The 57,671-nt window shown below is 38.1% G+C and carries 42 protein-coding genes (2 of these 42 cut by a window edge); 9 read left to right on the top strand and 33 right to left on the bottom strand.

Going from position 1 to position 57,671, the window contains the following annotated elements; all coding sequences use genetic code 11:
* The 5 genes from JL102_RS19670 to JL102_RS19690 all read right to left on the bottom strand — a co-directional run.
* Positions 1 to 7,402, bottom strand: the 5' portion of a protein-coding gene (locus JL102_RS19670; RefSeq protein WP_202246172.1) for an Ig-like domain-containing protein. It extends 443 nt beyond the left edge of the window; 7,402 of the gene's 7,845 nt are visible here — the first part of the coding sequence; its start codon is at positions 7,400 to 7,402; its stop codon lies off the left edge, out of view.
* Between the two features lie 460 nt (positions 7,403 to 7,862).
* Positions 7,863 to 8,459 (bottom strand): tetratricopeptide repeat protein, encoded by a 597-nt coding sequence (locus JL102_RS19675; protein ID WP_202246173.1) that lies wholly within the window; start codon positions 8,457 to 8,459, stop codon positions 7,863 to 7,865.
* Positions 8,460 to 8,534: 75 nt separating this feature from the next.
* Positions 8,535 to 9,293 (bottom strand): alpha/beta hydrolase, encoded by a 759-nt coding sequence (locus tag JL102_RS19680; protein ID WP_202246174.1) that lies wholly within the window; start codon positions 9,291 to 9,293, stop codon positions 8,535 to 8,537.
* Positions 9,294 to 9,331: 38 nt separating this feature from the next.
* On the bottom strand, positions 9,332 to 10,147 hold the full coding sequence (locus tag JL102_RS19685; RefSeq protein ID WP_202246175.1) for a DUF3108 domain-containing protein: 816 nt from the start codon (positions 10,145 to 10,147) through the stop codon (positions 9,332 to 9,334).
* Between the two features lie 52 nt (positions 10,148 to 10,199).
* Complete coding sequence (locus JL102_RS19690; protein ID WP_202246176.1) at positions 10,200 to 11,012, bottom strand: 2,3,4,5-tetrahydropyridine-2,6-dicarboxylate N-succinyltransferase; 813 nt, start codon at positions 11,010 to 11,012, stop codon at positions 10,200 to 10,202.
* 36 nt (positions 11,013 to 11,048) lie between these two features.
* Between JL102_RS19690 and JL102_RS19695 the strand changes: the two genes are divergently transcribed.
* The 3 genes from JL102_RS19695 (at position 11,049) to JL102_RS19705 (ending at position 15,017) form a co-directional block, all read left to right on the top strand.
* Positions 11,049 to 12,194, top strand: a complete 1,146-nt coding sequence (locus tag JL102_RS19695; protein WP_202246177.1) for a glycosyltransferase — start codon at positions 11,049 to 11,051, stop codon at positions 12,192 to 12,194.
* A 243-nt stretch (positions 12,195 to 12,437) separates the two neighbouring features.
* The gene (locus tag JL102_RS19700; protein WP_202246178.1) at positions 12,438 to 13,103 is read left to right on the top strand and encodes a metal-dependent transcriptional regulator; all 666 of its coding nucleotides are present in this window, start codon (positions 12,438 to 12,440) and stop codon (positions 13,101 to 13,103) included.
* Between the two features lie 3 nt (positions 13,104 to 13,106).
* Positions 13,107 to 15,017 (top strand): Nramp family divalent metal transporter, encoded by a 1,911-nt coding sequence (locus JL102_RS19705; RefSeq protein ID WP_202246179.1) that lies wholly within the window; start codon positions 13,107 to 13,109, stop codon positions 15,015 to 15,017.
* Between the two features lie 56 nt (positions 15,018 to 15,073).
* Here JL102_RS19705 and JL102_RS24045 read toward each other — a convergent pair whose 3' ends face one another.
* On the bottom strand, positions 15,074 to 16,870 hold the full coding sequence (locus tag JL102_RS24045) for an OmpA family protein (protein ID WP_202246180.1): 1,797 nt from the start codon (positions 16,868 to 16,870) through the stop codon (positions 15,074 to 15,076).
* 117 nt (positions 16,871 to 16,987) lie between these two features.
* Positions 16,988 to 17,923, bottom strand: a complete 936-nt coding sequence (locus JL102_RS19715; RefSeq protein WP_202246181.1) for an NADP-dependent oxidoreductase — start codon at positions 17,921 to 17,923, stop codon at positions 16,988 to 16,990.
* 156 nt (positions 17,924 to 18,079) lie between these two features.
* Here JL102_RS19715 and mnmE point away from each other — a divergent pair, with 156 nt between their 5' ends.
* Entirely contained in the window at positions 18,080 to 19,459 is a 1,380-nt protein-coding gene (mnmE, locus tag JL102_RS19720) for a tRNA uridine-5-carboxymethylaminomethyl(34) synthesis GTPase MnmE (protein WP_202246182.1), read from the top strand.
* Positions 19,460 to 19,641: 182 nt separating this feature from the next.
* Here the strand turns inward: mnmE and JL102_RS19725 are convergent, their stop codons facing one another.
* Both JL102_RS19725 and JL102_RS19730 read right to left on the bottom strand, forming a co-directional pair.
* Positions 19,642 to 20,232, bottom strand: a complete 591-nt coding sequence (locus JL102_RS19725; protein ID WP_202246183.1) for a hypothetical protein — start codon at positions 20,230 to 20,232, stop codon at positions 19,642 to 19,644.
* A complete protein-coding gene (locus JL102_RS19730; RefSeq protein ID WP_202246184.1) occupies positions 20,222 to 20,461 on the bottom strand; it encodes a hypothetical protein in 240 nt (79 codons plus the stop codon). Before JL102_RS19730 ends, JL102_RS19725 begins: the two co-directional genes overlap by 11 nt.
* Positions 20,462 to 20,671: 210 nt before the next feature.
* Between JL102_RS19730 and JL102_RS19735 the strand changes: the two genes are divergently transcribed.
* The 4 genes from JL102_RS19735 (at position 20,672) to JL102_RS19750 (ending at position 25,413) form a co-directional block, all read left to right on the top strand.
* On the top strand, positions 20,672 to 21,181 hold the full coding sequence (locus tag JL102_RS19735; protein ID WP_202246185.1) for an IS1096 element passenger TnpR family protein: 510 nt from the start codon (positions 20,672 to 20,674) through the stop codon (positions 21,179 to 21,181).
* A gap of 120 nt (positions 21,182 to 21,301) precedes the next feature.
* The gene (locus JL102_RS19740) at positions 21,302 to 22,366 is read left to right on the top strand and encodes a DKNYY domain-containing protein (protein WP_202246186.1); all 1,065 of its coding nucleotides are present in this window, start codon (positions 21,302 to 21,304) and stop codon (positions 22,364 to 22,366) included.
* Positions 22,367 to 22,450: 84 nt separating this feature from the next.
* On the top strand, positions 22,451 to 24,370 hold the full coding sequence (locus JL102_RS19745) for a hypothetical protein (RefSeq protein ID WP_202246187.1): 1,920 nt from the start codon (positions 22,451 to 22,453) through the stop codon (positions 24,368 to 24,370).
* A gap of 146 nt (positions 24,371 to 24,516) precedes the next feature.
* Complete coding sequence (locus JL102_RS19750) at positions 24,517 to 25,413, top strand: oxidoreductase (RefSeq protein WP_202246188.1); 897 nt, start codon at positions 24,517 to 24,519, stop codon at positions 25,411 to 25,413.
* Positions 25,414 to 25,510: 97 nt separating this feature from the next.
* Here the strand turns inward: JL102_RS19750 and JL102_RS19755 are convergent, their stop codons facing one another.
* The 23 genes from JL102_RS19755 to JL102_RS19865 form a co-directional block, all read right to left on the bottom strand.
* The gene (locus JL102_RS19755; RefSeq protein ID WP_202246189.1) at positions 25,511 to 26,755 is read right to left on the bottom strand and encodes a PQQ-dependent sugar dehydrogenase; all 1,245 of its coding nucleotides are present in this window, start codon (positions 26,753 to 26,755) and stop codon (positions 25,511 to 25,513) included.
* A 380-nt stretch (positions 26,756 to 27,135) separates the two neighbouring features.
* Positions 27,136 to 28,443: a tetratricopeptide repeat protein gene (locus JL102_RS19760; RefSeq protein WP_202246190.1), complete on the bottom strand. Its 1,308-nt coding sequence runs from the start codon at positions 28,441 to 28,443 to the stop codon at positions 27,136 to 27,138.
* 103 nt (positions 28,444 to 28,546) lie between these two features.
* Positions 28,547 to 28,687 carry a hypothetical protein gene (locus JL102_RS19765; RefSeq protein ID WP_202246191.1) on the bottom strand — a complete coding sequence of 47 codons (141 nt, stop codon included), beginning with the start codon at positions 28,685 to 28,687 and terminating at the stop codon, positions 28,547 to 28,549.
* Between the two features lie 573 nt (positions 28,688 to 29,260).
* Entirely contained in the window at positions 29,261 to 30,565 is a 1,305-nt protein-coding gene (locus JL102_RS19770; RefSeq protein WP_202246192.1) for a glycoside hydrolase family 18 protein, read from the bottom strand.
* Positions 30,566 to 30,635: 70 nt separating this feature from the next.
* The gene (locus JL102_RS19775) at positions 30,636 to 32,129 is read right to left on the bottom strand and encodes a SusD/RagB family nutrient-binding outer membrane lipoprotein (protein WP_202246193.1); all 1,494 of its coding nucleotides are present in this window, start codon (positions 32,127 to 32,129) and stop codon (positions 30,636 to 30,638) included.
* Between the two features lie 4 nt (positions 32,130 to 32,133).
* Complete coding sequence (locus JL102_RS19780; protein WP_202246194.1) at positions 32,134 to 35,634, bottom strand: SusC/RagA family TonB-linked outer membrane protein; 3,501 nt, start codon at positions 35,632 to 35,634, stop codon at positions 32,134 to 32,136.
* 691 nt (positions 35,635 to 36,325) lie between these two features.
* The gene (locus tag JL102_RS19785) at positions 36,326 to 37,615 is read right to left on the bottom strand and encodes a glycoside hydrolase family 18 protein (RefSeq protein WP_202246195.1); all 1,290 of its coding nucleotides are present in this window, start codon (positions 37,613 to 37,615) and stop codon (positions 36,326 to 36,328) included.
* Positions 37,616 to 37,663: 48 nt separating this feature from the next.
* The gene (locus tag JL102_RS19790; protein ID WP_202246196.1) at positions 37,664 to 39,160 is read right to left on the bottom strand and encodes a SusD/RagB family nutrient-binding outer membrane lipoprotein; all 1,497 of its coding nucleotides are present in this window, start codon (positions 39,158 to 39,160) and stop codon (positions 37,664 to 37,666) included.
* Between the two features lie 3 nt (positions 39,161 to 39,163).
* Positions 39,164 to 42,622 carry a SusC/RagA family TonB-linked outer membrane protein gene (locus JL102_RS19795; protein WP_202246197.1) on the bottom strand — a complete coding sequence of 1,153 codons (3,459 nt, stop codon included), beginning with the start codon at positions 42,620 to 42,622 and terminating at the stop codon, positions 39,164 to 39,166.
* Between the two features lie 709 nt (positions 42,623 to 43,331).
* Complete coding sequence (locus JL102_RS19800; protein WP_202246198.1) at positions 43,332 to 44,210, bottom strand: hypothetical protein; 879 nt, start codon at positions 44,208 to 44,210, stop codon at positions 43,332 to 43,334.
* A gap of 4 nt (positions 44,211 to 44,214) precedes the next feature.
* Positions 44,215 to 44,787, bottom strand: a complete 573-nt coding sequence (locus JL102_RS19805; RefSeq protein ID WP_202246199.1) for a hypothetical protein — start codon at positions 44,785 to 44,787, stop codon at positions 44,215 to 44,217.
* Positions 44,774 to 45,307: a hypothetical protein gene (locus JL102_RS19810; protein ID WP_202246200.1), complete on the bottom strand. Its 534-nt coding sequence runs from the start codon at positions 45,305 to 45,307 to the stop codon at positions 44,774 to 44,776. The genes JL102_RS19805 and JL102_RS19810 overlap by 14 nt, the downstream gene beginning before the upstream one ends.
* 24 nt (positions 45,308 to 45,331) lie before the next feature.
* On the bottom strand, positions 45,332 to 45,895 hold the full coding sequence (locus JL102_RS19815) for a hypothetical protein (protein WP_202246201.1): 564 nt from the start codon (positions 45,893 to 45,895) through the stop codon (positions 45,332 to 45,334).
* A 47-nt stretch (positions 45,896 to 45,942) separates the two neighbouring features.
* The gene (locus JL102_RS19820) at positions 45,943 to 46,566 is read right to left on the bottom strand and encodes a hypothetical protein (RefSeq protein ID WP_202246202.1); all 624 of its coding nucleotides are present in this window, start codon (positions 46,564 to 46,566) and stop codon (positions 45,943 to 45,945) included.
* Positions 46,567 to 46,599: 33 nt separating this feature from the next.
* Entirely contained in the window at positions 46,600 to 47,109 is a 510-nt protein-coding gene (locus JL102_RS19825) for a hypothetical protein (RefSeq protein WP_202246203.1), read from the bottom strand.
* 51 nt (positions 47,110 to 47,160) lie between these two features.
* Positions 47,161 to 47,457 (bottom strand): hypothetical protein, encoded by a 297-nt coding sequence (locus JL102_RS19830; protein ID WP_202246204.1) that lies wholly within the window; start codon positions 47,455 to 47,457, stop codon positions 47,161 to 47,163.
* Positions 47,458 to 47,519: 62 nt separating this feature from the next.
* Positions 47,520 to 48,353: a DUF4138 domain-containing protein gene (locus tag JL102_RS19835; protein WP_202246205.1), complete on the bottom strand. Its 834-nt coding sequence runs from the start codon at positions 48,351 to 48,353 to the stop codon at positions 47,520 to 47,522.
* Positions 48,354 to 48,355: 2 nt separating this feature from the next.
* Positions 48,356 to 50,704: a TraG family conjugative transposon ATPase gene (locus JL102_RS19840; RefSeq protein WP_202246206.1), complete on the bottom strand. Its 2,349-nt coding sequence runs from the start codon at positions 50,702 to 50,704 to the stop codon at positions 48,356 to 48,358.
* Positions 50,694 to 51,701 (bottom strand): conjugative transposon protein TraM, encoded by a 1,008-nt coding sequence (traM, locus tag JL102_RS19845; protein WP_202246207.1) that lies wholly within the window; start codon positions 51,699 to 51,701, stop codon positions 50,694 to 50,696. The genes JL102_RS19840 and traM overlap by 11 nt, the downstream gene beginning before the upstream one ends.
* A gap of 613 nt (positions 51,702 to 52,314) precedes the next feature.
* The gene (locus JL102_RS19850) at positions 52,315 to 52,809 is read right to left on the bottom strand and encodes a M23 family metallopeptidase (protein ID WP_202246208.1); all 495 of its coding nucleotides are present in this window, start codon (positions 52,807 to 52,809) and stop codon (positions 52,315 to 52,317) included.
* 141 nt (positions 52,810 to 52,950) lie between these two features.
* The gene (locus tag JL102_RS19855; protein WP_202246209.1) at positions 52,951 to 54,957 is read right to left on the bottom strand and encodes a TraM recognition domain-containing protein; all 2,007 of its coding nucleotides are present in this window, start codon (positions 54,955 to 54,957) and stop codon (positions 52,951 to 52,953) included.
* A 718-nt stretch (positions 54,958 to 55,675) separates the two neighbouring features.
* On the bottom strand, positions 55,676 to 56,200 hold the full coding sequence (locus JL102_RS19860; protein ID WP_202246210.1) for a hypothetical protein: 525 nt from the start codon (positions 56,198 to 56,200) through the stop codon (positions 55,676 to 55,678).
* 443 nt (positions 56,201 to 56,643) lie between these two features.
* Complete coding sequence (locus JL102_RS19865; RefSeq protein WP_202246211.1) at positions 56,644 to 56,898, bottom strand: hypothetical protein; 255 nt, start codon at positions 56,896 to 56,898, stop codon at positions 56,644 to 56,646.
* A gap of 4 nt (positions 56,899 to 56,902) precedes the next feature.
* On the opposite strand from JL102_RS19865, the gene JL102_RS19870 reads away from it, so the two are divergent.
* Positions 56,903 to 57,082 (top strand): hypothetical protein, encoded by a 180-nt coding sequence (locus JL102_RS19870; protein ID WP_202246212.1) that lies wholly within the window; start codon positions 56,903 to 56,905, stop codon positions 57,080 to 57,082.
* Positions 57,083 to 57,422: 340 nt separating this feature from the next.
* Here the strand turns inward: JL102_RS19870 and JL102_RS19875 are convergent, their stop codons facing one another.
* Positions 57,423 to 57,671: the 3' portion of a leucine-rich repeat domain-containing protein gene (locus JL102_RS19875; protein WP_202246213.1), read on the bottom strand. It continues 2,484 nt past the right edge of the window; only the last 249 of its 2,733 coding nucleotides appear in the window; the start codon falls outside the window, past its right edge; it ends in the stop codon at positions 57,423 to 57,425.

The raw sequence follows: 57,671 nt of genomic DNA on the forward strand, positions 1-57,671 counted from the left end.
ATAGTGCATTATAAGAAAGTACATCCCCATCCGGGTCTTCAAACATTTCAGAAAGATTGAACACTACAGATTCCAGATCTGCTGTGAAATCCTGATTTTCAGTTTGTTTAACTACCACTGGGCTGGCATTTGCTTTTCTTACTCTCACTTCAAATGAAGTACCTACCATATCACCATCTTCGTCAGAAGCTATAATACTTACATAGGTCTTTCCTTGTTTTAGCGGAGTAATGAATAAAAGTTTACCTTCTATATCTACATCTACAACGGCATCGTTAATAGCCGTAACTGTGTAAGTAAGAGGTTCCATATCAGGGTCAGTAATATAAGCTGAAAGATCAATTATATCTGTTCCTCCACCCATATTGTATTTCTGAATAGGAATTTGCCCCACTATCATAGGAGGTCTGTTCACATCTATTACTTCTACTACAAAAGAAACTGTAGTGGTTTCCAGTGAATTATCAATGGCAGCTACCGTAAAGGTATAATATCCACTTTGCTCAAAATCAGGCTTAAATTTCAGCACAGCAGAGTCTGCAGATGCCTTAAAAGTAACATTAGGGTACATCTCTTCAAGAGTGTATACTAATATTTCTCCATCATAATCTTCAGCCTTAAACGTAATAGATATTTCCTTTGACTCATATACTGAAACAGTATCTGTAGGATATTCTACAAACTCAGGCACCTGATTAACATGCACTTGTACCGGAATTTGCACCAAAGGATTAAAAGGATCATTGCTGGCTATTGTGATACTAGCAGAGTGATCACCTGGGCCTGCATCAGCAGCACTTACAGTCACTTCTATTTGCTCTTCTTCTGCAGGAGCTACTTCACCTGCTTCAGGATCTAGAGTTAACCAAGGAGAAACTGACTCTAAAGCTCTCACTTTAAAGGCCACCCCTGGAATATCAACTTCAGCAGGTGTGAAACTGACTCCTCCGTTGTTGCTATACATAAACAAGCCTTCTACTCCCGAAATATTACTATTAATACCTTGAGAATAGATGATGCTTACAGGATAATGGAATACTACCCAGAATACTTCTCCTTCATCAAATGATTGAGGTGAATTTAAAGATATCAACTCAAATTGACCATCAGTAGTACCTGTTGGTATCTCTTGTGAAGTTACAAGCTCTCCAAGAACAGGATTGTCTCCACCAGCATATACTTCCATTACCACAGGATCTGTACTACCTTCTGTTCTGAAGAAGTTTCTCACATGAGTAAGAGTAAATCCAGAAGCAGGAGCTTCAAACTTAGTAGCTGATGAAAATGGTAATGTTTCATCTGGTATACCCACATAATCCTCAGCTGTCAAGTTTGGATCATAAGCTATAGAATCAGTGAACTCAATTCCTTCATCATCCATTCTCGCTGCAGATATTACCGGCTTAGCATGAGCAAGACCAATAGGCGCATCAGATGCAGTGATATGAGCATACTTTGGCACTTTGGCAAAGCTAGAAGCATTGGCTCCCAGGCTGTATTGCACCGTAGCATCGTAAGTAAGTAAGCTACCACCGTTATTGGCTACTGTAATATAATCAGATACCACTTCATCACTTTTTAACTCAATATAAAGAGAGTCTCCAGGTATGGTAGCAGTAAATACTGGAGGGGCCACTCCCTCTCCTAATAAGGTTACAGCATATGTGCTGTCAGATTTACTATCACTGTAAAATATAAGACTTGCACTATACTCCATTAACGACTCTGGCATAAAGGTCACACTAAGCGTTAGCTCATCATCAGGATCCAATGTAAATGGAGCCTCACCTTCCACCACAAAGCCTGATCCATCAACAAATAATGAATCTACTGTAAGCACCTTAGAACCAGGGTTAGAAAGCGTTACTTCCATTGTTTTGCTGAATACAGAATCTTCGTGAACATACACTTCTCCGAAATCTAATGTATCAGGAAGAGCCACTAAATCAGGCATTCCACTTACTGTAAGCGTCACTGGTATAGATACTTCTGGCGTTTCAGGATCATTACTACTAATGATTACATCATCTTCATAAACACCATCATTAAGATCAGAAGCATCCAAAGTAACTGCTACAGTTACCATTTCACCAGGAGCCACTTTACCCATTACTGGCGGCTCAAATAATACCACAAGCTCATCTTCCAAGTATGCTGTATTGAAAGCTACCTGAGCACCATCAGTACCTGTAGCGTTTTCAATACCTATAGTAGATTGATTAAGGAAGCTAGCTGTTTCTACATCAGCATATTGCAGCTTAATATTGCCGTTTTTATAAATGATCATCTGGAAAGTAACGGTACCTTCTGAAGATGAACCATAACGAGCCACATCTGTAAACTGCACAATCAACATATCGTCAGAAGATTCATAAACAACCGTTCCTGATATAGCTCCAGGCTCAAGGTCATCCCACAAACCTGCAATAATATTATTTATACTATTGGCTGTAGGTATCTGAGAATTAGATGCGGTACCACCACTAATTTCTGAAAAGCTTAATAGTCCATTGGCCGATACCCATACTGAATCATAGGTATTTCCATAGAAATTAAAGTCAAATCCTATTGGCACTTGAACATCTCCATCTGCAAATATTCCTGAAAGCACATCATCAGTAATATCTACTCCCGAATCTTCAATATCATGCCAGTCATAACTCGGGCCTGATCCATTTTTATTATCCGCCCAAGTATAACCAAAGCTATTATCAGATCCAGCTCCACTTCTTACGGGGTGTCCTGTACGTGTATCTTCATCTTCTTTGGAAAGGTAAATATTTCCAAAATCGATGATAGGAGCATTAGAAGCTTGCTGTACTACCTCAGCTTTAAACCAGTAAGTACCAGCTAGTGAATAGATTAACTCATAGCCACCTGTATTTTCTATGGTTATGGTATCATAGGCCATTTCTCCTGCTTCTACAGAAGCAAATATTGAATCTGGCGACACTACTATTGCTGGCGGAGTAACTCCTACACCCGACAATGACACTGTTAACATCTCGTTACCGTCAGAATCGTCACTATTGATAACTACCTCATCAGTGAATAAACCTTCCGACTCAGGCGAAAATATCACAGGGACGTTAATGCCACTTCCTGGCTCAATTGATACAGGGCCATCAAACTCTACCTCAAAGGCTGAGCTACTGTTAGTCATACTGGATACTTCCAATGCTTTAGAGCCCTCATTGATCACAGAGATAGTGGCCTGCTGCGAGGCATCAATAAACAATGTGTCAAATTCTATGGATTCTGGCTCTACATGTATTAAAGGATAACCTATTGCAGTAAGCTCAAAAGGCACTTCCACCACAGGGTTGAAAGGATCATTACTTGCAATTAATAAATTACTGGTATACTCTCCATCATAAAGACCAGTGGCATTTAACGTCACCTCTACACTTACAGAAGAATTAACTGGCACTACACCTATTAAAGGATCAGCATCAGTAATAAACTCGGGTTGAGGAGGCATAATAGATACTGCAAGACTATCTTTCACGAAAGCGTTATTAAACACAACCTGCAAACCATCAGTAGCATCGGCATTTTCAATTCCTACGGTAGCACTTTGATTATCATTTAGAGTGCTCATACTGCTATAGAAGAAATTGATACTTCCGTTGCTGTATAATACCACCTGAAATGTAGCTGTACCAGAAGAAGCATAGTTCCCTACTTCCTGATATTGAACAATTAGTCTACCCGATTTCACTTGATAGTAAATATTTCCTCTTTCAGATGAAGGGCGCAAGTCATCCCAGAAAGGAGCAATGAAATCATTAGGATCATCCTCTGAAGGAATTTGATCATTGGTATAATCAGTTCCATCAGTACCAAAAGTAAGATAACCGTTAGAGCTTATTATAACCCTATTCTTCTCCTCACCGTAAAACTCAAAGGTAAATGGCAACTCTATTTCGGTTGATCCATCATCACTTCCTTCAATGATTTCGGTACCAGTAGAAGATATATCATCCCATGTATATAAAGGACCTCCTTCTTCATCGCTATCTATCCATCGGTAACCAAAGTCAAGATCTTCTCCTGCTCCTAATAACACCGGATGACCTCTTCTAGAATCTACTTCATCTTTACTAGAAAGCTCTATGGTTTCTATTTTTGAAGTATTGTTTTTCTCTATACTAGTATCTGACAATAATCTTTCTACTGCTAATTCAGGAAAAGAGAAAGTAAGTGGATAGTTACCATAGTTAATAATTTCAATAGTCTTAGTAGTACTATCCCCAACATCAAGTGTGGCTGAAATTACCTCTTCAGGAGTAACTCCTATTACTGGAGGTGATGTTCCCACCCCTACCAATGGTATCTCTAAAGAACCTTCCGAAGGATCATTACTAGTAATATTTAATGTACCATTAATATTGCCGGCGTAAGAAGGACTGAATGACACAATTAATGCTGCCTCCTCTCCAGGAGCCAATGATAAAGAAGATGGTTCAACATCAAAAGCAAAACCTTCTACTGAAACATCAGTAAGCTCTAGATCTCCGAAACCATCATTTACTATGCTTACGGCCATCTCCTTAGTGTTACCTATTAAGACACTACCAAACTCCAAAAACTGTATATCTGTAACTAAATCAGGCATCTGACCACTTACAGTAACTGTAGCAGGAATACTGGCTTTAGAATTAGAAGGATCATTATTATCTGCAATAATCTTTACTCCGTACTCTCCATTACCTATTGATGAAGCATCGAATGTGATAGTTACTTCCTCAGATTCTCCGGGAGCCACAGAGCCTCTTACAGGATCAAATGTAATCCAATCGACTCCAAGACCTGAAGCACTTAGTGCTCTTACCTTTAAAGCATAAGGAAGGCTGCTATAGCTAGATCCTCCATCTGCACTATAGAAGAAAGTATTAGGCCTTGGGGTTATATCTGTATCAAAACCTTGAGGGTACATAATTCCTGTTGGAAATTTAGCTACCACCCAGAATACATCCCCTTCGTAAAAAGTCTGAGGTACCTCTAGCGGAATAGTAAAATATTCTCCTTCCTCACTAGCAAGGTTCACTTCTTGAGAAAGAAGCAATTCCATAGATCCTAAATTCTCTCCTGAGTAAATTTCCACTATGGTAGTAGGCTCCGCTAATGTCTCCGTTCTGAATAAATTTTTAACATGAGTTAATGTAAAAACAGCTTGTTCTACATCAAATCTTACCGCACTGGTAAATGCATTGCCATTGGTAAGTCCTACAAAATCTTCCGCAACATTATCTGGCTCATCGTATGCAATTGAATCAATGGCATCGATAGCATCAGCATAAGGATGATATTTGGAAGTTCTTGATACTCCTGCCGTTTTTGTGCTTATTCCTTCGGCAGTATTACCCACACCATAAAGCTGCATATCCATTCTTTTCAATCCCTCTCCTGGATATAGCTTAGAGGTAAAAGACTGGCTTTGGCTTACAATAGCAGCAGACATAGTATATTCCAGATTGGCTCCGTCACCTTCATTCATTAAAGTTATATCAGCTGTTGCTACCGGATTTTGCATAACGTTAATATCAATATCTAGTGATTCAGGCACAATAGAAATCACTGGAGCGTTTTCTGTAGTACCACTAGCTATGTTTGAAATTTCAGAAACATTACCAAAAAAGTCTGCTGACTTAATTGCAAAATAGAAAGTAGAGCTTGCCCTTAATCCATCTATTTCAAATTCTTCTAACGTACCTGCAGAACTTGGTGAAGGCTCATCTCCTACCTGAGTGGCATCGCTAAAGTTCTCTTCCGTAATCGGCTCTGTAGAATATCTGATATCGTAAATACTGGCTGAACCATTACCAGGATCAGAAGGAGCTGTCCAAGTTAGTATTATTGAGTTTTGATAAACATCAGCAACCGCCAAATCATCAATCGGCTCTGGTGCGGTACCATCATTCTCCTGAAGGGCATTGAAAGCATTTAAACGTCCTGATCCAAACCCGGCAGGCAAGCTTGATAATTCATCGGCAGTCTCAATTATGCGACTCCACACTTGCTGAGGTGTAATATTACCAGCAAACTTAGATACTATCAAAGCAGCCACCCCACTTACATGCGGGCAAGCCATTGAAGTACCTGTTAATGATCCGTATTGATTGTTAGGCAGTGTACTATAAACATTAACAGCTGGTGCTGCTACTTCCACCCAATCGCCGCGGTTAGATCCAGTATATTGATTATCATTATGATCAGTACCCGCTACAGCCAAAACCGGCTCATAATATCCAGGGTACCACTCATTATCAGAACCACTGTTACCGGCTGCAAAAATAACAACCCCCCCTTGCATAGGACCATATGGATTACCATTTTCATCATAACCAGCCTCTGCTATAAAATAGTCGATAGCATCAAGCACTGATTGTTCAAAATTACCAGGGCTAGTATAACCCCAGCTATTTTGGGCAATAACGGCACCATTATCAGCAGCATAAATAAAGGCCACATCAAAACCACCACTAGTAGTAACACCAAATGTAGTACAACTCATAAGCCTTATACCATCGTCAGCCCCGCTACCACCAGCTACACCAGCTACTCCTACGCCATTATTGGTTTCAGCAGCTACAGTTCCACCCACATGAGTACCATGAGTATCTCCTGGTATCTGTCCTGTACCATCAGCGAAATTATAACCATTAATATCATCAATGTATCCGTTATCATCATCATCAATGCCATTACCAGGAATCTCTCCATCATTGACCCACATATTACCCTCTAGATCAGCATGATCTACATCAATACCACCATCTATTACAGCTACTATAACATCGTTACTACCCGTTTCAAGTCCCCATGCCTGAAACAGGCTGATGTCAGCACCTGCAGTACCTCCTGTCTGGCCAGTATTATTATAATGCCATTGTAAATCCAGCTGAGGGTCATCAGCCAGAGTATCCAAGGTATTTACGCCAGCAGCCTTCATAGAAGACTCTTCAACGCTGCGCTTTTTCTCTAAAAAGACCTCAGCTATCTGTACCTCAGGGAGTCGTTCGTAAGCACTTCTTACAGACTCCATAGATTTATTAGCCGAAGATTCCGGATATGAAATTTCATACCAAAGATGAAGGCCATATTTACGGTGCTTTGCTTCATACTTACCTCCATGAGCAAAAACTCTTTTCATAGAAACAGTATTACTCTTTGCATTTAAAGCATCTAAGGCAGGGAAACCAGTTACTACATATCCTTTGCTGGATTTATTTAAACTGGACTTTTCAATACTGGCCGCTGCTTGCTCGGTCAGCTTTAATCTCAAGGTTTTATTATTAGGGTTAGATTGTGCCGCAAGCAGAAAAGGCAGCATCATTAACCCCAATAAAAACAGCCAATGCCTATACAGCATGGCTCTATCAATATAGATGTTTTTCATTTAGTTGGTTTTAGATTGATTAATACACCCGCATAGCTGTATCAGGTCACTTAATGTGACAGATAGAATAGTATTTAGGGTAATAATCTGGTTGTTAGAAATTAGGTTGAAAACTTACCCGGCCTGAATATGAACTAATTCAAATAGTTAGAAAATTTGAAAGGGAAGGATTTCCCAAGATGTGAAAAAATGATTAGTCTTTTTTCAGTGTCCGAGTCAGATACGAGATCCAAGCTAAGTAAAACCGAAAAAGACTATTAGGTGGTAAAGGTTGAAATAGGGAAATTTTATTTCCATGAATCCAATATAATAGATTTATTATTCTACACCTAATTATTTTTGGCAAATTTAATTCTTAATATTAAATTATTTTAACAATAATTTTAGTTTTACCCTACAAAAAAAGCCAACTCTTTAAAGAGATGGCTTTACTCACAATAATTCCTTTGGTAAACTAAATCTAGTTACAATATTTCTTTAAGACTTGATCTGAATTAGAGGCTCCAAGAGACTTAGCCATCTTAAAATCTGAACATGCCTGGCTACGTCTTTTCTTTACAACGTTTAGTAGTCCTCTTGAAAGGTAAGCATCTGCATATTGCTTATCAACACTGAGTGCATCATTATAAGCCGTTAAGGCTTGGTCTAATTGCCCAAGCTTTTGAAAAGCCTTCCCTTTTAATGTATATGCTGAAGCATTATTTTCATCATACTTCAATGATTTATCAACATAAAAAACTGTATTCTCATAATCATTTTGTCTATAATAAAAATCGCTCGCTAAACTCATGTAAGCATTGGCGTTCATTGGATCTTCGCTAAGTACTTTTTTAAAGTCTGCCACCGCTTTTTCACTTTGGCCTAATTCCTCATAAGCTCTACCCCTATTATATAAAGACTTTACATGAGCAGGCTCTAGTTTCAGGTATTCGGTATAGGCCTCTACTGCCTTGGCATAATCACCCTTTTTAAAATATTTATCGCCTAACTCTGATCTTTCGTCTTTACAGCTAAAGATAATGAGGGCCAATAGTACTACTACAAATGTTTTCTGCATAATTAAAAAGTTATAAAAATAGGTATTAATAATACGCTGATTTACATGTAAAGGGCAAATGTAAGAATAAAATCATCAAATTGATTTCAAAAAATCTGATAGTGCACTCCAATATCCGTCAGAGTCCTGATATTCACTCCACAAAGCTTTTGCTCCATGATTACCGGGTGTTTCTGGCAGATAATATTTCTTATTAGCTGAAGGAATAGCCACGTAAATACCCCACCAATTGTTTTTTTCACTTCTACCAGAGGTCACAAATACGGGCTGAGTTATCTTTGAGGCTCCGGATGTAATATAATCACGACCTACTCCTTGCGATGAAAAGTATTCTCCTGGAGAAAAAGCAATAACGGCATCCACGTCATCAGCCATCTCTCCGGCCATCTTAAGAGCCAAAGATGATGAATATGAACTACCCCAAACAATTATCTTTCCTTTAGTAAGATGGGCTCTGGCATACTTTACAGCAGTCTCCATATCTCTGTAAGAGTCTACATAGCGAGTATTTTTAGAAGCTTTTAATGCATTAATGTTAGTTTCATTTTGCACATCATTAACAGACCCTCCTGAGCGAAGATCTACAGCCAGGCAGCTATACCCCAGCGCATTGAGCCTGGGAGCTATCTCCATGTATTCACCCCGACTCCAATCAGCCTGATGAAACAAAATAATAAGAGGTGAGGTGCGTTTTCTAACAAAGTAAAAATCTGCTGACATCTCCACTCCATCTGAAGATTTGAAATGCAGCACTTCCTTTTTCACCCCTACCGATTGATTGTAGTTAAATACCAACTGCGACCACAAAATCAACGATAGTGTTACAGCGTACATGTAGTAAGTTTAGGTTCGATATAATTCTAAGTTTAATATTAATTCAATTTATTAAGGTCATTTCTTAAGTTCTTATAATCGCTAAGCTCTAATCCGGTACTACCAATAAACATCTTGGCCTCTATTTTCAATGGAATTTTATTTTTATCATTTGAAATCCACACTAATATGGAATCTTCTCCATCAAACAATTTATTATCAGGCATAATAGGGGCCAGCTTGATAGCTTTAAACTTACCTGCTTTTGTTTTGACTTTCTCAGTTCCTTTGTATTCTACATCCAGCTCATAGAAGGTATCTTCAAAAAATCCGCTCATAGTAAATCTATCACCCTTCTTCATTTTTGAAAAGTCCATAGTTCTCAGGTACAAGTACCCAGCCAGCATGTCTCGGATATTTTCAGGAGCGTAGTAGTAATTGGGCTCTTTATATTCGCCAGTCTTCTTGTCCTTTACTTTAGCTTCTATCTGATTAGAGCGATGATCAAACCTGATCACTTCATTTTTACGGTAATTACCCTCCTTAATATTTCGATAGGAAATATGTGGAACTAGTGCAGCAGAATCTACATATGCCCCCCAGTGGTCATCTACTTTAGCTACCCAGTCTACCATACCTGTGGTTTTGCCATAAACATCTATTTTATAACAATCCCTATGGTTTACTTTGTAGAAGTTGTCTTGAATAACCATTTCTGCTTCACCAATAGAAAAGATCCCAAAAGTGACTTTGTAGGTGAGTTTCTCTCCTGTGTAAAAGCTCTCATTAGGAACATCGGTATAAACACCTTCATCTCCCACCGTAAAAGCAGAAAAGGTTATAAATACTAGTGCAAGTTGTAATAAGTTCTTCATGGCATCTATTATTCGTTTATACCATACCAAAGAACAAAGTAAGTGCCAGACTCTATACGACTACATTATTTTCTCGTAATGCGTCATTTAAAGAGGTTTTTTTATCGGTGCTTTCTTTCCTTTTACCGATAATTAGCGCACATGGTACCTGAAATTCTCCTGCAGGAAACTTCTTGGTATATGATCCTGGTATCACCACTGATCTTTCTGGCACATGCCCCTTCATTTCTACTGGCTCACTTCCTGTTACATCTATAATTTTAGAACTGCCTGTAAGCACCACATTTGCTCCCAGTACAGCCTCTTTTCCTACATGTACTCCTTCTACTACTATACATCTTGAACCAATAAAGGCATTATCCTCTATAATAACTGGTGCAGCCTGCACGGGTTCTAGCACGCCACCAATACCTACTCCACCAGATAAATGAACATTTTTACCAATTTGTGCACAACTACCTACAGTAGCCCAGGTGTCTACCATGGTACCTTCGTCTACATAAGCTCCTATGTTTACATAAGAAGGCATCATAACCACCCCCTTATTTAAGAAAGATCCATAACGAGCAATAGCATGAGGCACTACTCTCACTCCCAACTTCTCATAATTATTTTTAAGCTTTATCTTATCATGAAACTCAAAAGGACCAACCTCTATAGTCTGCATTTTCATGAGTGGAAAATATAAGATCACAGCCTTCTTAATCCAGTCGTTAACTACCCATTCAGAACCATTAAATTCCGCTACTCTTTTGGCTCCAGCGTCCAGCTCGCCTACAATAGTTTTTACTGCTATTTGAACATCTTTTTCTTTCAACAACGACCGATCGTCCCAGGCGTTTTCTACAATTTCTTTTAATTCCATTAACAATTATTAATTAATCTATTATCATTACCTCTGATGAAAAAACACAAACTTGTCATCGGCTCTATACTAAAACCTGTAGATGACACTAGAATGTATGAAAAGTTTGGCCTTTCATTAGACCAAACAACTAAATATGATATTAATATCATAGGGTTTTACTCAAAAAAACTTCCTAAAGAATCAAATATCAAATTCCATCCTATTTTTCATTTCAAAAGACTGCACCCAAGCAGGCTCTTAGCCCCCTCCAAATTCCTTAAAAAACTGATTGAATTGAGGCCTGAAATCGTGATCATTAATTCTCATGAATTATTGCTGACCACCACTCTTTACAAAATATTTTTTGGGGCAAAAATCATTTATGATGTAAGAGAAAACTACTTCAGAAATCTACTCTTCACCCCCACTTTTCCTCTGCTTTTAAGACCCCTTTTGGCAGGCTACGTGAGAGCTAAAGAATACCTCTCCACCCTCTTTTTTGATCACTATATTTTGGCTGAAAAACAGTACGCTGAAGAGTTCAGTTTTAGCAAAAAAAAACATACGATAATTGAGAACAAATACCTCCCTCAACAGCACTTTAAAACACCAACAAAAAGGCCTGAAAAAACTCTTGAAAACAGCGAGAAAATCAGGCTGATTTTCTCCGGCACTATCGCCGAAAGCACAGGTGTTTTTGAGGCTATTTCTTTAGCGAAAAATCTGCATAATTTAAACCCAAAAATAGAACTGAAAATTGTAGGATTTTGCTCTCTCCCAGAGACGCTAAAAAGGGTAAAATTAGAATTAAAAAATAGTCCATTTATAACTCTAATAGGAGGCGATCAACTCGTATCTCACCAAACCATTTTGTCTCATATTCAAGAGGCAGATTTTGGCATAATTTGCTACCCAAAAAACAGGAGCACCATCAACTCCATGCCTACTAAACTTTATGAATATTTAGGCAACCAGTTACCCATCATTTTGCAAAATCATGAAAGGTGGGAGCAGCTAAGTCAGCAGTATAACGCCGGCATTATCATCAACTTTAGAGAGGTGAATTACCATGAATTAATCTCAAAAATGGAGCAGACTGAAAATTTCTATTCCACCCTTCCCGGAGAAGAAATATTATGGTATTCTGAAGAAAATAAACTTACAAATCTTATTGAGATAGAATCTAATAATATTCTATAAATCAAATACTTAAACACTATCATTTAAGTCATAAATTGAATACGGCTTTTGATCAGAAAATCATCTTTTCACTCGGCATTCAGCTTAAAAAGGAATGTTTTGAAATCAAATTTCATTTTTAGACTAATCTAAAAATAGAAGAAATATCCATTATATTCCGATAATAGCAGTTTTTTGAAAATATTTAATTTAAACTAAAAATATTTTTTAGATAAATCTAAATCAATATATTTGCTATTAAATATGGAATTAGTACTAAGTTTTACAGAAGAGAATTATCTTAAAGAAATATACCATTTGTTTCAGGAAAGCAACACTCCTGTCTCCACTAATGCTATAGCTGAAGTGATGAACACCAAGGCTGCGTCCGTCACAGACATGATCAAAAAACTATCGGCTAAAGGAGTGGTGAGTTACCAAAAATATCATGGAGTAAAGATCTCAGACAAGGGTCAAAAAGCTGCTCTTCAGGTGATCAGAAAACACCGACTATGGGAAGCCTTTTTGGTAGACAAATTGAAGTTCAATTGGGATGAAGTTCATGATGTAGCAGAGCAGCTGGAGCACATCAAATCTCCCCTCCTCATCAAGCGCCTTGATGAGTTTTTAGGACACCCAAAATACGACCCTCATGGCGACCCAATTCCTGATGAAAATGGAGAGTTTAAAGCCAAGCCTCAGGCCCCACTTTCTACAGTAGAAAATGGAGCAGAAGGAGTAGTAGTTTCAGTGAAAGATGCGAGCGCTTCTTTCCTACAATATGTAGACAAAATGGGTATCTATATCGGAGCTAAAATAAGGGTGATAGAGAAGGTAGAATTTGATGGTTCTTTAGAAATTTTGATAGACAATAAAAGGACGGTTTTTATCTCCAAAGAAGTATCGGAAAATATTTGGATTACGGAATAAATTATGATCTCAGACAAGCACGATTTAATGAAGTCTTTAGGGGATGCAAATGCCTCTATCAACGCCTCCAATAAAAAGGGATTTTGGAAAAAACTTTTCGCCTTCATCGGCCCCGCCTACCTGGTAAGTGTAGGCTATATGGACCCCGGTAATTGGGCCACTGATATAGCCGGTGGAAGTGAGTTTGGATACTCACTGATATGGGTCTTGTTGATGTCTAACATGATGGCCATTTTACTACAAAGTTTGAGTGCTCGGCTGGGGTTAGTTCGTAAGATGGACCTGGCCCAGGCGTCGCGCGCAACCTACCCTCGTTTCGTAAATTTCTGCCTCTACATCTTAGCGGAAATTGCCATCGCTGCCACTGACCTGGCAGAGGTATTGGGCATGGCCATTGGCCTTCAGCTTCTGTTTGATCTGCCACTGCTTTGGGGGGTAAGCCTTACCGTAGCAGACACCTTTTTGTTTCTCATCTTACAAACCTATGGCATGCGTAAGATGGAGGCTTTCATCATCTCTTTGGTAGCTATTATTGGAGGGGCCTTTCTCATAGAGATGATCTTCGCCCAGCCTGATATGGGCGAGCTCGCCCAAGGCTTTATCCCAAGCATCCCCAACCATAATGCCCTTTACATAGCCATTGGTATCATAGGAGCTACCGTAATGCCTCACAACCTCTACCTCCACTCCTCCTTAGTACAAACCAGAAAGATTAACCCATCCCCTAAAGGAATATGGTCTGCTATCCGTTTTAACATTATTGATTCTACCGTAGCCCTTAATCTGGCCTTTTTTGTAAACGCCGCCATCTTAGTGCTTGCTGCTGCCACCTTCCACAGAAATGGAATGTTCGATGTTGCAGAGATACAAGATGCACACAAACTACTATCTCCTATGCTTGGCTCTAAATGGGCCGCCATCTTATTTGCGGTAGCCCTTATAGCCGCAGGACAGAGCTCCACCATCACAGGTACCTTGGCAGGACAGATCGTAATGGAAGGCTACCTACACCTACGCATACAACCATGGCTCAGAAGGCTTTTAACACGCCTTATAGCCATCGTTCCAGCTTTCCTGGTCATCTATATCTATGGAGAAAAAGAAACCGGCAAAATGCTTATTTTCAGCCAAGTTGTACTTAGTCTGCAACTAGGCTTTGCCGTAATCCCACTGATACACTTTGTATCAGACAAAAAGAAGATGGGAGAATTTGTGATTAAACTATGGGTAAAAATTGCCGCATGGATAATAGCAGCCATCGTGGTTGTGCTTAATGCCAAGCTGGTAATAGATGAATTAAAAACATGGATGACAGAGTCAGGAAGCAATGCCTACATCTTATGGCTCACGGTAGTGCCATTAGCCCTAGCCATCACAGCATTATTGCTTTACATCACCTTGAAACCTTTAATAGCCTCCAAAAACGCTCCTAAAACCAGAACACCTCATGGAGCATATTTACCTATTGATTTTCATAAAGAAAGAGAATACAAAAGAATAGCCATTGCAGTAGACTTTTCAGCTATTGATAATAAGGCTATTAATAGCGCCCTATCCCAAGGCGGTCATAAAGCTGAGTATAGCTTAATCCATATTGTAGAATCTGCGGGTGCTTTTGTAATGGGCAGCGACATACATGACTTAGAATCCACTCAAGATGCACTATACCTCAATAAGTATGTAGAGCAAATGGCAGAGAAAGGCTACAAGGTAAAACCTCAACTAGGCTTTGGAAACCCTAAAAGAACTATTCCTAAGCTGGTGAAGAATTTCGATGCTGACTTATTGGTAATGGGCTCTCATGGCCATGGTTGGTTTATGGATATTTTATTCGGGACCACCGTAAGCGGCGTGAGGCATAAGCTAAAAATACCTTTGTTTATTGTGAAAGAAGAAGAGTTAGAAAAGACTTAAAAAAAGGGGCGCCTCCAGCTATGGACGCGCCCCTTTTTGCCTCTCAAATAACCGACCTACTCCCTAGCTACTATACTTACATCTGCTCTGCGATTTTCCTCAGGATCACCACCACCCTCAGCTTTTACAGCACCAAAACCTTGTGCTACTATCCGCTCTTCAGGTACGCCATGACTCACAAAATAATCTAACACTATGAGCGCACGTTTTTGAGACAACTGCAGGTTATACCTCGGATTACCGTCAGCACTGGCAAAGCCTGAAATATTGATATCTAATACTTTATACTTATTCAGTAAAGATATAATACTATCTAGCTCTTCTCTATGGACCTCATCAATAGCACTTTGAGCAGCATTAAAATAAATACGATGTGCATGATCCATGAGCTTCATCTCATGTGCTTCAAATTTCGCATCAACAGGCAAACTGGGCATATTAGTAGCATTTGATTCTTCACTACTCAAGTTTTCTATCTCAGCCCGTTCTTTTTCTTTTTTAGCTTGAGCAATAAGTTCTGAACCTGACATTTTCTTACCAGAGCCATGATATTTCACCCTAAAAATATCAGTAAAACCTAAGCCCCCTTCTCTCACAGAGCTATAATACCCTATTCTGCCATCTTTTGAGGCTCGGAAATAAATCTCATCATCAGGTGTATTTACAGGATAACCGAGGTTTTGAGGCTCAGACCATTCTCCTTTTAAGCTATCGTATACCGATTTAAAAATATCATAGCCTCCATAACCCTTATGACCGGCACTACTGAAATAAAGGGTTTTCCCATCATAAGCCAAGAAAGGGCTTTCCTCATCAAACTTAGTATTAATTACAGGCCCCAGGCTTTTAGATTTATACCAGCGGCCTTTATCATCTTTAATGCACATATAAATATCTATGCCGCCAAAACCTCCCGGCCTATCACTGGTATAAAATACCACATCTGATGAGGATGTTTCTGTAATGGAATTTTCTGAATAAACTGATGAATTAATTTTATCGGTAAGAAATTTGGGTTCTGTCCACTCACCGTTTACAAAGTCACTATAAAAAATATCACCTCTTCCCACATCTTTATACAAATACAGCCTGTTTCCATCTGCTGAAAGCGCAATATTAGCATCATGGTACGCTGTATTAATGGGCGGTCCTATATTTTCAGCCTCACCCCATTTACCCCCTACTTTTCTGGAAATGAATATATCTTCAAAATAAAAATTATCCTTATCCACATCCGCACTAGTGTTCCCCTCTTGGCGGCGAGAGGTAAAGATCATAACGGTTTCATCTTCATTCATTACTGGGGCGTAATCAGGCCATACAGAATTGATGCCTGGCTCCAAAACTTCCACCGAATATCTAGCTGGCTGATTAATAATCTCCTTACCGTTATTACATTCTACAATTCTTCTGCGCACATCTTCTGGCAGCACTCGGTCTCTACCACGATAATGCCTATCATTAGTAACCTTGTGTTCATATTTTTTATAATAATCCAAGGCCTGATTAAAATCTAGCCCATAATGATAGGCTCTCCCAATCTGATACCATATATCAAACCTGTAAGATGGTTTTTTTTCCTGGACCCTCAGCAGGTACTTCAGCGCCTGATCTTTATTAATGGTTTCTAGGTAAAGCTGGCCTGCCATCCAGTTTGCTTTCACATTATTAGGATCTAGCTCGGCAGCTTTCACAAACAATTCTTTAGCTATTTCAATAGCTTCTTTCTGCTGGGAATAAATTTGACTGGCTTGTTGTAGATACTCTTCCGCCAGAGCTACAGGATCTTCCTGAGCATGAACTTGAGTACAAAAAAATAGACAACAGCTTAAAAAATAGTAAAAATGCTTCACTTACTGCTACTTGATATATTAAAAAAGGTCGTTGATAACTTCAACGACCTCCTAATATAATAGCTTTGACCTTTCTATTCAAGTAAGCTAACCACCTTTCTGTGTTTCAAACTTTAACTAATTCAAAGAAAAGGCAATTTTACCTGTGGTATGCCCAGAGAGAATTTGCTCAAAGGCATGCTTAACTTCATCCAATTTATACGTCTTCTGCATAGGCACTTTCATATTACCAGCCTCTATAATTTCACGTATATGATCTAGCTGTCTTGAGTTAGGCTCTACAAAGACAAAGGTGAAATCTACCTGATCATCAATATCTTCTCCAGGGTTGGCAATGGATACTATTTTACCACCTTTCTTCATACATTGAACCCCAATTTCGGTAGTATCCCCTCCTACTGCATCTAACACTAAGTCCACGCCTTCTTTAAACTTATTCTTTACCTCTTTCTCTACATCCTGATTTTTATAATCAATACAATAATCAGCACCCAGCTCCTTAAGGTAAGTATGATTATCTTCGCTAGCTACAGCCACTACGGTAGACCCATGATACTTGGCGAGCTGTATAGCAAATGTACCCACACCGCCAGACGCCCCTAGTACCAGCACAACATCTTCTTGCTTCAGTTTTCCGGTATCAAAAAGGCATTGATAAGCGGTAAGACCAGTAAGCGGCACTGAACCCGCCTCTTCAAAGCTGATGTTAACGGGCTTTTTAGACAAATAACTTTCTGGCAAACAAATATATTCGGCAAAAGTACCCTCTCCTACTTCTGGCCTTCTGGCATAAGCGTATACTTCTTCTCCATTCATGAATCTTCTAGCTCCGTAGCCACATTCCTCTACCACACCAGCCATTTCCCAGCCAGGCACTAACGGAAAGTGATGCTTCATTCTGTCTTTCATATATCCATTGGTGATCATAGCATCAACAGGATTAATTCCCGCAGCCTTAATTCTCACCAAAACTTCTCCTTCTTTAGGCTCAGGCTTCTCTTTAGTAACAACTTCTAAAGGCCCTTCAAATTCATTTAATATTAGCGCTTTCATATTTACTTATTTAGATTGTAGTATTTAGTTATTAGTATTTCATCATCGGCATTATTTATGCCGAAGAATACACCTATCACTGTTATACTAACAGCTGAGCCGTGCATCTGTTCCCTATTGTGCTTACATTTGCCAATCAATTAAAAAGGAAACATTTTGAGTCAGCATATAGGATCCACTGAAGATACAATAGTAGCCCTTTCTACAGCACCCGGTGTAGGTGCGATAGCAGTCATAAGGCTGTCGGGCGATGATGCCATTAAAATCTGCAACAGCGTATTTAAAGGTAAAGACCTGGAAAAGCAAGCAACACACACTTTGCATTTCGGCACTATAAGAGATGGAGAAAAGGTTATTGATGAAGTGGTAGTTTCATTGTTCGTAGGTCCAAAATCATTCACTAAAGAAAATGTGGTGGAGATCAGCTGCCACGGCTCCCCTTTTATAGTAAAGCAAATTATAAAAGTGCTGCTCGCAGCCGGCTCCAGACTGGCATTACCGGGTGAGTTTACCAAACGAGCTTTCCTTAATGGTCAGTTTGATTTGGCTCAGGCCGAAGCGGTGGCTGATCTGATCAATTCTGATTCTGCAGCTTCTCATGAAGCCGCGCTGAACCAGATGCGCGGTGGCTTCTCAGAGCAAATTCGTCAATTGAGAGAGGAGCTGATACACTTTGCGTCTATGATAGAGCTAGAGTTAGACTTTGGTGAGGAAGACGTAGAGTTTGCTGATAGAGACGATTTGAAACAGCTGATCAACAACCTACTCAAAGTGATCAATGCACTGATTGAAAGCTTTGACCTGGGTAATGTAATCAAAAACGGAGTACCTACCGTGATAGCAGGTAAGCCTAATGCTGGTAAATCAACATTGCTCAATGCTTTGTTAAATGAAGAAAGAGCCATAGTATCTGACATAGCCGGTACTACCCGAGATGTTATTGAAGATGAAATCAATCTGGGCGGCATCACTTTTAGATTTATAGATACGGCCGGAATTCGTGAGACAGAAGACACCATAGAAAAAATTGGTGTAGAGCGCACCCAAGCTCAAATGAAAAAGGCCTCTCTTATTATATATATGATTGACCTGGCCAATGACAATGTTGTAGACTTTAACCGAGACATCAACAAGTTGGAAAACATGGGCATACCTTTTATAGTGGTGGGCAACAAGATTGACAAAGCGCAACCAGAGTTAAAGGCTGCTGTAGAAACAGTAAAAGGATCAATACTCATAGCTGCCAATACCAAAGAAAATCTGGATGCTCTAAAAGATAGAATTCTTGAAGAGGTTAACCTTGATAATTTCAAATCTGGCAACACCATAGTCACCAACATACGACACTATGACAATCTTCTAAAAACCAGAAATGCCTTGCAAGACGTACTCAATGGCCTTGGCAATAATATCACCGGCGACTTTTTGGCCATGGATATCAGACAGTCACTACACTATTTAGGAGAGATCACCGGAGAAATCACTACTGATGATTTGTTAGCGAATATATTTAGTAAATTTTGTATTGGAAAGTAAAAGTCTGAAACACAGATAACCCTGATGATAAGATTAAACGGATAATGATGATCATAACAAGTCTCAAGAAAAATCAGCATAATCCGCCAAATCTTTGTCCTGAATGATTATAAGGGAATTAAATCATCAATTTACATAATCTTGACACCACCACCTTAAAGGATGTATTTTGAAGAATAAGTTCAACTTTTACTAAGAATTTGCTCGAGCATATTATCACTCCATTGAAAATTCGCATTTGCATTAATATAATTTAACTCCCCATCAAATACTTCAAAAATCTTGACAGGCACGAGCTTACTTACGTCATAGAAGTGAACTTCATCAAACACATGAAACTGAGATAAGATCATGCTATAAGAACTTGCATACCTACCTAAAACCGTCTTCTCCGACACTGCATTTCCTAAGTGTTCCGCTCTCCACTTCACTCTATTAATCAGTTCTTTAACATCATCTAAATAGTAGAAATGGCAAAATGCTTCAGCTTTGTATATATTGATATACGACGTTATAAATCTAAAAGCCTCAATGTTATGTAAATTACTTTCAATCAAAACCTGCTGATCAATATTCAGAGCATGTTCAATATAAACATCAATTATATGACTTAGCTCTATTTGAGAAGGAGGTTTTTGATGCAAACGAGTCTGATCACTATAAATTTGATCTGGGTTAATAAACACAACCCCTTTATCTGAACTAAAGGTATTACCTAATGTAGATTTACCTACACCATTTGGCCCACCCAAAACATGAATTTTAGTACCCAATAATAGTTTTAGTATCTGCTGAGGTATTATAGATCAGGTCTGTATCCGATACTGAAGAGGTTAGATAAAAACCTTGATAAATAGCTTTTACATTAAAATGTGATATAGAATTATTTTTAGTGATAGCAGCAACAGCCTTCTCTCCCACATGCTGTATACATGCTTCTGAAATACCCTTAGTTGGTTTTCTTTTAGCATTAATTTCCGCTATTTTATCTTTATCTATCATTGTTGCATCTTTTAACGTACTTAAGAAACTAAAAGTTTTGCTAAGATTCAAGTGTATTCACCAATTAATTCTACAGCAAATATTAATGGTAACCAAAAAACATGAAACGCCAATAAAAGAATTGGACGGACATTTTTAGCATAACGATGGACAATATAATAAGCTGAATACTTAAACCTATGACATCCGTTATCCTAAAGAATTAATATAATGGCCAAAATCAAAAAGCTACCTTCTTCTGAGATTTATCAAATAGAAGCCATGATACCCAGTTGGGATGAGCAGACTTTTGAAGTAAGCACTAAATCTCCCTATCGCATTCTAGCCGTAAGGCCAGACATGAGCCTGCATGAGCTAGGCTTGGCCGTGCTTAGTGCTTTCAAGTTTGACTATGATCACCTTTTTGGCTTTTATGAAAACTTCAATAACCCTCTTAAATCAAAGGTGTCTTATGAAATAATGGAGGATACGTATGAAGAAGATGATGAATTCATAGTACTAGACTCCTCCGCTCCTGTTACGCTAAATATGGATGATTATGTAGTAGCTGACATTTTCATCAGGAAAGGAAAACGTTGGCTTATGCTTTTCGACTATGGTGAAGCATGGCATTTTTGGCTGAAATTTATAGGAAAAGAGTATATTATACCCAATAAAAGCTACCCCTATATCTTAAAGTCTAAGTATAAGGCACCATCACAATATCCTGATGACTATTAAACTGCAAAGCCTTTCTAACAGTCATTCAGCAAAACACCCTGCCTACCACAAATCTTTCCTACATGAAGGCCCTAGGAAAAATATTTTTCCTTATTTATGCATAAAACCAAGCTTACAAGCATGATTATCAGCATAATAGTTACTATTCTACTCGTTTTTTATGGCGGCATTCTCATTATGTCTCCCATGATGATTGCCTCTCAAGGCTTCTCCGACTCGCTTTCATCCATAATTACAGCCTTGGTATTTCTTGGTTATCCTGTTATTATATTCTTACTGATGACCATTTTTAATCTACCTTTTTATGGCATGGCCTCTTTCAAGTGGCTCATTGGCTTTTCAGTGCTTTTCTTAGTCACTATACTCATTTATCGCATTCCTCAATTGATTATTAATATTAAAAGAGGAATTCCCAACACCGGTTACTACATAGGTGAAGAAGCTGTTTATCTTAACGGTAGCGCAATAGAAAAGGCAGACCCCAACTCCTTTGACCCCATGAAAGACGTGGCTTACTATTCCAAAGATGCTCATCATGTATTCTACCATAAAAATATAATTCCTGATTCAGATCCTTCCACTTTCATGAAAGTTCCCTCTGAAAATGAAGACGGACATGGTAATTATTGGAAAGACAAAAATCAGGTGTATTTAGATGGCCATATCCTTAAAGGAGCAGACCCAAAAACTATGGTAGTGCTTAATTCATTATACGCTAAAGATGCTAAACAAATGTATTATAATGGAAAGATTCTACCTGATGCCAACCCCGAAACCTTCTATTTCTTAAGTGACGGCATTGGTTTGGATAGAGAAAATGCCTATGTGTATGGTAAAAAATCCACCACAAAAACAGATATTAAAACCCTGGAAGTAGTAGATACTGACCAGTCAACTTCATTTTTGCGTGATAAAAACAGCATTTATTTCATCATATTCCATCATGGTGATCCCTTGCTGAAGGTGGAAGGCGCCGATCCGAAAACTTTTGAATATATGGAAAGGGGTTATTCTAAAGATGCTCATCATGTATTCTACCATGACAGTAATTCGAGACAAGTAAAGGTGCTTCAGGAAGCTGATCCAGCTACCTTCACAGTAGGTTATGATAATTCCACCCAAACCGAAGCCAGGGATAAAAACCATTCTTATATGAACGGCGAGACGGTAGCACCAAACCAATAATGAAACACTAACTTGTCTTCAAACTTTATTAGACGATGAAAAGCGCTGTTTATAACAGCTCCAAAGCTCCACTAAGAATCAACTATGTTTAGTATAGAAGTAGTTTCTCAAAATTTAAGATGGATAGCGGCTATCTACAAAAACCGCACTGAAGGTGAAAAATACCTAGAGAACCTGAAAAGCTTAGGCCATGCAGTAGAAGAACTTGAAATGCCTCACCTCCACTCCTTCCCCGTCTATGCCATAGAAAGGATGAGCGAAGGTTCTCCCCAAAACTGCTTTGAACACCTCTCAGAACCGGAGTACCTACAACTTATAGAACATCAGCAGAAAAACAGATCCCAAAAGGATGATTTCGAAGCTTACTTCACTGTCTATCACTTTTCCACCGCACATTTTCAAGAGCCTTATGAAAACAGCTTAATGGGAGCTTTAGATCATATTCATGTAGATGATTATTATCTCGATAACGAACTGGCCCGTTTAAGCCTGAGCGAATCCTACATAGAAAGGATGGCTAGCGATTACAATATCGCCGCACTTTTCAATCTTTTCGAAGATTTAAAAAACAGCTCTGACAAGGAGACTAAATCTAACCTGGCAGAGGGTTTACTAAGTCTATTCGCCAACATGGATTATGACCATGCCTGCGGAAAATTAACCACTGATGGCATTAATTATTTACTACCTATCTTAGAAAAAGCCAAAATACTATCTAATGAACCTCTATTAACATACTTCAGCAGGGCCTATCTCATACTGCTCCAGGAAGCCATTAACAATCAAGAGCCTGAAGAAACCATTTTGCTATATATGGAAAAGGCCATTGAAGTTAACGAATCTGTCATTCATTCTGATGATGAAGAGCTACAGGAGGCTTATCATAATCTGGCAATGGCCTTTGAATTAATTCTGGAACATAAGCCTTCAGCATATTATTTAGAACAGGCTTACCATAATATTCAAAAATCCATAGCCATGGACACCAATAATGGAGATTGGCAACTTTACCTGCGATTAATCTTTATACCTATAAGCGCCACAGCCCCGAACGATCAAAAAGCTATAAGCACCCTTCAATTATCAGAAAAATCAAATTTTCAGCAGTTTGCGGAGGAAAAATTCATGCAAAACAATAATATAAGCATGACTATCTGCCAATCAATACACCAACTGAAAGAGCACCTGAAATGGCATAAGTTACCTGAGGCGTTATTTCCAGAAGATTTATATAGTCCTTGGATAGAAAGAGCACTAGACTGGGAAATTAACTCCTCAGGCCGCATAGAAGTCAATGAAAATGCTCATTTTTTACACAATGAAGGCATTCGTCTTGAGCGGATTGACCTACTAAATAAGGCCGCATATCTATACCAAAGATTAATAGATGCCGTTGAGTCACCTGCCTTTGAAGTATATTATCTGGCGAAGAATGCGGAAGCCATCTCTGACATTTACCTAAAGCAAGGCGAATTAAACAAGGGTTACTTATACCGAAACAAAGCCACAGAAATTTATGAGACCCATATTGATACTGTGATGAACAACTATTCTACCCACGCTCACTATACCGAATTTCTATTTAGCAATTACTTTTTCGATGAACCTATTCACAAACCATCTATTGAAGAATTGGAAAAACATGCGGTGTTGTGCGAGCATGAAGGCAATGGACATTACAGCAAGCCCACAAGCCTGAGAATAAAATTAGCTTTGCATGAAAACAAAGAAGAGAAAGCGATTTTTCTAATGAGCCGATTACTCATCTTACTTGAGTTATTATACGACGAGGTTAATGATTTACTTGATACCACAGACGCATCTAAACATCCTTCTTTCTATCAACTGCTATTAGATACGAAAGCCCTTTTTCAAGAAATAAGCGATCATTATTATTACCATCCCAAGTTGAGATGGGATGACGTGAAGGACATGTCCCCTGACACTATTATTAGCACCTGGGAAAATAGAAAAGCAGAATTGAAAGAAAAATTCAAAGCATAAGGTTTGAATACCGACTCTAAAACTTCTTAATCAGCCTATTAAACTCTCTTTTGATAAAAAAACATCACTTTTTATGGTGTTTATTTAATTATATATACTATAAAATGTTAGTCTCCACAGCAGAGACGTGTAATTGATAAAAGGTAATGAGTAGAAAGTGGACCCATGCAGATATTCCTGATCAATCAGGTAAAGTAGTAATAATAACCGGAGCTACCAGTGGTTTAGGCAAAGAGGCCAGCAGAGTGCTGGCAGAAAAAGGAGCTACGGTAATAATGGCGATAAGAAATACAGAAAAGGGCGAAAAAGTAGCCCATGAGATACGTAAAGAGCACTCCAAAGCCAAGCTAGAAATCAAAGAGCTTGACCTGGCCAGTTTGAAATCTGTAGAGAAATTCTCTAAAGAATTTATTGAGCAATATGATCAACTACATATACTGATCAATAATGCAGGAGTAATGATGTGCCCATATTCCAAAACGGCAGATGGGTTTGAAATTCAAATGGGCACCAATCATCTGGGACATTTTGCCTTAACAAGGCGATTAATGGCTCCGTTAAAACATGCTGAAGGTTCTAGAGTAGTATCAACCTCTAGTTTGGGACATAGAATGGGAGATATCAATTTTGATGATATCAACTGGGAAAAAAGGAAATATAATACCGCTAAAGCTTATGGAGATAGTAAGTTGGCTAACTTATATTTTACATATGAAGCGTCAAGAAAATTCAGTAATGATCCTAGTGCTCCAAAAATGGTAGCTGCTCACCCCGGGGTAACTGCCACTGACCTTGGCAGACACGTTAAATTTGCCGAAATTTTCAATGCAATCATAGCTCAGAGCGTACAGAAAGGCACATTGCCTACTCTGAGAGCAGCTACAGACCCCTCGGTTCAATCGGGTGAATATTTCGGCCCAAGAAGTCTCTTTGAAACCCGAGGACACCCTAAGAAAGTAGATTCTAATGAACTTTCTAAAAATACAGAAAAGGCTCAAAAGCTTTGGGAAATGTCGGAAAAGATGACGGGTGTAACCTTCTAAGAATTCTTTGTTTTCGAAATAAACATGAGGTCGGGCTGATTCATTTAACCCGACCTCATTATTAAAAGGTTTCAATTTTAAAACCTGTAAAATACTTTTATAAACCTATTCTATAAAGGATAGCATTAGACTCATCGGTTACAGCATAAAGCGCTCCGTCGGCTCCTTCTAAAACATCTCTAAAACGGCGTCCTTTATCCTCTAACAAGCGTTCCTCTCCTACTACTTTTTCATCTTCAATGACCAGCCGAACCACATGCTTACCGCTAAGACCTGCCAGAAACAAGTTATTAGTCCATTCTGAGATTAGATTTCCAGTATAGAAAGTAATACCACTGGGAGACACTACAGGATCCCAATAATACACGGGCTGCTCCATTCCTTGCTGCTGCGTTATGCCTGCTCCAATAGGTCCACCTGAATACTCAATACCATATGATATAGTAGGCCAGCCGTAATCATCACCAGCCATGATTAAGTTAACTTCATCACCTCCTTTAGGTCCCATTTCAGACTCCCACAAATCGCCAGTAGTAGGATGAATAGCCAACCCTTGCGGATTTCTATGGCCGTAAGTATATATCTCAGGCAATATTCCTTCCTGACCGATAAAAGGATTATCGGCTACCGGATCACCATCAGTAGTAATCCTAATTACTTTTCCTAAGGCGGCATCGAGCTCCTGAGCCTCTGGCCTGGCAGGTAAATCAGAACGCTCACCAGTGCTTACAAATAAGTTACCATTAGCATCCCATGCTAATCGACCTCCGTAATGCAAAGTACTGTTAAAAAAAGGAATGGCTGTATAAATAACCTCGGCATTCTCAATAGTACTCTCATTATTAGCCAGTCGGCCTTTACCCACTGCCGTAGCAGTACCTCCCGGACCGTTTAATGAAAAAGTCCAATATACCATTCTGTTGGCTGTAAAATCAGGATCTACGGCTACATCAAGTAATCCACCCTGGCCAGAGCTATTTACAGAAGGTATGCCTGTAATCGCACCCCCCACCTGACCGGAAGTAGAAATAATACGCATAACCCCTCTTTTTTCCGTTATCAAAATTCTACCATCAGGTAAATTGGTCATACCCCATGGATTAGATAAGCCGCGCGCAAATTCTGTAACCCTATATTCGGTTTCTGTAGCCACCCCATTAATTCTGGTTTGTCCCTTAAAGGCTGGGTCATAGTCTGTATTAGGAGGCTTGGTCTCTACTGGGTCTAACTTAGGAGTACCCGGATTTTCTGAAGGAGGTCGGCCATCATCAGAACTACAGGCCAAGCCAAGGCCGCTAAGCACAACCAACATAATAAAGCCAATTATTGATTGATTTCTCATAATTTTTAGGTTTAGGTTTTAAATATAACTCCCATCAAAAGTTTAATATTGAGCCTTGCAAGCAATACGCCCCTACACTCTCAATGGTTACTGGAGTTATAAGCTAAAGCGAAGCAAGAAAGTTCTAAAATAATGCTACAATTTGGCTAATATTAAGTGATCTCAGATTCTCGAAATCTGACTTACTTATTATTATAGATTTACAATTCTATCAGGTATGCAAAGTGTCTATAGCTTATTCTGGCTGGGCATGCATTGGAAATATCTATTTTGCAAAACAAACTAGTTAACCGCAATTGGCCTAGCCACATCATTGATAGAATTTATTGAAGAGGTGTTATGAATGCCTAATAAATATGAGTGGTAAGCTGAAGTCAGCTCTACGAGTTCAGCAAATCATTTACCCTTCTAATCTTGTTCTCGTAAGTGACTTTTTTACTTCTGATGTACAAGGTAGTGCCCAGCATGGTAAAGAAAAAGATTGCAATACAAGCACTAGCAATTTTAATAATAGTAGAGCGCTCCTTATCAATTTCTGATTGCTTCACATCTTTGTAATGATTTTGGATCTCAGTATCGAGTAATACCTGCAGTTTTTTGTAATCCAATTGATCAATCACTTCAGCCTTGAGTTTTTCTTGATGCCTACGTATATCCTCTATTCTGAAAATATCATTAATCGACAGCTTGGCACTTTCCTTAGCCATTGCTCGTTGAGATTTAGATATTAGGTCTAATGTATTAATTAAATATTCGTTATACACCTCTTTATTGGTAGCATTAACAGCTTCATTGAAGATAGCAATAGCTTTACTATGTTGCTTTTGCAACTGGTATAACTCACCCTCAACGTTTAAGCGAAGTAATTTGTGATTATTGTCTACCCTATTCTCTAACTGTTTAGCCTTTTTTAACCAATTCTCTGATTCTTCAAAATCACCTTTTAAATTAAGGGCATTTGCCGTATTGACAAAAAGCAAATGTTCCTGATCAGTAGTGATTCCTGGAAAGGATAAGGCTTTTTCATAATATGAAATTGATTGAGTATAATTTTCAAGATCATGTGACATATTAGCTAACTCCCTATATATTTTGCTTAAAATAATTCCAGAAGGTTCATCCATTTTACTTTGAGCATCAATGGCCTTTTTAAAATAACTATTAGCTTCTTCTTCTTTATTTAGCTTATTGTTACAGGTAGCAATGTTTGAGCAAACTAAGCTTAGATTATTCCAGTCTTTTTCGTTTTCATAGATTAGACTTGCTTTTTGGAAATATGGCAGAGCCAAGTCGTAACCTTGTATATTATAAAAAACATCTCCAATGTTATTTAATGCATCGGCCTTCCATAAATTATTGTTTAATTCACTAAACAAATCAGATGAGATAATATAATGATTAACCCCCTGCTGATAAAAGCCCATTTGTCTACTCAGCATTCCCTTCATATAGTGTCCCCTTGCCTGAAAGTATTTGGAATTAGCTTGTTCTGATAAGGATATGAGTTTATCTATGTAATTATCAGCTAATTCGATGTCATCAGTTCTGTATTTCTTAGATAACTCATAGTATAAGGCCATTTTTTGATTAACTTCTAATTGATCATTTTCAAGCATAAGTTCTAAGGAATGAACATCTTCTGGGAGTTCTTTCGAATTGGTGATTTCCTTATCGGTGCAGGAACTCATTATAACACAATAAATAAAACAGTGTATAATATAGTGTTTCGAATGGCTTAATAAGTACTTCATTAGGTGCTAGGTTGATTTGTGGGCTTTATATAATTGGAATCTAATCTCTGGGGCCTATTTGTTCCGTGCCACCGCCTGGTTCAGTATCATGAGTAATTTCATCATATGGATCTTGGCAAGATGTAGCACTCAAAAATACCCCTAGGATAAATAAGAGCGATATTAATTTTACAATTTTCATAGTCGTTCATTTATGTTCAGGCTGTTAATATAGCTTTTATTATTCACTTTCTAAGTCAACAGAAACGTATCCCCTTAGAGGTCTATACATTATAAGCGTATAACTTACATATGTATATATTGAATTTTCAACATACACTTTTCTTCATCTACAACGCTACACTTGCTTCCATTAGAACTCTTTTAGTATTGCTATTCAACGCTGCTCCATCCGAAGTCTGACACAATCTATGAGTAATAAAATACAATTAGAGCTCGCTAACTATAACATTTAAACAATTTTTCAATTCAAAAAATCACTATCTGATTTTCTATGCTTTAATATAAGCATAATTATCAATTAACCATGATTAAATGATATTCCTAACATATAATATATGTTTATAATGCCATTCAGTAGCAACAATCTTTATACACAAATAGCCTAAAGAGTTGAATATCTTACATGGGGTAAAAATGAATTTTTATTACCAATAGACTATTTTTGTATATGTGAAGTAAAAATAAGAAAGCTCATAGTGACAGGCTTTCTTTGTCTCCTTCAATGCATCTCTGCCATGTAATTGATACCATCTTATTTCTCAAACTGACTAGGTATATCCTGTAATAATGACCAATTAGAGTCCGGAGAATCCTGACCTAGCTCCCATAGTGTTATACCTTTAAAGTCATTTTTTCGTAGATAATTCACCTTTTGTGAAATTATATTTCTAGAATCAAAGAAAATATTGTGGCCGTCTCTCTTGATATTTCCAATATCGAGCTCCACTTCTGAAGGTGAATATCGTTTTATGATATCAGCATAGGTAATGGTCTCCGCCAAGCCTCCTGCTTTGTTCAAAAAATCTCTTCCATAAAAGGGTATTCCTACCACTATTTTATTTTTAGGAACTCCAAACTCTAAGTAACGATTTAAGGCATTTTCCATATCTTTTACAGTAGCAGGGTGACCTAGCGGAGAGTTTTCGTAGGTACCTAAATTGTCAAAAGCCATTACTGAAATCAAATTGAATATATTACTCATACGATCGGCTATATCTCTGTAATGGTAAGCTGCCCAACCATAACTACCCGTAACGGAGGTAGTAATAATATTGGCGGAAGGAAGTGCATTTCTTAACTCTCTATAAAAAGGTAGCAGCTGGTTACTTTCTGAGTTATCTACTGCCTCTCCTCCTCCTATAAATTCGTTATAATAGATGTCTATACCATCCAATTTATTATTACTGACAAATGATACTATGTTTTTTATAAGTTTAGTTCGCTTATTCTTATTTAGTATTACATTGGTAAATACCCTTTCGTTTCTTCCTGGATATTCTCCAGCACCGCCAAGAGAAACTAATATTTTCACATTATTTGCCTTTGCTTCTTCCACATAGTCAGAGAGCTTGGCCATATCTGAAAGGTCTAAAGTACCATCATTTTTAGGATAAATATGAGCGTATATAAAGTGAGTGATTTTATCCCATTGCACCTCGTTATTACGATAGCTAGGGTAATAACCTACTACTACTTTATCTCCATTAAAAAGCGGCTTTCCGTCTACTATCAACTGAAATTGCACACTTGTATACTTTCCTTCGGCATCTTCTACATAAACATTTACAAAATACTGCCCTGATTCATGAGAGCTAAAGATGAAGTTTTCTTCTTCAGAATTCACCGAATCATCTACAGTCCAAACGTAGGACAAAGGACCTTTTGCATTTTCGAAATCCAGATGCAAAAGAGTTTCTTCATCTATATTTAAATTTATTGTGGTCTGTACTTCTGCCACTATTAGGTCAAGATCGGGGGAAGAATTATCTTCATCATCACTACAGGATACAATTCCTAACTGAGCCAAAAGCAATATCAATAAAACATATATCTTCATCTTAACTAATTTTATTGGTTATTAATTTTTTGATCTTTAAAATTTTGTAGCATCTTTCTGACATTGTTATTTATTCTACATCCCACCACAGGGCTGATAACCATCCATTAGGATATTTGCTATTAGCCTCTTCAAAATGTTCAGGATTAATTATTGACTCTCCTCCAGGATAAGGTATTCTCTTAGGCATAACTCCGTTGGTGGAAGACTCTGGCCTGGTGATAGGCTCCAGAGCAGGCATTCCCGTCCTTCTATAATTAGCATAGGCTTCAATCCCATTTAAAAAATGTGTTAGCCATTGCTGAGTTATGATTTCCTCGAGCTTATTATTAGGTGTAAGTGTTTTACCTTCTGCAAAAGAACGTGCCTCTGCTGCATTAATGCTGACACCGTAGGCTGTCCATTGTAAAATACTGGCCCTGATGCCATTTTGGTAATAATTCAGAGCATTGCCTTGTATCAAGCCTCTTACTACTGCTTCAGCCAGCAATAATTGAGTTTCTGCATATGAAATATGAAGATATGGAGCATCATTACGATATAGCAACGGTCTTAAAAGACCTAAATTATCTGCCCCTCCGGGATGCTCGTAGCTGAAATTGTTAGCATCTAGACCTTCAATTCCACTGATATTCCCCGGCAGAAACCACATAGTCAATCTAGGATCTCCCTGCAAATTCCGTATTAACGTTTTTGTAGGATGGTCCATAACACTTCCATTACCTCTTAGGGCTTGCGATAGGCCATTACCATTTATTTGAGCTCCTGCCGTTCCGAATTCTACATCTTCATGATGACCGTAACAGCTATCATTATTGTTCTGAAAAATACCATTGGCAAGGGCTGATTCTATTTCAGCAATAGCTTTTTCTCTATCTACTAAAGCTATTCTCATGGCACACCTTAACCTTAAAGAATTGGCTAGTTTTTTCCATTTTGATATATCGCCCTCATAAAAATTATCACCAGTTATCTTATCTGCCTGCTCTCCATCATCTAATTGATTAAACGCCTGATCCAGCAGTTCAAAAAAATCGTAATAGATATCCTTCTGATCATCATATGCCGGGTAGAATATGCCTTTATAATACCCCTGACCTGCCTCACTATAGGGCACATCACCATAGGTATCTGTCAAACGCTGAAAAACCATTACTTTTAAGATTTTAGCTACTGCATTTACATTGGCGAGTCTTTCTTCGTCCTTAGTTCTCTCTAGCACATCTACGAGGTAGCGAACTAATCCATTACTGTAATTAGATTGCCAAAGAGCTTCTTCATAAGCAGCATTATGATTAAAAAAGGCTCCATAATTAGAGACAGCGGATGAACCTCCTAAATGCTGAACAAAACCTTCTCCGTATACCAGGTTGGTTCTCCATTGCTCTAACCTACCTCCAGAGAGAGATGCCTGTATAGTAGTAATAAGAAGATTAGGGTCTAAGGTGGGAAAAGCTTCTTTATTAGTATTAGTATCTCCAAAAAGGTCATCATCCGCACAGCTACTAGCTACCAACAAAAGACAGATAAAGGTGATAACTTTTATAAATTTAGAATATCTCATTTTTTTAAAATGTCATTTGAATGTTAAACCCATATGATTTACTGTAAGGAAGTGAGCCATACTCTAAACCCTGTCCGTTACCAGCAGTGTAGGTCGATTCAGGGTCTATATTGGGTATCTTGGAATGTATGGTCCACAAATTACGGCCTATGAAACTGATGCGTAAAAGGTTTATTCTGGGAACAATATTTTGTAATACCTTTCTGGGTAGTGTATAGCTCAACGCCAGCTGCCTTAACTTGACGTAAGAGGCGCTGTAAACAAAAGGCTCTGGTGTGGCTGCTGCATCATCGCCAAAAAAGGAGCCCCAATAGCTCTGAGGATTAACGGCTATGGTATTCTTTTCATAGCTCACGTTACCTTCACTATCTACAACCTCTACTACACCATCTACCACATACCCTGCTTCTGGCTGTAGTTTAGTAATCTCTCCTAGGGTAAGGCCTTCGTTCAGCTTCTGCTCAACCCACTGATTGTATTCATCTCTACCTTTCACCGTTTGATCTAACAAACCAGCGGCAGCGGCATAGGCATTAGTCATAGAATATACATAACCTCCAAATTTCATATCCATGGTGGCCGCCAGAGCAAAACCCTTGTAAGATAATTCTTGAGTAAACCCTAATACCCAGTCAGGCGCTGCTTTGCCAAAGGTTTTATAGGTAGGATTTAACTTAGGTAAACCATTTTCTCCTACTATCACCTCACCTCCGGGTGATCTCAGGAAACTTTGCCCGTAGAGTTCTGACGTACTCTTGCCTTCTTGGGCTATAACCTGCACACCTGACCATCTTCCAATTGATATAACCTGGTTGTTTATTTTTCCATTGAGGCGGATAACTTCATTATTATTTTTGGCGATATTTAAGGTAGTATTCCAATTAAGCCCTTGTGAATTTTTAAGTATACCGGCGGTAATTACGGCTTCTATTCCATTGTTTTTCACCTCTCCTATATTTTGCCAGGCAGAGTAGTAGCCAGACGCTTGAGATATACTCAATACTGTAAGCTGATTTTTAGTAATTGTTCTATAATAAGTGAAGTCTAACGCTATTCTGTTATTTAAGAATGACAGATCGGTACCTATTTCAAAAGTATTGGAAATCTCAGGCTTTAATTCACCATTGGGTATAGTTCCCCCTGGAATAAAACCTAATGGATTTCCCAGTAAAGGTTTGGGACCGATGGTATAATATCTAGACGTAGCATAGGGCTGATCAGGAGCCTTTCCTGTTCTGGCCAATGATGCCCTTAACTTACCAAAAGTTAATACTCTTGGAGAAACCTGTAACATCTCAGAAAAAATGAAACTCCCAGATATGGAGGGATAGAAAAAAGAATAATCATTTTTAGGCCCCGCATTAGGCACGTTAGGTGTGGCTAAGGTGGAGTTCCAATCATTTCTTACGGTAAGATCAAGAAATAGAAAGTTATTATAATTAGCTCTTAAATATGAAAAAACCGATTTTACTAATATCTCCTGATCTACTTTGGGGCTTAGCACCTTATCTGAAAAATTTGAAAGATTATTGACTCCACGCTGAAGCATACCTGTAGCTGAATACCCACCATCTACTCTTGCTGAATTTCGGTGATTCCCTCCTACCGCAGCAGACACATCCACTCTACCAAAGGTTTCATTGGCAAATAAAATCCCTTGAATATTATATTCCTGAAAAGTGACCTCTCGATTAGTGAGGCTTCCACCTTGTTTGCCCGGCAATTCGGTTCCTCCATTTAAAAAATCAGTAACATCATGACTAAACCTGTCTAATCCTACATTAAAATCTGCCTTGAGCCAGTTTTTAATCATATAGTTAGCATGGAAATTACCTAAAATCCTATTTTTATTAGAATGATTGGTGTTTTCCGCTATCACAAAATAAGGATTTAGAAGATTAGGGTTAGGGTTCCAATTGTAGTAGTTTCCTTGACTATCTTGATAATGTTTAAGCCATGACTCATCTATATTAGGAGCCAAGCCAGCTAATGAAAATCCGATATTATTAGGATCATCGGCCAGTGCAGGGCTATTATCTAGCTCTTCTACAATATAAGTGAGCTTACCTTCCATGGTGAGCTTACCCATCTCCACAGAAGTACTCAGAGCGTAGGAGTTTCGCTCGAATTCATTTTGAGGGATTACTCCTTGTTTTTTTAAATTGCCATAGCTAAAGCGGTAAGTGGTATTATCAGCGCCTCCAAAAATGCTAAGGTTATGGTTATAAGACACTCCATTTCTAAAAAAGTCTTGAAGATGATTATCTACCTCTTTGTAGGGTTTGTAAGAGCCATCAAATATTCTTATTCTCTCCGCATCGGCAAATTTAGGGCCCCAGGCTCTTACTGTGCTGGCCTGTATGCTTCCGATATCATTAGGATCCGGCAGCTGACCATTAGAGCCAGATCCGTAAGAAGTCTGGTTATCTTTGTATTTTGCATTTACATGCTCCAGGGTGAAAGTTCCATTGTAGTCTACACTAAAAGAATTGGCTTTCCCTTTCTTTGTGGTAATTATAATCACGCCATTGGCTCCTCTTTCTCCATATAACGCAGAAGCAGCTCCTCCTTTAAGTACTGATACATTCTCTATGTCATTTACATTGATACTCGACAGCCCATCTCCATTATCTAACCCTCCAGAAAATTTCTCTGACTTGTTATCTGTAATACTGGCAATACCAGAATTCCCTATATATATACCATCAACTATGTATAAAGGCTGGTTATCTCCATTAATGGAATTATTACCTCTTATAACTACACGTGAACTACCACCTAACCCTGTGGCAGCCTGAGTAATATTTACTCCCGCCACCTTTCCATATAAAGATTGGGCCACGCTTAATGTAGGATTATCTGCAAGTTCGTCTCCCTTTACATTCTGAAAAGAATAGCCTAATTCTTCTCTGTTTCTCTCTACCCTAAGTGCTGTTACCAACACCTCATCGAGTTCAGAGGCTTCCTCTAAAAGTGTTATATCAATAACGCTCCTATTATTAACTTCTATATCTTGCGTACCATAGCCTATATAGGAAATAATTAGAGTGGTGGCAGGGTATGAAACCTGTATAGAATAATTACCATCCAGATCAGAGGTTACTCCATTAGTAGTACCTTCCTCCACAATATTCGCCCCCGGAATAGCCAGTCCTTTTTTATCTGTGATCTTACCTTTAATCACATGCCGCTGGTTAGTTATTTTTCTTATAATGATGGCTCCATCATTTGTAATCTTGTAATCACAATGTATTGGAGAAAGCGCCTTGTCTAGTAGTTCTATTAGCTCCACCTCTCCCTTTTTGTAAGCTATAGAGGTTGCATTTTTTATGGATTCATCACTATAGATAAATGTGAAATCAGTCTGTGCCTCTATCAGCTCAAAAATTTCAGAAGTTGTCTTAGCTCCATCATTAGGAATTTTGATTAGAACACCTTGTGCAGATGCATTACCGATAGCGAAACTAAAGGCTGATATAAGCAAGAATAATAAAACTATTCTCATGATAATTAGATGTGGTTTTACAGTAAACAATAATCATTATAAACCCTTATAGATGTTCTTGATTCTTGAAGTGTAGTAGCTTATTCCATGTGGTTATAGAGAATCACAGTTTAGCTTCATTTAGAATGAAACTGCTCATTGAATTTCAACCACGCTCCAGTTATAAACATACTTTACCCTGGTACTATACCGGCAATGAATGTAAATACAGCTCAAATCAGTTTTAACTTCTGAGCATTTTCTTCATACATTCACTTGCTTAATAGTAAAGAATAATGAACAAGAAATCTGGATTGAACTTTACAAACTTTAGAGTTTCATTTCCTTACAAAATGAGAGCATGCTAAACTTTTACAAAATGATAATGCCAAAGGAATTGGCATTAATAAAAAGGGTATTCTGGTAGTTTTCATTAGGTTAAAGGCTTAGGTTCTTGGTAGTATTTCTCGGCTAAATCATTGTCAAATTCACTTCTATAACGGACTTAATAAGTCTCTTATATGCAAAATGAGAAAATTAGCCATTATAAACTTAAACAAGACTGATATAACTATAAATAGTGGTAATGCTAAGGTTAATTATCTATTTAATGTATAAACATTAATCTAGTAATGTTGTTTTAATGACACCTATTGAAAGGTAAAAATAATTTTCTGTCGGATATTCATGGTAGCACTGTGATTTCATCTGATTAGTTGATTTGGTTATGCACATTTTTCAATAATGATAGTTCCTCATCACCAGAATCCTGCTCTAATTGCCAAGCGGAAATACCTCTAAAATTATTCATCTTCACATAATTTATTTTCTCAGAAATAATTGATTGCGAATTAAAGAAAATATTATGGCCGTCACGATTGATATGACCAGTGGCAAGCTCAGTTTCAGTAGGTACAAATCGTCCTAATAAATCCAAATAAGAAATAGGGCGAGCTATTCCTCCTGATTGCCTGAGGAAATCTCTACCAAAAAAAGGAACTCCGAGTACTAGTTTGTTTTGCGGGACTCCAAAATTCACATACCTGTCAAGTGCATTTTTAGCATCTTCCAGAGAGGAAGGCCTACCCAATGGAGAGTCTTCCCAGGTGCCAAAATTATCAAATGCCATTACGGAAATAAAATCTGCAACATCTGCCATATCAGCTGCTATATCTCTATAATGATATGCCTTCCACCCATAACCCCCAGTAACAGAACATGTAATAATCATATCATAAGGCAAAATATCTCTTAACTCCTTTAAGAATGGAACCATATTATTTAATTGCGAATAATCCACAACGTTGCCTTCAAACTCATCGTACAAAATATCAACACCTTGCAGTTCATACCCGACCAATAGAAAATAAATGAAATTAACTAAGTTTTTACGCTTTTCTTCATCATTCAAAACATTGGTAAATACTCTATCTCCTTTGCCAGGGTAATTATCGAGACTCCCTAAAGAAAGTAATACTTTAACATCATGCTTTTTGGCTTCTTCTACATAATCTTGTAAACGAGATAATTGGGTTACCTGTAAGGAACCTTCACTAGTTGGGTATACATATGAATATATTAAATGCGTAATTTTATTCCATGGCACTGGTTCTGAACTGCTAGTAGAATAATAACCGGCGATGACCTTATTTTTGGCAAACTCGTCCTCCACTTCTATCTTAAATTGTACATTTGTGTATTTGCCTTGGGCATCTTCTACATATACGCTAATAAAGTATTGTCCCGCTTGTGTAGGAATGAATGGATAAATAGGTCTTTTAGAAACAACTTTATTTCCTATAGTCCAAACAAATAACAACTCACCAATAGCATTTTCATAATCTAATTGCAACAGTAGTTCCTCACCTACTTTTGCAGTTAAACTAGTTTCTACATTCTTGGTGATCAAATCCAGGTCTGATGCTGAATAATTCTCTGGAGAATCATCACTACAAGACATCATTAACATATAGACTAAAAGGAAAAAAAAGCGTATTTTCATTTGTATTACTATGAATTAAATATCTTTAATACTTCATATCATTTTCAATCAATTAATATCCCACCAAATATGAGATAACCACCCTTCGGTATATTCTTTTGCTGCTATTTCATAATTATCACCGTTTACTACAGCCTCACTCTCAGGGTATCTTAACCTACTGGGCATTACACCATTTGTAGCAGAGCTTGACCTGATAATGGGCTCTAACACGGGAAGTCTGGTTCTGCGATAATTGGCATATGCCTCCATGCCATTAAGAAAATGGTTCAGCCATTGCTGAGTTATAATTTCTCCTAACCCATTATCAGCTGCAAGAGTTTTTTCTTCTGAGAAGCTCTCAGCTTCCTGTATGCTAACCCTTGCACCATAAGCAGACCACTGTAATATACTCGCCTTTATCCCTTCTTGATAATAAACTTCGGCATTACCCGGAATAAATCTTTTAACGACTGCTTCTGCCAGCAAAAGTTGTGTTTCTGCATATGAAATATGCATATAGGGAGCATCATTTCGATATAAGTAAGGCTGAAGTACGGCCAGTTTTTCAGCCCCTCCAGGATGCTCCCATCTGAAATTATTAGGGTTAATTCCTTCAATATTTCCCAAGTTGCCAGGCATAAACCATATATCCTTGCGCGGATCTCCCTCCAGATATTTTATCAAGGTTTGAGTAGGGTGATTTAAAACACCGCCGTTACCTTTCAAAGCCTGAGACAAACCATTACCATTTAGTGAAGCACCTGGTGTACCAAACTCTACATTTTCATGATGCCCTAAACAACTATCATCAATGTTTTCAAAAAGACCATTGGTAAGTGCTATCTGAATTTCTTTAATGGCCTTGGCTTTATCCACCATAGAAATCCTCATAGCACACCTCAATATCAGTGAATTAGCTAATTTTTTCCATTTAGAAATATCACCATTATAAAAGTTATCACCTGTAATTTCATCTCCCTGAGAACTTTCATCAAATTGATAATATGCCTCTTCTAGTAGGGCAAAAAAGTTGTAATAAATTTCCTTTTGACCATCATATTTAGGGTAATATATCTTCCTGTAATAGCCTAGCCCTGCTTCAGAATATGGTATAGCTCCATAAAAGTCTGTTAATCGCTGAAACACCATTACCTTCAAAATCTTTGCCGCTGCATTCAAATTCTTAAACGCATCATCATTTTTAGTCCTTTCCAAAATATCAACCAAGTGACGCATGACCCCATCACCATAATTAGATTGCCAAAGGGCTTCTCCACAAGCAACATCAAAGTTATATATAGCGCCATATTCAGTAACCTCTTTTGATCCTCCCAAATGCTGAACCATACCTTCTCCATAGACAAGATTGCCTCCCCACTGCTCTAGCCTGTTACCCGAAAGAGAAGCCTGTACAGTGGTAAAAAGTAAGTTTGGGCTCAGTGAAGAAAATGCTTCTTTATTCGTGTTTTTTTCACCAAAAAGCTCATCATTACCACAGGCTGAAGTACCTATTATGATTACAATGAGGCTCAGAAAATGCATGAACTTGATTTGTATTCTCATCTTTTAAAATGTCATTTGAATATTGAAACCGTAAGACTTACTATAAGGAAGCGAACCATACTCTAAGCCCTGTCCATTTCCATTGCTGTAGGTAGACTCAGGATCAATGTTGGGTAGCTGGGAGTAAATAGTCCATAGATTTCTACCTATCAGGCTTACCTTTATCCGCTCTATATTGAACCTACTTTTTTGAAGTAAACTACGAGGAAGATCAAAGCTTAAAGTCAATGAACGTAGCTTGGCAAATGAAGCGTTATAAATAAAAGGTTCAGGCGTAACGGTGGTATTGTCACCTGCAAACAACTGCCAATAATCTTGAGGATTTACCGGTTGTGTATTCTTCCTATAAATCACATTTCCATTAGCGTCAACTAATTCTTTCACACCATCTACCACATATCCTGCTTCAGGCAAGAAGGAATCGATCTGTTCTGGTGTCAGCCCTTCGTTAAGTTTTTTTTGCACCCAGTCATTATATTCACTCCTACCCTCTTTCGTGATATTTAATAAACCGGCGGCAGCGGCATTGGCATTGGTCATAGAATACACATGCCCTCCAAATTTCATATCTATGTCTGCCTCTAATGTGAATCTTTTGTAGGAAAAGTTATTGATTACACCTAGTATCCAATCTGGAGTTGCCTTTCCAAAACTTTTGTAGGTTCCGTTCAATTTGGGCAATCCATTTTCCCCTACAATCACCTTACCTTCAGGTGACCTTAGTAACTGCCGCCCCATTATCTCTGTAGTACTCTGTCCTACTTGTGCTACCACTTGAGCCCCTCCCCACCGCGCCATTGATATTACCTGCATATCTGTATTATCATTGAGATGAACAACCTCATTATTATTCTTTGCAGCGTTAAGGGCCAGGTTCCATGTGAATCCAGAAGGCTTATTCATTATTTTAGCAGAAATCACCGCTTCTATCCCACTATTTTTCACTTTTCCTATATTTTGCCACGCCGAATAAAAGCCGGAAGTCTGTGAAATGCTTAATACGGTAAGCTGATTCTTAGTGATGGTACGGTAAAAAGAAAAATCCACCGTTATTTGGTTATCTAACAATGAAAGATCTGCGCCTATCTCAAAGGTGTTTGATATTTCAGGAGACAATCTTTCATTAGGCAATCTGTCATCATTAATAAACCCGAGAGGATTGTCATGCAATGGCTCCGCTCCCACAGTATAGTAGATGGAAGTAGTATAAGGAAATTCAGGAGCTTTACCCGTACGTGCCATAGATGCCCTTAATTTTCCAAAACTCAGCAGTGATGACGATACATTCAGCACCTCAGAAAATATAAAACTACCAGAAATAGATGGGTAGAAAAAAGAATAATCATTCCTATACCCAGAATAAGAGACTAAAGGGGTAGCAAGTGTGGAATTCCAGTCATTCCTTGCCGTAAAATCAAGAAAAAAGATCCCATCATAGTTAACCCTCCAATAAGAAAAAAGTGATCTGACCATTATTTCTTGATCTGTTTTAGGACCTAAAACCTTTTTTAAATAATTAGACAGGTTTTTAACATCTTTATCTATCATCCCTGAAGCCACATACCCTTCATCCACTCTATTTGAACTCCGATAGTTACCTCCTAAAGCTGCAGAAACAGATAATTTATCATACTCAATTTCAGCAAATAGCACACCTTGTACATTATATTCTTGATACGATGCGCTCTGATAAGTTAAACTACCTTCTCTATTACCGGCCAAGTTGGAGCCTGCCCCCATAAAATCTGATACTTCATGATTATACCTGTCTAGACCGACATTTAAATCAGCTCTGAGCCAATTGTTTAAATGGTAATTGACATGTAAGTTTCCAAGTATACTGTTTTTGGAAGAATGATTGGTATTTTCCGCAATCACAAAATAAGGGTTCAATAAACTTGAATTAGGATTCCACTCATGGTATTTACCCTCACCGTTCCTATAATTGCGAAGCCACGCTTGATCTATATTGGGCGCCAAGCTAGATAAACTGAAGCCTAAATTATTAGGATCATCAGCCAGAGCAGGTCTATTGTCACTGGTTTCTGGCACAAAAAATAAATTCCAGTCTACTGACATTTTACTCTTTTGAATACCTGTACTTATCGTAAATGAATGACGCTCTAATGAGCTAGTAGGTATTACTCCCTGTCTCTTAAGGTGACCATAACTAACCCTATAGGTAATATCATCTGCCCCTCCATATAAGCTAAGGTTGTTATGATAAGAGGAGCCTGTTTTAAAAAAATCTTCGATATGCTTATCATTATTCTGGTAGGGCTTAAATGATCTATCAAAAATGCGAATCATCCGATCTTCTCCAAATTTGGGTCCCCACGCATTCACGGTACCATAACTAATAGCGGTTAAGTCATTATAATCTGGCAATTGTCCTCTTTCTCCTGAACCATATTCTCTTTGGTATTCCTCGTAGCCAACTTTCGCCTTATCTATAGTGAATGTTCCACTGTAGTCTATACTAAGGGAATTATTTTTCCCTTTTTTTGTGGTAATAATGATTACACCATTAGCTCCTCTCTCTCCATACAGTGCTGAAGCTGCACCTCCCTTTAAAACTGATATTTTATCAATGTCATAAGGGTTTAAGCTCGATAGTACATCTCCATGGTCCAACCCACCAGCATATTTATCTGATTTGCCATCAGTAAGACCTGAAATTCCAGCATTGTCAATAACAATACCGTCTATCACATATAAGGGTTGATTATTTCCAATAATAGAATTATTTCCTCTGATGACCACCCTTGAACTGGCACCCAGACCGCTCGCCGTTTGAGTAATATCTAAACCAGCTATCTTACCATACAAAGATTGAATCATATTAGAGGTGGGGTTATCTCTAAGCTCATCTCCGCCCACATCCTGAAAAGAATAGCCAAGTTCTTTTCTTTTTCTTTCCACCACCAGTGCTGTTACAATTACCTCATCCAGCTCTGAGTATTCCGGCAAAAGAGTAACATCAATAATACTTCTGTTATTAATGTCGACATCCTGAGTGCTGTACCCAATGTAGGAGATTATTAACGGAGCCATTTTATCAGAAACGGTAATGTCATATTTACCACCGTTATCAGAAACAACACCATTAAAAGTTCCCTCCTCTACAATATGAGCTCCTGGAATAGCATTCCCATTGACGTCATTTATAGTGCCTGAAACCCTATAGCCACGCGTGTAGACTTTGGTAATGATAATAGTATCTTCACTGGTTATTTTATAATCACAACCCATGGGAGGTAATACTTTTTTCAATAACTGATTAATCTCTATTCTGCCTTCCTCCAAGTAAATAGTTGGTGCATTGGTAATGGATTCATCACTATAGATGAGTTGATAGTTGGTTTGAGTCTCTATCAGTTCAAATATTTCAGATACCGTTTTTCCTCCATTCTGGCTTATTGTTATGGAATTATCCTGAGCGAGAACAATAACTGTGTACATATTTAAAAACAACACAAGGAAACCAAACAAAAAAGATATTCTCATAGCTAAAGGCTATTGATTTTTTAAACTACCAAGTATAATTTAAGTGTTGCTTTTGCTATTTTCTTAACTCTATAGGCATATATCCACCAGCTCAATCATTGAGGTATGAGTACATAGCTATAATGAAAATATCCCATTTTTTTGCATGTCTCAGGAATGACTTAAGCTAGTGGTGATGACATAATCAATGGAGAGCAACACAGGTGTACTAGATTGATTATTAGATATGGACGAACAAATTTCGGTAATAGTTAATACTCCGGTATAGCAATGACTGCACCTGTCTTTCTATTGAAAGTAATAACTTAGCATATACAGTTTACAATAGCAACAAAAGAGACCTTTGCTCCAAACAGCTGAGGATAAGATGCTACGAATTTTTTTATTATTTATCATTAGGTTGTGGCTTAGGAATATGGATTATTAATACGTTTAGGCTTAATTCATTTCAATGTTTATAAAAGTAATGTAAGTAGCTTATCATATGTGAATTTAAATAAAAACTAATAATCGCAAAAAGCTTAAAATGCCAAGAAAGGAGTAATTAAGACATATATACCTCATAAACGATTAACTATTAACGGGATATACTTTTTAAAAATGATTCATGAAATTTTTGTTAACCTTGGCATTTTCAAAAATTTCATGAATCATTCGACTATACTTATTTCTTTCCCCTCATAGATTTACCCATCAATTTATTATTTATAAGTTGGTTTGGTAGTCCTTTCACCTGACCCAGTATGGTATTTCCTGCCTGCGAACCAAGATCCGAACCTTGACCTACCAGAATATTTGCATATCTAGGCACTTTGAACACAATAAATATCATTACCACCTGAAGTGCCATAGAAAATATTATGTCGCTATTAGAAAATTCTGTGGTCTCTAAAGGAAGTAATATAATAATGGTTTGTACTATGCTCAGCATGGGCAGCCACAGCAGCACTGAAATAAATCCTTGAAACCAACTGCCTAATACTTTTTCATTTCCCACTATTAACGAAAAGGCAAGTGCAAAAGGGCCAATCATCAGATAAATACACTTCACTATGAGCTGCCTGAAGAGGATATACCCTCCGGCTATAGAGGCAATAAAAAACACAATTAGATGTATGAATTCCAAAAAAGGATGCACTTGAATAATATCATAGATTCCTCCTCCATCTACCCCCCCAGCATCCTGAGTATAAGTGATTTTATCGCGAAATTCTGTCTGCATACTACCAGGAGCACCTCCTCCCACCTTACTGGCTCCATCTACCACTATTTCGTTAATCATGCTTATGGGTTCCTGGATCAGTAAATCAACCAATTCTGTATACAGCACTATTGCAGCCAGCGTTAAACATGGACGAACCAGTGTGGCCACATCTAGCTTTTCATTTTCTCCCAGCCAGGATTTAATGACATGGTACCCCACAAAAATCACCATTATAACTCCTGCTAGCATTTTCACCGATGGTAAGATAGCTTCCACGAACATCAGAATTTTCGGTTCTAACGTAGATTCAAAGTTGGTTAATGCCGCATAAAAATCCATATTTCTATTTTTTAAAAGTTTTATTAACTGTTATTAAGTTATTCACCTCATATTCTATTGAAAGAATATTTCTTCTGATCTTCAATGTCCTGATCAGCACCTTTAAAAAGGTAGTGTAATTATACCCTGGGCCGCCAGATAGCAGCATCGCTGGAATTAAAAATTTATATTCGGACCTTACCTCCTTAAGATATCTTTCTTCCATCTTAAGCTGTGACTCCAGCTTTTGCAGCCTCAAACGGGTAATGGTGGCAGCTTTCAGCTTCTTTATTTTCCGTTCTGTTTCATCGATTTGTTTTTCTGAAACTTCTATCACGTTTATCGTAGCCAGCATCATAGGTGTAGATTTAAAGTTTGCTTTAACCGTTCTTCTATCATTAAAATCCTTTTCCTGTTCATGCAAGAGCTTCAGCAAGCTGTTCTGTTTACCTATAATTACCAGCTCATCTGTCAACTGCCCGTTTGAAACTCCTTTTTGTATTGCTCCGTCGATATCAGTCACTGACCAGGTTTGAGCCTGTGAAGAGGCAATAAAAAAAGCCAATAGAAGGGTGAGAGTAACTTTAATAATCTTCATGTTCTATTGATAATTGAATAACTTTTTCCAATGAAGATAATAAGAGTAGTATCCTGTCTCCCTCGCTTATAAAATTATTGGGCTGCAGGTAACTATTAGCATTTTTAGCTTCCCTTGCTAATATCACCTGCATGAAAAGAAGAATTTTAGACCTTTTCATAAACTCGTGATCATCGATAAGTTTCACCGTTTTGTATCGGGTAGCTATCAGGTCATAGCTATCGGTATTGATGAATTTATTGATGCTTATCTTTTCTGCTATATACATGGGATTATAGGTAGTAAGATGCAGCTGCTCTTTGGCCAAAACTTTTTCTACCCCAGCCAAAGCAACCGAATTAGCAGCAACTGTTGCTGTCATTTTCATATTGACCTTATTTATTTTTCGGTAAAAAGGCTGCGCTAATATATCTGTCATCGAGCCTGTTACAGGAACCTGAGCGCTTGTACTTAAGAGCCCTGCAAGCAATATGCAACCGGATAGTGTGATTAGCTTTAAGAGTATTAGGCTAGCTTTCATTTCTTTAATTTTTTAATGTTTGAATCAATTATAACTTTTGAGTTCCTTGATAATGTGTTTCTTGTCAGCACTATCACTGATATTATTTTCCACTATATCCAACCTCCTGTTTATTTCTGTTAGGGTCCGCATAGTATTTTGAAGTAGGTTTAGCTTCTCACCATAGATGACCAGTTTGTGTTGCTTGAGCATTTCCTGTTTAAGGATGTAAAGGCTCTCTTCTAAGCCTTTAAGCAACTTATTATTAGGTATTCTTTTAGAGTAAAATTTTTTTTCATCAAGTTCCGCATTACTCTTTATCAGTTCCTTAAGCCTTTCCTCACTTTTATTTATGCTTCCGTTTATTTTAGTAATTACTATGGCTCCGGCATAATAGAGGGCTCTTTTATTATAGGTTTTGGCGTAAGATCTCACCGAACTTTTCAGCGAATTTTCCGCTACACTAATTGAGCCGTATAGAGCGGCTGCCGCTATTCGCTGAGGCATTAACCCCATGTCAGTCACAGGCAGGTATATCAAATTCGCCGGTTGTGCTAGGGCAGGCATGGTTAAAAGTATAAAGCCGACAATTACCATTAATTTCTTCATTTCTTTGGGGTTATTAGGTTGTAGTATTTACTTATGCTTTTATCATCTTAGTTCAAATCGTTTAAAAGAACATATAGAAGAAAAAGGTCTATCATTTTCAATAATTTACCTTCATCCATGGTAGAATAAGCCGCTGCTGGTAACAGCAACATTTTTAAGGTTTCCTTATCGTTATTTAAATACTCTTTGATCAATTGCTCTCGTAACCGGTATATTTCCTGTCTGCTCTCGGCGGTAATATTTTTATAATCCAACTTTTGCAAGAAAGGAAGCACTGCTTTGTCCAGGCTCAGGTTTTTCATATAGGTTCTTTTATTTTCTGTCATATATTTTCCTTTAGAAAACTCTGAAGCCATCATTTGCTCTGACATGCTTAGTGCTAATGTGCCTGCTGACTTGGCAATAAAGCTGCTGGAATGATCATAAGAAGTCTTATTATACTTAGATTTAATCAGTAATTTTTCCTGTATAATAAGGGCCTTTAGTAATGTATTTATACCTGTGTTCGCCCCATTTCTGGCACCTAGTGTCCCATTTAATATCCCCAGTTTTGTGGCAGTTTTAACATCAATGGGTTCTACTATATTATGTCCTATTAATGATAGCTGTCCGTAACTGTGGCTAGTTATCATTATGAGTAGGCCAAGTATTATTAATTTTCCTGATTTCATATGTATAGTATTAAAAAGAGGGCGGCATGCATTTTACCCTTCATACTGGAAGTCCCTCTTTTTCTTTTCCTTTTCAGATTCTCTTTTTATTTTATCCAGCTCAGTGATGATGATTCCGGATATGTTGGCATACTTTTGCCATATCAGGTCTTTGACCCCCTTTCTCATTTCATAGAGTGGATTTATACTAAGTAATTCGAAAACCACGTCGTGAGCCTTTTCCAAGTATTTTACTTTCTCCTCACACAGTTTTTGCTTATGCCCTACAAATGGTTCACACATATCAGCGTAGTTCACGAAGTATACATATTGCACAGGTTTACCCAGCTCGGCGGTGCCAGCAGTTTCTACAGCAGTACCTATGCCTGTTTTGACATACTCCAAACTAGTTTTATTTTTAGCTTTTCCCAGCGCACCAGCCGCAGTAGATTCTCCTATTAAAACAGGAATACTCATAAGATCCAAATAGGCGGGGGGCAAAGGAACCTGTGCCATAGTTTTTGAAGCTGCAAGGATTAATATGAATATCAAATACTTTTTCATTTTCATGTTGGTTTAGTTTTAGATTATCTTAAATTTTCTTATTACAAGCTGTTATTTAGGAGCTGAATATGGAGTGTCAGTAACCGATTCTTTGAGCGCAGAGAGGCGGCAAGAATCAACTTTATGCTTGTAAAGACTTTCGTTTATAATTTTCCGCCACAGCACTTTTACTTTTTCCTCATCCCAAATGGTAGACGCTTCATATACCTCTACCTCACACTCCTGCTCCAGCGTAGTATCTGGCGCAGTGGTCAGTTCATTGATACTATGACTCGGATAAGATACATCTGCAAAGCCTATACAAAAGACTATCAGTATAAATGACAATGTGTTTATCAGTACTTTCATAATTATCTGTTTTATAGTGGCCTATAGGTTATTTAGCACTTGTACATAGCTAAGATTCCTTATTAAAGAGTCTCCGGTTGTAGAAGCTTCTTCCTTGGTATGGTAATGGTTGTAGACCTACCTCCGTTCTTTTCCAGAATGTCTATCTGTAGTTTCTCATCATTATTGGGGGTGAACTTGTCAAACACAAAAGAGAATACTTCTATACCGCCTGAACCCTTCACACGTTCAGCTTCGTTGCATACCAGTACGGGCCTTAGTACCCTTTCCTGGTAGACAATATCCTGTGCAAATCTTTTATTCTTGATGAAGCGGAAGAGAAAATGATCGATGTCCAAATCAATAGTGGAGAAGTTTTTAATCTCTACACGTATAGAGATATAATCGCCTTTATAGAAGATGCCCGAAACTTTAGCCAGTAGTAAATCGGTATTCCCTTTTATATTGTAATTACTCACGGCTTTTCTACTAAAATGACATACCTCATATTTACCCATATCTCTGTGATCCTCCTTTACTGAAACATTATAGGATTTCTTTTGAGGATCTAGCTGATAGGTGGTGTTGGTGATATCTCGTTTAAAATATAGAGGAATAGAATGATAATCACCACTTTGGGTAATGATGGTAATATTTGTTTTTGTCTCCTCTTCATTTTCAGTAAAATCGCCACCTATATGCTTAATCTTCACCATATTCTCTACAGTATCAGTCACGAAATACCGAGAGCCTATATCCAGGTATTTTATTTTATCATCAAAAATCAGATGAGTAGTCTTAATGTCTGAGATGGCTATGGGTTTGCTACTTTCTATCTCATCAAAAATTTTCTGCTGAGAAAAGGCATTAAAATGTACGATTAGTAGCGATATGATTGTAAAAGATGCAAATTTCATTTCTATCTTTTTTTATTATGGGTGATGAATTCATTAAGCGCTAGCTTCATATTCTTGTGCTTAGCATACCTATCGAATATGAACTGGTTTTCATTAGCATTAGAAGAGTAGCAAGCGTATCTTTCTTCAGAAACACTCACTTTGTACACATTAGAAACATTTCCTACTTTAACGAAAACCTCCCTCTTATCCGTAGAGAATAACTTTTCCAAATCTGCTTCATTAAATGAAAGGTGGGTAGCCAGCTTATCTTTAGATGCCATTTTCTTTTTATGAGACAGCAAGAGCATAGTATCTGTATTATTAATCATAGCTGGGCCGGCGGCAGTATCAATAATATCCTCAATATCCTGCGTGGCAATAGCCACTTCTCCATAATGCTTCCTCACTGTTTTATACATATAGCGTATAAACTCTGCCATCTCCCCTTTTGAAATTGGCTTCCAACACTCATCAATAAATATGGATTTTTTGATTCCTTTAAGCTGTCTTATTTTGCCCATCACTACATCTATAGAGAGCATAGTGATGAGAGGAAACAGCACAGGATGATCTTTGATATTATCCATTTCAAATACGATAAACCGCTCTTGTAGCAAGTCCACAGGCTGCTCAGAGTTGAGGATATGCCTGTACTTACCGTCATAAAAATCACGCACAGAGAGGTCAAAACTCAACTTATCAAAGTACTTTTCTTCATTATACTCTACCCTGTTTTCCATCACAAACTCATAAAAAGTAGAAAGTTTGGGGAAGATGTTTTTATGCAGCTTGAGATTAGCATAATAAGCATCCAGGTAGAGGGTAATAATCTGTTTCTCTTCTTTGGTAAATGGGCTTTCGCCTTTCCATAAGAAAAGCACAAGTGATACGAGGAATTCCTTTTTATCTATATCTATTTCTCCATGAACATAGAAGGGGTTAAACTCCATAGGATCATCCACATCATAGGTATAATATTGCCCCCCTACTAGGTTGCACAGTTTTTTATAGGAGTTTCCAATATCAATCATCACTATGTGATGGCCTTGCTCATAGTACTGAGAAGCTATATGATTGATAAGAAACGACTTACCCGTACCCGAAGGGCCGAATATCAGGCGGTTCCTATTCACAATATGTCCTCTCTGCACAGGTTCGTCCCAAAGGTCTAGCCTTATTGGTGCTTCATTTTTCCGATCACACAGTAGTACGCCATCCTTAAAACTCTCATAGTAGCTTTCAAAATTCATAAGACTTGGGATCTGCTCAGAAAAACCTATAAACTTGTACTCTTCAGGAATGCTGACTGCCGCCCCCGGGCTACTGTTGAGGTAAATATCTTGAATAGAATACTTGATGTGGTAGGGAGATATGTCCATTTCACGAAAAGTATTCTCAAGGATGTTTTTACTTTTCTCAAGTTGCTCCTTATTATCTTCCCAAATAATAATATTAAGGTGCTGCTTAATAAACTTGAGTTCTTTAGCAATGGCCTCTTCTACCAGATCTTCCATATTACTGTAGTAAAGCTCATTTTCTTTAGATAGCATGGATAAACTTTTGAAGTTGTTCATCTTGGTCTTGATAGACTTAAATATATCTTCAGATTTTTCCACGTAAATGATCTGATTGTAAATGTGGTTACACTCCAGCCCCAGACATAGAGATTGAATGTAGGGCACAAAGAAATCTGTACGCTGGGTGGAATATTCTTTATTTCTGATAGCGCTATCCACTGTTACCGGAAGGTCATTATTAGAAGTAAGGGCATACACCTCTCCTACATTATTGGCCACCTGAAGCTGACGATCAAGAAATATATCTTTAAGCTTATTCCCACCATTAAGCGATAGTGAAAAATACTTTCCTACCAGATCAATAATCTCATCAGTATCCAGACGTGACGCACTGAAATACTCTTCTTTAGATAAAAAAGAAACACTAGTATCAACATCAGATATGAAGCTGGTAAGCCCTTGAAGGTACTTTTCATATTTTGACTTGCTATTGGCAATACTCACCTTGTTTTTAGCGTCTTTGGTAAATATCAGATAGCATTGGTGTGTGAGTATCGGTTTTTCAAAGTAGAAAGTGTTGTCACTACGAGAGAGTATGTTGGTGCCATCAGCAATAGGATCTTTAAGACTGGTGACGAAAAAGTAATCTTGCTTTTGCAATACTGTACCTGCTGGTAATGATCGTATCATCTTATCTACAATAGAATTAATCTGATCCATGGCCTCCTTGTCTAATGAGTATATCTGAGGCATTTTTAGTTCGTACACTAAACTTACATCTCCAAACTTAGAGACCAACAGATCCTGCTCTACGGAATAAATCGGGAATATTTTCTCTATATTAGTTGTCATTATCGTCCTGGTTTATGGTTAGCCATATGTGATATTTTCTGGGCACAAATACTTTTCTGTTATCAAAAACCTCTCTGGCTACTTCTTTAGCTGCAGAGAGTACAGCCACCCGATCCAAAGGCTCTCTTCTGTCACCATTTCCTAAGATGGGCTGCTGTTGCTGATAAGTCTGGATGGCTGCACGGTAAACATCTTTAGAAACATTAGAAGGGATTGAGAAAAGTGTTCTGTGATTTAAGTGAATACCTTGCAGTCCGTCATAATCATAAACATCCAGATTAAGGGAGTACAATTTATTATCACGCTTATATTTATTGACATTGATATTCAAACGATTACCTTCAAACATTACCACTCCGTACATGACTGCACCCTTTGGGATTCTAACATTATGTTTAGGTAGTACAATAGATTCCTTAGTTCTGAAAGCAATAGTAGAACCCTGCTTAAAAACACCCTGATCAATAGTTTCTGCAGGTATTAAGTTTTCTGCAGGCGAACCTTCCGTGGCCGATGCGGCCCCGAAGAAAAAATCGCCATCTTTAGGTATCTTTTTCACTTCCGGCTCAGGAGGAGACTGCTGCATCTGCATCTGGCCCATGTCATATTGAGCATTGGCTGCATTCAGGTTGCTCTGTAACTCCATGAGCATACGCAAATCATCTTCAGCGCTTGAATTTTCTTCAAATTGAGAAGAAGGAAGCTCTTCTGTATCTTTAGTCATTTTCTCTTTCAATTTTTGTAAAAAAGAAAGGTTATCTCCTAAAGAGTCGTAACGGTCACGATCGTATTGATTAGATTCATCATAAAGCTCCTTTTTGGAGGAACTGTCCAGCTTACTTAAGTTCAAGTCAGGAGCATCAAACTCCAACCCCTCGGCTATTCCATTTCCTGAAGAGGCATAACTGGGAGATATTATCGATTTTAAGGCAAATACTAATGTGCCTGCCAGCACAAGCCCCACTACCGCGACAATTATTTTCTTATTATTATCCATTGCTCATTAATTATTCATAGGTACTGATTGATCTTCCACTTTTTCAAATTCCCAGCCCGAATCAGATGGGAGAAAAAGACATTTTTTATTCAGCCTTACTTTTCTTTTTCTAAGTATCATCATTTCCACAGTTTAGATTGTTTTGCTTGCTTTGCTGATCTATACTCTTCTATAAAGAATCGATCGTTGATAACCTGTTTAGATCTTAAAGCCTTACATCTTAAAAACAGACCTGTTGATTTGTACCCTATGCTTTTCTCAAATTTTTTCATTCAAAAATTATCGACTAAGTAATTTTATAATTGGCATTGGCAATAACCAGAAGCAAGATGGATGGATATGCTTTATGGAAAGCCCAATGACGTACCAGACACCATAAAAAATTGTCATGCAATGCCAAAGAGTAGCATTTCCTTCTAAATAACCGTTCAACAGCGGCTGAGCTTAGATGTGATACAGGGAAAAATAAATTGAAGAAGATACCTAAAGAAGAAAGGTACCATCACACAGAGTATTAAAGAAGACTAAAAACACATAATAACCTGGCATACAATGTATTAAACCTAAATATTCATTAAACCTTCTGTGGCTAAAGATTGAAATAGAAGAAGCTTTATTTCCACCTGTCCATTATAAGGGTCCAATATTTAAAGGGGTCTATCTTCTTATCTTTAAGCAAAATCTCGAAATGCAGATGTGGTCCAGTAGACCTCCCTGTAGACCCAACATAGCCTATGATTGTTCCCTGCTTCACCTCTTGGTCCTTTTTCACTTTAAAGGCTGTCATGTGTGCATATAGGGTTTTATAGCCTTCATTATGATCAATGACTACTACATTACCATAGGTAGGTGAAAACGAAGCGCGTATAACCTTACCATTGGCAGAAGCATATATAGGGGTTCCTTTCTTAGCGACCATATCCAGTCCGGGATGAAATTTATCTACTTTAAGTATGGGGTGTTTCCTCACCCCAAACCCAGATGAAATCCTGATAAAGCTTTTTTGCGGTAATGGAAAGTAAACGGGGCGCTTGTCCATTTCCATAGACTTATAACGATTGATCAGTTGTTCTTTCTGTCCTGACTGAGAGCATGCTGTGTTAGCCATACTCAACATAAGCAGAATGACACATATTAATTTATATCTGAATTCCATTTTTACGTTATAATATAGGGATGAAGAGTTCTTATTAGCCCTGTGAACTCCAACATTTAGAACACTAAAGGCATTGTAATCTTTGAAACTGACTTATTCTGTGGTTTCTTCCTGCTGCTCCTGTTCCACTGCTTCTTTATTATCAGTATCACCAGTGGTGGCAGCCTCTGTAGATTGTTTTTGATTATTTTCAGCCTCTTCTATTTCATACAATTCATTTTCCAGTATGATGTCAATTTCATCTACTATCCGCTGAAAATTACCGTCCATCAGTTCTTCCAGATTATCTTCTTCAATTACCTTAGGAATATGAGTTTTCACCTGGTCGGTTCTTTTATCTACTTTGATATGGCCTCTGAATATTTTCTGCTTTATTTCTTCTCCAAAATTGTCCGCCACTATACCCACAAATTCCCCTTGAGATAGCTGAGAAAGTGTAGACACAGGTATAGCAAAATCCATACTTTCGTTGATGCTATAAGAGGTCGTGCTGGTATCTACAGTCATATTTTTAAGTCGCTGCTTCTTTTTACCAAAGATCTCCTGGAGTTTAGTGGCCGTACCGCTCCTCACCGATCCGCTGAAGATATTACCAACAATATTGAATATAGTTTCGGCCACTTTATCACCATAATCCCTCTTGAGCTGCTCCAGATCTTGTGCTCCAATAGTGGTAGACACTTTATTAGACCTGGCGGTAGCTATCAGATTATCCAGCCCCATAAAGTACATGGTAGGTAACTCATCTATAATAATAGAAGATGGTAATTTATTTTGTGTATTCACCACTTTGAGTAACTGTGTGGAGATAAGCCCCAGCGCCGGTGAGTTGGTGGTCTGCGTGGCAGGGGAATTAGCCAATATCATAATTTGAGGCGCCTCAGGATTATTAATATCCAGGGAAGCATTCATTTCAGGGTACACATTGTTACCCATTACCCAAAAGAGTTCCCTCGTAGCCAACTGCGATAGCGGTATCCTGGCCGTAGCAGTTTGTCCTGATAGCTGCTCATAGGCTTGCTTTTCCAGCGCATCAGCAAAAGGAGTCATGAAAAATCTGAGCTTAGGATATCTTTGAAAAACTTTAAATACTTTTTCATCTGGGCAAGAGGCCAAGGCTATGGCATGAGGTAGCGTACAGAACTTACCGTTCTCATATAATTTCAAAAAGTATATACAGCAGGCAAAGTATGATATGGCAGACTGTGCAAAGAAGTCCTTCTTAGTAATCCACTCTTTATTAAGGTTATAGAGTACGGTTTGAGACGCCTCGATGGCATCTGCTGTTTTCTTTATGAACTCGGGGCTAATGGGATTAATGAAGTTAGAGTATTCGATATCATCCAGTGAGATAACTGTAAACTTAGGCTCTACTTTGTAGGTATTTTTATAATACTCGTAAAATCCATAAGTCTCCTTGGCGAGAGATGGAAACTTAAAATCATACACCATCATGGAGAAGTTCTTCATGATATGCTGCCGTATATATTCCTCTATTACCGAATATGATTTTCCAGATCCCGGGGTACCTAATACCATTGTGGCCCTGAAAGGGTTCACCACATTTATCAGGCCATTTTCTGTTTTTAAGTTTACCGAATATGGATTTTCCTTATACTCTTTCTCTTGCTGAAATATGAGATTCTTATTATTAAACTCATCTTTATTAGAGAAAAAATTAAAATGCTTTCTGATATTTAAAAAACTCCAGATAAAAACTACCCAGGAAGCCAGCGTAACTATTAAGTTTACCGCCACATGAACTTTAAAGCCCCCACAGAGCACAAACAAAACAAATGATACTATTAAGAATATAGCATATTTATTTAGATCCGGATCCTCTTCCGGTTTCTTTTTTAAGCTTATGCCAAAGGCTCCTAAAACAAATACCCCCAAAATGATTATGCGCAACAGCAAGGCGTTGGAGAAAAGGGGAAACGTTCTAAATATTTTTTTTATGGCTGCGTTCAAACTTGTATTAGTGAGGCCCAAGTGATAAAAATCACTATAAAACCTGGTATAAATATCTAATGACAGTAGCATTAAACACATGACCATAGCGAAAACAATGACTACGTCGATGGAAAATTTATCTTTCATAAATACGTATCTTTTTTAATTCTTATTTGATTTATTGAATTACTATGTGCTTCTGTATATAAAACAATGAGCCCTTCATACACCCTACTACTTTTTGAGGATTTCAATAAAAAAATCAAGTTTTACTTCCGCAGGTTACGTATTTAGCGAGGCTGAGGAAATTCGAATGAATTAAAAAAGGTGAGAGTATATAAACCCTATGAAAATTTGTAAACCGATATCCAGTGAGCAGGCATGGCCTACTTAGTTAATGTATAAAACTGAATGAACTGCCAATCAATATCGACCACTAATTAGTTAACGTGTTCCTATTGCCCATTATAATTATGGCCACCTTCCTGTACTGGGAGCCAGCCTCTGATTATCATAGCAGTGTGGCCACAGATAATTTAAATGTATACTCTCCTTCAGTAGAATAATGACTATTTTTGTATTCATTATTAATGCACCTTATAGAGAAAAGCCCATCATTATTGAGGTAAAGCCTAAAAGCATGGATAGAACGGACTTCAAAGGATTTTTCCGGGTTTGAAAAGGAGTGATAAACCTTCTTCCTATATTGAAAAAAGAACAAATACCAAGACTGTGAAAAAAACTATGTGGTGAGGAGAAAGTAATTATTAATTTCAATTAGTGTATACTGATCAAAAGGGAGGAACTACCCTCCCTTTTACCATGAAGCCATGCTTAGTCCCTATAGCCGCCAAGCACTATACTTCTAGGGTTTGACTCTAAGCTTTTTACCTTTATCAGTAATTTGTACGTTAGGGGATACCTCTTGGGAATGCCCACTGCTGCTATTACTTTGTAGCGATTCATTGGATGATCTTTTAGCAATAGGCTTGGTCATATCAATCATATGAAAAGCCTTATCTTTAGTTGTATACTCCAGGGGAGTATCGGAGTTAAAAATATCCGTATTCGCATGTACTACTTTTTGAGCAGCAGATTTTTCCCCTGCCTCTCTGGCAACATTAGCGCTGGTCTGGCACCTCACCAGGTTCAATACATCCGGATTTTTAACATTCATTTCATGTTCCAGTGGTTTTCCCTGCTGGCCATGTTCAAAATGAGTATGCACTTGAGAACCATCGGCAGGCCGTGCATAAATACTCCTATTAGCACCCGCCGCCTTCATATCTTTTACTCCTGTAAAAAGTGGCTCTCCGGCTACTTCTTCAGGAGCAGAATAAGATAATCCTTCTTTTTTTGGTTGGTTACTTTCCTGAGTTTGATCTTGCATAGTTTAAAATTTAAAGGTTAATAAATCAGCTCCCGAAAGATTTAATCCCTTGGTTAGCATCCAAATGGAGTGTATTAAAGTCACCATTCTTATCAGATGCACTGATAACCATTAAAGGATACCCTCAGGGAGCCTTTACTCTAAAAACAATCTTAATGCCTGAGACCCTATACAAAATATAACTGATTTAAAAAATCAAGCAAACCTTAATAAACCAGCTGATAACTTAGACAGTCTTAGCTGTAAATAATTCGCATAAAAAGAAGGACTCACAGCTAACTCATAAGATGCCCGGGAATCCTTCTTTGTTACTAATTGATCTCCTGAAGTAATGGAGTATACAGACCGGGTTCAGTCATGGTTATTTTCATGGAATAAACCACACTCTTCCGAAATCCGTGTGTATGAAGAGGATCTTTAAATGCCCACAGCTCTGCCTCTTCTCATTTATCTACCTGTAGCATTATCACACCCGTGATATATCCTATTGGGTTTATCTTGTGCTCAGATGTCAATTCAAAATCTGTGGGGCCGGCCAGCAATAACTTACCCTGAGCCTTAAATTCATTTCCCCTGTCGCACTGCTCTAGCAGCACTCTTTTCCCTTCCTCAGAAGCTGGGTCTTTCCAGCCGTTCAACGTTTCGGCCATAACTAGGAAAACCTGTAACGGTTGGTCATTTAGCGCACTGTGTTTCATAGTCATGATTGCTTGGAGTATCTACTTAGCTGGTACTGAAAATTTCAAAGCAGAAGTGGCCAGAAATGCAACAAGAATGAATAACAGTAATATTGAGTTACTAAAAGCACAAACAGAAGCCCTCAAAAAAACAACAGCAGAAATAAAAGCAGCAAATGGCAAACAACCTGTGCCACCTGTATAAAGTAGCCCTCTCTCACCAAACTCCTCCTTCTACATTTAAAGCCAGTGGGAATATAGCAACTTCGTATAAATACCCCATAGGCGGGACTAGCGATGTTCCGCAGCAGCAACTCCCAAAAGTTCTAAAAGCAAAAGCAGTTCGAGCGTAGAAACAAGGGCGGATGATAAAACCGGTAAGAAGAAACATGTGCATGTGCGAAAGCAATAATAGGATCAATGGCGATTATTATCTTTAACAAATAATGATTAACAACAAGCGGGCTGCCCTCATTGAAGGCAGCCCGCTTGTTGTTAATCGATGCTGCAAGCTTTTTAAACTCATGCCTCTTCACCTAACTTCACTAATGCCTGCGGACATGGCTCCTGGAAGTGCCATCCTCCCGGTCTGAGCGCCGTACCCTTCGCTCCGAACGTTCCCCGTGCCTTTCGGAGTGATGAGTTCTGCTTTCCGTAGCACCCTCGTGCCTTTCTGAATGGTGCCTCCTTCTTTCGGAATGGCCACCATGCCTTTCAGAGCGATGCCTCCTTTCTTCCGGCTGTCCTTCCCTCATGTCTGACCTGCGCTCTACCCTGCTATCTCCCATACGCTG

This window comes from Fulvivirga sediminis, from assembly GCF_016757215.1.
Lineage (GTDB): Bacteria > Bacteroidota > Bacteroidia > Cytophagales > Cyclobacteriaceae > Fulvivirga > Fulvivirga sediminis.

Excerpts from the sequence above, each read along its gene's own strand:
- JL102_RS19675 (WP_202246173.1), bottom strand. The coding sequence starts at position 8,459 with ATGCAGAAAACATTTGTAGTAGTACTATTGGCCCTCATTATCTTTAGC.
- JL102_RS19680 (WP_202246174.1), bottom strand. The coding sequence starts at position 9,293 with ATGTACGCTGTAACACTATCGTTGATTTTGTGGTCGCAGTTGGTATTT.
- JL102_RS19685 (WP_202246175.1), bottom strand. The coding sequence starts at position 10,147 with ATGAAGAACTTATTACAACTTGCACTAGTATTTATAACCTTTTCTGCT.
- JL102_RS19690 (WP_202246176.1), bottom strand. The coding sequence starts at position 11,012 with ATGGAATTAAAAGAAATTGTAGAAAACGCCTGGGACGATCGGTCGTTG.
- JL102_RS19695 (WP_202246177.1), top strand. The coding sequence starts at position 11,049 with ATGAAAAAACACAAACTTGTCATCGGCTCTATACTAAAACCTGTAGAT.
- JL102_RS19700 (WP_202246178.1), top strand. The coding sequence starts at position 12,438 with ATGGAATTAGTACTAAGTTTTACAGAAGAGAATTATCTTAAAGAAATA.
- JL102_RS19705 (WP_202246179.1), top strand. The coding sequence starts at position 13,107 with ATGATCTCAGACAAGCACGATTTAATGAAGTCTTTAGGGGATGCAAAT.
- JL102_RS19715 (WP_202246181.1), bottom strand. The coding sequence starts at position 17,923 with ATGAAAGCGCTAATATTAAATGAATTTGAAGGGCCTTTAGAAGTTGTT.
- JL102_RS19730 (WP_202246184.1), bottom strand. The coding sequence starts at position 20,461 with ATGATAGATAAAGATAAAATAGCGGAAATTAATGCTAAAAGAAAACCA.
- JL102_RS19735 (WP_202246185.1), top strand. The coding sequence starts at position 20,672 with ATGGCCAAAATCAAAAAGCTACCTTCTTCTGAGATTTATCAAATAGAA.
- JL102_RS19740 (WP_202246186.1), top strand. The coding sequence starts at position 21,302 with ATGATTATCAGCATAATAGTTACTATTCTACTCGTTTTTTATGGCGGC.
- JL102_RS19745 (WP_202246187.1), top strand. The coding sequence starts at position 22,451 with ATGTTTAGTATAGAAGTAGTTTCTCAAAATTTAAGATGGATAGCGGCT.
- JL102_RS19750 (WP_202246188.1), top strand. The coding sequence starts at position 24,517 with ATGAGTAGAAAGTGGACCCATGCAGATATTCCTGATCAATCAGGTAAA.
- JL102_RS19755 (WP_202246189.1), bottom strand. The coding sequence starts at position 26,755 with ATGAGAAATCAATCAATAATTGGCTTTATTATGTTGGTTGTGCTTAGC.
- JL102_RS19760 (WP_202246190.1), bottom strand. The coding sequence starts at position 28,443 with ATGAGTTCCTGCACCGATAAGGAAATCACCAATTCGAAAGAACTCCCA.
- JL102_RS19765 (WP_202246191.1), bottom strand. The coding sequence starts at position 28,687 with ATGAAAATTGTAAAATTAATATCGCTCTTATTTATCCTAGGGGTATTT.
- JL102_RS19770 (WP_202246192.1), bottom strand. The coding sequence starts at position 30,565 with ATGAAGATATATGTTTTATTGATATTGCTTTTGGCTCAGTTAGGAATT.
- JL102_RS19775 (WP_202246193.1), bottom strand. The coding sequence starts at position 32,129 with ATGAGATATTCTAAATTTATAAAAGTTATCACCTTTATCTGTCTTTTG.
- JL102_RS19780 (WP_202246194.1), bottom strand. The coding sequence starts at position 35,634 with ATGAGAATAGTTTTATTATTCTTGCTTATATCAGCCTTTAGTTTCGCT.
- JL102_RS19785 (WP_202246195.1), bottom strand. The coding sequence starts at position 37,615 with ATGAAAATACGCTTTTTTTTCCTTTTAGTCTATATGTTAATGATGTCT.
- JL102_RS19790 (WP_202246196.1), bottom strand. The coding sequence starts at position 39,160 with ATGAGAATACAAATCAAGTTCATGCATTTTCTGAGCCTCATTGTAATC.
- JL102_RS19795 (WP_202246197.1), bottom strand. The coding sequence starts at position 42,622 with ATGTACACAGTTATTGTTCTCGCTCAGGATAATTCCATAACAATAAGC.
- JL102_RS19800 (WP_202246198.1), bottom strand. The coding sequence starts at position 44,210 with ATGGATTTTTATGCGGCATTAACCAACTTTGAATCTACGTTAGAACCG.
- JL102_RS19805 (WP_202246199.1), bottom strand. The coding sequence starts at position 44,787 with ATGAAGATTATTAAAGTTACTCTCACCCTTCTATTGGCTTTTTTTATT.
- JL102_RS19810 (WP_202246200.1), bottom strand. The coding sequence starts at position 45,307 with ATGAAAGCTAGCCTAATACTCTTAAAGCTAATCACACTATCCGGTTGC.
- JL102_RS19815 (WP_202246201.1), bottom strand. The coding sequence starts at position 45,895 with ATGAAGAAATTAATGGTAATTGTCGGCTTTATACTTTTAACCATGCCT.
- JL102_RS19820 (WP_202246202.1), bottom strand. The coding sequence starts at position 46,566 with ATGAAATCAGGAAAATTAATAATACTTGGCCTACTCATAATGATAACT.
- JL102_RS19825 (WP_202246203.1), bottom strand. The coding sequence starts at position 47,109 with ATGAAAAAGTATTTGATATTCATATTAATCCTTGCAGCTTCAAAAACT.
- JL102_RS19830 (WP_202246204.1), bottom strand. The coding sequence starts at position 47,457 with ATGAAAGTACTGATAAACACATTGTCATTTATACTGATAGTCTTTTGT.
- JL102_RS19835 (WP_202246205.1), bottom strand. The coding sequence starts at position 48,353 with ATGAAATTTGCATCTTTTACAATCATATCGCTACTAATCGTACATTTT.
- JL102_RS19840 (WP_202246206.1), bottom strand. The coding sequence starts at position 50,704 with ATGACAACTAATATAGAGAAAATATTCCCGATTTATTCCGTAGAGCAG.
- traM (WP_202246207.1), bottom strand. The coding sequence starts at position 51,701 with ATGGATAATAATAAGAAAATAATTGTCGCGGTAGTGGGGCTTGTGCTG.
- JL102_RS19850 (WP_202246208.1), bottom strand. The coding sequence starts at position 52,809 with ATGGCTAACACAGCATGCTCTCAGTCAGGACAGAAAGAACAACTGATC.
- JL102_RS19855 (WP_202246209.1), bottom strand. The coding sequence starts at position 54,957 with ATGAAAGATAAATTTTCCATCGACGTAGTCATTGTTTTCGCTATGGTC.
- JL102_RS19860 (WP_202246210.1), bottom strand. The coding sequence starts at position 56,200 with ATGCAAGATCAAACTCAGGAAAGTAACCAACCAAAAAAAGAAGGATTA.
- JL102_RS19865 (WP_202246211.1), bottom strand. The coding sequence starts at position 56,898 with ATGAAACACAGTGCGCTAAATGACCAACCGTTACAGGTTTTCCTAGTT.
- JL102_RS19870 (WP_202246212.1), top strand. The coding sequence starts at position 56,903 with ATGATTGCTTGGAGTATCTACTTAGCTGGTACTGAAAATTTCAAAGCA.